The organism is Nocardiopsis halophila DSM 44494, from assembly GCF_000341245.1.
In the GTDB taxonomy this organism is placed as follows: domain Bacteria; phylum Actinomycetota; class Actinomycetes; order Streptosporangiales; family Streptosporangiaceae; genus Nocardiopsis_A; species Nocardiopsis_A halophila.
Genome location: NZ_ANAD01000138.1, coordinates 1 through 55,135 on the forward strand (window position 1 = coordinate 1; position 55,135 = coordinate 55,135).

Consider the following 55,135-nt stretch of genomic DNA (forward strand, 5'->3'; position numbering starts at 1 on the left):
GCTCGCGCGGCGACAGCGCCTCGGCGCGCGCCGCCGCGGCGGCACGGGGGTCGGGGGCGCCGTCCTGCTCCCGCAGCCGCCCGGCGAGGCCGCGGGCCATCGCCGGGGAGAGGAAGGCGCCGCCGGCGGCCACCGCCTTGACCCCGGCGATCAGCTCCCGCGGGTCCCCGGCCTTGAGGAGGAAGCCGTGGGCGCCGTCGCTCAGCGCCCGCACCACGTACTCCTCGCGGCCGAAGGTCGTCAGCATGGCCAGCGCGGTCCCGGGGGAGACGCGGCGCACCTCGCGCACCGCCCCCAGGCCGCCGCCGCCCGGCATCTGGATGTCGACGAGGGCGACGTCGGGACGCTCCCGCGCGGCCAGCTCCACCAGCCCGTCGGCGTCCCCGGCCTCCCCGGCCACCTCGATGCCCGGGTCGGCCGACAGGATCGTCCGCACCCCCGTCCGGATGAGCGCCTCGTCGTCGGCGAGCACCACCCTGATCACGTGTCCCCGTCCTCCTTGCAGCGCGGTTCCGACGGCGCCGGGCGGCGCTCGTAGACGCACGCCGACACCACCTCCCCGCCAGAGAAGCACACCCGGTAGGCCGAGTCGGGGGACCAGGCGCGGCCGGTCTCCGAGCCGTAGAACCGGCACTCGCCCTCGGCCACCGCGGGCAGGACCCTCTCGGCCTCGGGGACCGAGACCTCGGCGGGCAGGGCCGTGGAGGGCAGCAGCCGCTCGGCATCCGCCTGCTCCTGGCCGATCTCCAGCCGGCCGAAGCGGTCCGGCGCGAGGACGGCTTCGGCGACCACGTGGTCGCCGAAGATGTACCAGCCCGCCACAAGCGGCACGAGCACGGAGACCACGACGGCCCCCGCACCGATCAGCTCGCGGCGGGCGCGGTCCGGACGCCCGCGCGCCCCCGTGGCCGCGGCGGCCGCGGTGGCCGGCAGGCGGGCCTCGACGGCGAACCCGTCCGCACCGGGACCGGCGCGCAGTGCGCCCCCGGCCTGCTCCACGCGCTCGCGGAGCGAGCGCAGCCCCCGCCCTCCGCTCGGAGAGGCCGGGCCGCCGGGGGCGGAGGGGCCGTTGCGGACCCGGACGGAGAGGACCCGCTTGCGCTCCAGGGCGGACACCTCGACGGCGACCCGGGCCCCCGGAGCGTGCTTGGCGGCGTTGGTCAGGGCTTCGCGCACCACGGCGTGCGCCAGCATGCACGCCGGGCCGTCGCCTTCGGGCTCGATTCCGTCCCAGTCGATGTCCATCCCCGCAGAGCGCGCCCTGTCGACCAGGCCCGCGAGTCCGTCGTCTGCGCTCCCCTCCGCGCGCGACCGCTCCAGCAGCCCGATGACCTCGTGCAGGCGGCCGATCGCCTCCGACGCGCGCGCTCTCAGCTCACCGGCCCCCTCGCGGTACTCCTCCGCGGTCAGCCCCGGGGCGACCTCCAGGGCCCCGGCTCTGACCGCGATGAGGCTCAGGGAGTGCCCGAGGGAGTCGTGCATCTCTTCGGCGATACGGGTCCGCTCGTGCAGCCGCTCCTGCTCGGCGACCGCGTCGCGCTCGCGTTCGAGCGAGGCCACGCGCTCCCAGCCGGACACCAAGAGCTCGGCGCGCTGCCGCAGGTACCTTCCGGTCAGCCAGGGGAAGGCGCCGAACGTCAGGGCGATGATCGCCTCGGCCATGCCCGACCAGGGTTCGTCGCCGAGCGCCGTCGACACGAGCGCGCGCATGAGCCCCCAACCGACCACCGCGACGAGCACGCCCTGGACGGCGTACCGGTGCCCGGACAGGCGCCCTGCGGCGAACGCGACCACCGCCAGCCCCAGGGCGACCGCCGGCAGCGAACCGACCGGACGCGTGGTCGCCACCGTGGCGACGGCCATGGTTGCCATCAGCACCAACAGTGCGGCGTCGCGCACCCCTGCCCTTCTCACTCTTTGAACTTTAGTCCTGGGACCTGCACCGCGGCCTCCCCCGAAAGTGGCGCCCCCTCCCCCCGATCGGGCGATGTGCCCACAGCGCACGGCTTCTAGCGTTAGTCCTCCACAGGGAGTCCTGCGGGGCGCCTGCGGGCGCGTCGGCCGACGGCGGAACCGGTCGGCGGGACCGGTCGACCGCCCGGCCGGGACGGCCCCCGGCACGCCCCACGGCCAGGCAGGACACGACGGAGAAAGAGAGCGCACCGCTTCATGCCGACCCAGATCCCCGAGATCAGTACCGACGGGTACCGGGCCGTCACCTCCTTCGCCCAGAGCACGCCGGAGTGGCTGCAGGCCGTCGCCGGAGCAGCCACCGACCTGCTGCTCCTGGGCTTCGCCGCGCTCTTCCTGGGGCTGTGGTGGAGGGCGCGCGGGCGAGGGGCGCACGCCATGGCCGCGGCCCTGCTCGCGCCGCCGGCGACGGTCGCCGGCTACCTGGTCAGCGAGGGCGCCAAGGCGGTGGTCCGGCAGGACCGGCCGTGCCGCGCGGTGGCGGACACGGTCGCGATCGCGGCCTGCCCGCCGCACGGGGACTGGTCGTTCCCGAGCAACCACGCGGCCGTGGCAGGGGCGGCGCTGGCGGCGGCGTTCCTCGCCTGGCGCTGGTCGGCGGCGGTGGCGGCGCCGCTGGCGCTCACCGAGGCCTTCTCCCGGGTGTTCGTGGGCGTGCACTACCCGCACGACGTCGTCATCGGCCTGCTGACCGGCGCGGCGGTCGGCGCCCTGGTCGCCGTCGCGGCGCGCGGACCGGTCCGGGCCCAGGTGGCGCGGCTGTCCGAGGTCGCCTGGCTGCGGCCGCTCCTGGTCCGCGCCGAGGACGGGGGACCGCCCGGAGACGGGCACCACGCCGCTCGCCCCCCGCGCCCCGAGGAGGCCCGCCGATGAGGCGCATCCGTACCGGCCCCGTGTCCCGCCTGGCGACCACCGCCCTGGCCATCGCCCTGGGGGCCATGTTCGCCACCGCCACGCTGGTCTTCACCGACGGTGTCCGGGCGCACTTCGCCGACTCCGCCATGGGCGGGGCGGAGCGGCTCGACGCGGTCGCCGTCCCCGCCGAGGACGGCGGCACGCTCTCCCGGGACGCGCTCGACCGGGTCCGGGAGCTGCCGCAGGTGGCGCAGGCCGACGGCGCGGTGCGGGGCTCGGCGGTGCTCCTGGGGCCCGACGGGCGGCCGCTCGGCGGCGCCCCGGCCCTGGCGGTCTCCGCGGGCGGGGCCACCGAGCGGCTGCGGGTCGAGCAGGGCCGCGCACCGGCCGCCGGCGACGAGGCCGCGCTCTCGGCGGCGACCGCCCGGACCACCGGGGTGGAGGTCGGCGACACCGTGGCGGCCGCCGGCGAGGACGGGCGGCGGCGGGAGTTCACCGTCACCGGGCTGATCGACTTCGGGCTCGACCGCACGGCCACCGCCAACGGCGCGATCGCCTTCGACCCGGCCACCGCCGCCCAGGTCACCGGGGCGCCGGGGTTCGCCGAGGTGCGGGTGCTCGGCGCCGACGGGGCGGCACCGCAGCGGGTCGCCGAGGCGGTGCGGGAGGCGCTCGGCGCCCACGCGCGCACGATGACCGGGGCCGCGTACGGGGAGCTGCTCGCCGAGGACGCCGGGGTGCAGGCGCGCAGCGTGACCACCGCCCTCGTGCTGTTCGCCGTGGTGGCGCTGTTCACCGCCGCTCTCGTCATCGGCAACACCTACGCGGTCCTGGTGGCGCAGCGGCGCCGGAGCACCGCACTGCTGCGCTGCCTGGGCGCCGATCGCGGGCAGGTCCTGCGCGGGGTGCTGGCCGAGGCGCTGGCGGTCGGCCTGGCGGCCTCGGCGCTGGGGGCGGCGCTGGGGGTGGGCGTGGCCGCGGCGGCGGTGGAGCTGGCCGGCCGCTCGGCCGGGGCCGCCTCGTTCTTCGGCACCACCGGCGCCGAGGGCCTGCCGCTGGTGGTGCGGCCGTCCTCGCTCGCGCTGGGCGCGGGTGCGGGGGTGCTGACGACGGTCGCAGCCGCGGTGCGCCCTGCGGTCGCGGCCATGCGCACCGCACCGCTGGCCGCGCTGCGGGAGAGCGGCGGGGACTCCGGGGGCGGGACGTCCACGCGTGGGCCCCGGGCACGGGCGGCGGTGGCCGCGGCCCTGTTCGCCGCGTCGGGCGCGGGCGTGTGGGCCGGGCTGGCCCTGGAGCCGGGGCCGGTGCCGATGGCGCTCGTGGCCGGGTCGGGCATGGCGGCCTTCCTCGGCGCCATGGCGGCCGCACCGTGGCTGGTGCGGCTCTTCGCGGCGGCGGTGCGGGCGCCCATGCGGCGGATGGGCACCGCGCCGGGTCTGGCGGCGGAAGGGGTGCTGCGCACACCGCACCGCACGGCGACCGCGATGACGGCGCTCGCCGTGGGGGCGGCGCTGATGTCGGGGTACGCGGTGGCGAGCGCGTCGATCGAGTCCACGCTCGGCCACCTGATGGCCCGGGAGATGCCGGCCGACTACGCCGTTCGCCCTGTGGGGGGCGGACAGGACGGGCCGGAGCGCGCGCTTCCGTCGGGCCTGGCGCAGTCCCTGGAGGACGATCCCGCGATCGGCAGGGTCATGCGGGAGAGGCGTGCGGCCGCGGAGACCGGGGGTGAGCCGACGCCGGTCGTCTCCTTCCCGGGAGCGCGCTTGGGCACCGACCTGTCGATGGACACCGTCTCGGGGGACTTCTCCGAGGTGGCGCCGGGCCGGGTCGCCGTCCACCGCGAGGAGGCCGAACGCCTGGGGGTCGGATCCGGCGACGAGATCGAGGTCTCTGGGAAGGAGGGCGTTCTGCGCGTGACGGTCGCGGCGGTGATGACCGACGACGGCATGGCCGGCCTGTTCGTGGCGCCCGAGGACTTCGCGTCGCTGTTCCCGGACGCGCCCGACCTCGGCGTGCTGGTCGTGGGCGCCGACGGCAGCCCGGCCGACCGCGTGCGGGAGGCCGTGGACGCGGCGGTCGCCGACCACCCGGGCCTGGAGGTGTTCAGCGCCGCCGAGCAGCGCGACCAGTACGGGCGGCTGTTCGACGCGATCTTCGTGGTGGTGCTGGGGCTGCTGGCGGTCGCGGTGGTGATCGCGGTCCTGGGCATCGCGAACACCCTGGCGCTGTCGGTCCTGGAGCGCGGGCGCGAGTTCTCGCTGATGCGCGCGCTGGGGCTGACCCGCGGCCAGCTGCGCGGCCTGGTGGCGGCGGAGGCGGCCCTGGTCGGCGTGGCCGGGACCGCGGTCGGCGCCGCCCTGGGGGTGCTGTTCGGCCTGGCGGCTGCGGGAGCCGCGCTCGACGACATGGTCCCCGCGGTCCCGGTGGCGCGGGTGGCCGTCCTGCTGCTCGCGGGCATCCCCGCCGGCCTGCTGGCGTCCCTCGCCCCCGCGGCCCGCGCGGCCAAGGCCCCGGTCGGAGGCCTGGCCGCGGGCGCTCCGGGGGCGGTGTGAGGCCTGCTTCTGGAGGTCCTGCATACGGCTTCAGAGCCGATCGCCGCCCGCGTGGTGCTCGTCGCAAGCACGGCCGTACAGTGGCCCGCGTGAGCTACGCCGCATCAGCCGAGGAAGAAGCCGACGTCCGGGCGTTCTGGAAGGACCTCGGTCTTCCCGGGCTGATCGACGTGCACACGCACTTCATGCCGCACCGGGTGATGCGCAAGGTGTGGGCGTACTTCGACGCCCTGGGGGACGGCGTCTGGCCGATCACCTACCGGCAGGAGGAGGCCGAGCGGGTCGCGCTCCTGAGACGGTTCGGGGTGGTGCGCTATACGTCGCTGCTCTATCCCCACAAGCCGGGAATGGCGCAGTGGCTGAACGGGTGGGCCGCCGAGTTCGCCGCGGCGCACGACGACTGCCTGCACAGCGCCACCTTCTATCCCGAACCGGGGGCGGCCGAGTACGTGGGCGAGGCCATCGCCTCAGGGGCCCAGGTGTTCAAGGCCCACCTCCAGGTGGGCGGCTACGACCCCCGCGACCCGCTGCTCGACGGGGTGTGGGGCGCGCTGGCCGATGCAAGGGTCCCGGTGATCGTGCACTGCGGGTCGGGCCCTCTCGAAGGACCCTTCACCGGCCCGGGGCCCTTCGCCGAGGTCCTGAGCGCCCACCCCGGGCTGACGGCCGTCGTCGCCCACGCGGGGTCGCCCGAGTACACCGAGTTCCTGGACCTGGCCGAGCGGTACGACGGCGTCCACCTCGATACGACGATGGTGTTCACCGACTTCACCGAGCGCTCGGCCCCCTTCCCTCCGGAGGAGGTGCCGCGCTTGAAGGCGCTTGAGGACCGGCTCCTGTTCGGCACCGACTTCCCGAACATTCCCTACCCCTTTGTCCACCAGCTCCGGTCGCTCGCCGGCCTCGGCCTGGGGGACGGGTGGCTGCGGGCGGTCCTGTACGGCAACGGGGCCCGCCTCTTCTCCCTCTGAGGCCTGGGCACCGCCCCGTTCAGGCGACGGCGGCAGGAGCCGACTCCACGGCCTCCGGGACCTCCTCGGACAGGCCGTCCGGCACCTCGTCCCGGACCGCGGTGGCCCGACGGTCGGACAGGCCGAGCACCAGGGCGAGCGCCAGGCCGACGGCGGACAGCGCCGCCCCCACGAGCGCGGGAGCGGTCAGGCCGAGGCCGAGGGTGATCGCGGCCCCGCCGAGCAGCGCCCCCAGTGCGTTGGCGATGTTGAACGCCGAGTGGATCCCGGCGGCGGCGAGCCCCGGGGCCTCCCGGGCCCTCTCCAGGATCATCGTCTGCAGGCTCGTTACCGCCACGAAGCCGGTCGCGCCGATGAGGAAGACGGCGACCGGGGCCAGGACGGGGTCGCCCGCCGCGACGGCGAACAGCGCGAGGGAGGCCGCCAGCGCCCCGGTGAACAGGTACAGCGTGGGCATGGGTGCGGTGTCGGCCAGCCGGCCGCCGACCACGGCGCCCGCCGTCGTGCCCGCGCCGAACAGCGCCAGCACCACGGACACGCCGGTCGCGCCGAAGCCGGTGAGGTCGGTCAGCACCGGGCTGATGTAGCTGTAGGCGGCGAAGCTGCCGCCGAAACCGAAGACCACCACGGCGAAGGCGAGCAGCACCTGCGGGCGGGCGAGCACCCGCAGCTCCCGGCGGACCGGGACGGCGGCCGGGCGGGGCTGGTCGGGCAGGGCGGCGCGCAGCACCAGCGCCGCGACCGCGCCGATGACGGCCACCCCGGCGAAGGCCCAGCGCCAGCCGAGCAGCTGGCCGAGCAGGGCGCCCAGGGGGACGCCGACCACGTTGGCCAGGGTCAGGCCCATCAGGACCCGGGCCACCGCCTGGCCGCGCCGGTGCCCGGGGACCATGTCGGCGGGGGCCACCGAGCCGATCCCGAGGAAGGCGCCGTGCGGCAGCCCGGCGAGGAAGCGGGAGCCCAGCAGCGCCTCGTACCCGGGCGCCACCGCGGACAGGGCGTTGGCCCCGGCGAAGAGCCCGAGGAGGGCGACGAGGAAGGTCGTGCGCGGCAGCCGCGAACCGGCGATCGCGAGCAGCGGGGCGCCGATGACGACGCCGACGGCGTAGCCGGAGATCAGGTGGCCGGCGTCGGGGACGGAGACCCCCAGGTCCGCGGCGACCTCGGGCAGGAGGCCCATGATGACGAACTCGGTCGTGCCGATACCGAAAGCGCCCAGAGTGAGCGCCCACAGGGCGATGGGCAAGGTGCCCTCCTTCGCTGGGACATGCGCGACCGCGGGCAGGGGGCGGCCGGGAACGGATGGGGAGGAGAGGTGCGCCGGGAGGAGGCGGATCGCCCGCGCGGCATCGGGCGCACGAATCACCCACAACGGCGGACGGGCGCCTCAGAAGTCCCGGTGCGCGCATGACCCCGCGCACAGAGGGGAGAGCGCCGGACCACACCGCGGCGGATCGGCCTGCAGGGCGCCGGTTCCACGCGGACGCCCACCGGCGGCGTGCGAGGCGCCACACCCCGGCCGGGGGCTGCTTCCGACCACAGGGCCGATCTACAGAGGATCCGGTGAACACCCGGAAGAGCCGACGCGGACCGGCGTGGAGGAGGCCGCCACCGGGGGCGCCCCGGCTACCGGGCCCGCCCGAAGGCGCGGCGGTAGGCGCCCGGGGTCGTGCCGAACCTGGCGCGGAAGCGGCGTCGCAGGTTGACGGCGGAGGCGAGGCCGGCCCGGACGGCGACGGCCTCCACCGGGAGGTCGGTCTCCTCCAATAGCGCGCGGGCCGCGTCGAGTCGCCGCGCGAGCAGCCACCGGCCCGGGCTCGTGCCGAGCTGCTCGGTGAACCGACGGGCGAGCGTCCGCCCGGACACCCCCGCGTATTCGGCCAGGCGGCCCACGGTCACTCGGCCGTCGATCCTGGCCTCGGCCCACTCCAGCAGGGGCGCCAGTGAAGCGTCGGCCCGATCCGGGGCGGGCCGGGGCGGCGCCGGCCGGGCGGCGTACTGGCGCTGGTTCCCCTCCCGGTGCGGCGGAAGCACCATGACCCGCGCGACCCGGTCGGCGTAGGCCGCGCCGTGGTCGGTGCGGACCAGGTGCAGGCACAGGTCGATGCCGGCGCCGGTGCCGGCGCTGGTCGCCACGTCGCCGTGGTCCACGAAGAGCACGTCCGGATCCACCTGCACTCGGGGGAAGGCGGAGGCGAGGTGGGCGGCGCGGCGCCAATGGGTGGTGGCGCGCCGGCCGTCGAGCAGTCCGGCCTGGGCGAGGACGAACGCGCCCGTGCAGATGGCGGCGATCCTCGCCCCGCGCCGGTGTGCGGCGCGCAGCGCGTCGGCGACGGCGGGGGCCACCGGCGCGCCGGGCGGGTTCCGGGCCGCCACGACCACGGTGTCCGCCTCCTGCAGGGCCTCCAACCCGGAATCGACGTGGATCGCGTACCCGGCGGTGGTCGGCAGGGGGCCGGGGCGTTCGGCGCAGACCGAGAAGTCGTAGCGGGCCGGGGAGTCCGGCGGCACAGTGCCGAAGACCTCGGAGGCACAGGCCAGCTCGAAGGGGGCCTGGGGCGGGCTGAGCAGCGCCACCACACGATGCGGTGCCTCCGCACGATCAAGGCTCATGGCGGAAATGTACCCATGGGTGTCTATCCGGACTCTCGGCGGCGGGGCCGCACCTCGGCCACAGTGTCCGCATGAACGGATCCACGAAGACGGGCGCGCAGGTGAATGCGGAGGCGCGCGTGCGGCGGTCGACCGTCCGCGTCGGCGACACGGTGGTCAGCTACCTCACCGCCGGGCAGGAGGGCCCGCCGGTGCTCCTGCTGCACGGGACGTATTGGAGCCGGGTCTGGCGGCCGGTGCTGCCGCACCTCGCCGAGGCGGGTCTGCGGCCGTTCGCGCTCGACTTCCCGGGCCTGGGTCGCTCGGACGGAGAGCTGTCTCTGGAGACGGCGTCGGTCCCGGCCCTAGCCGACCGCGTGGAGGAGTTCGCTTCGGCGCTGGAGATCTCCGGACCGTTCGCCGTGGCCGGCCACGACATCGGCGGCGCGGTCGCCCAGCACCTGCTGGCCCGCGGCGGGTCGGGGGTGTCCCGGCTGGCCCTGGTCAACTCGGTCACCTACGACTCGTGGCCGGTGCCGGCGGTGGCCAGGTTCCGCGACCCGGAGGTGGCAGCGGCGACCACTGCGGAGGAGTTCCTGTCCGCACGCCGGCGGGTGGTGACGGCGGCCCTGGCAGGCGCCGCGACCGAAGAGCTGATCGCCGACTACCTGGCCCCGTGGACCGAGGCACGCGTACGCCGCTCCTGGATGGCCCTGGCAGGCGCGGCCGACAGCGGGTACACCCTCGACCTGGTCCCCGCCCTACGCGCGTCCCCGGTTCCCAAGCTGCTGGTGTGGGGCGAGGACGACGGGTTCCAGAGGGTGGAGTACGCCGAACGGTTCGACTCGGAGATCCCGGAGACCACCCTGGTACGCATCCCGGAGGCGGCCCACATCCCCACAGAGAACGCCCCGGACGAGGTCGCGCGAGCGCTGATCGGTTTCTTCACCGCGTAGGACTCCGGCCTGACCGCGCGGCCGACACCGGTCCCCTGGCGTGCCACCCGGTCAGGGTTCCGCCCTGCCCTCCCCGGACACCTTTCCGCACCCCTCCTCCCATCCCCTACGCCGAAAGCACGGTCGTTCAGCGTTCGGATCCGACGGACAGCGGCAGCTCGGCCACGACACGCGTTCCTCCGCTCAGCCGGTTGGCCACGGTCAGGCGGCCTCCGACCGCTTCGACGCGTTCACGCATCCCCGATATCCCGGAGCCGGTTCCGCCATCGGTCATGACCCCCTTGCCATCGTCATCGACCCTGACGAGGAGCCCCTCCGCGGAAGGCCTGACCGAGAGCTCGCAACGCTCCGCCGAAGAATGCCGAATGATGTTGCTGAACGCTTCTTGGACGACCCGGGCGGCAACGACCGAAATCTCCCTGTCGCATTCCGGGAGTTCGATATGGGTGTCCACCTCCAACCCGCTGACCGTCGCCGCCGTGGCCAGTTCGCGCAGCGTTGGCGCCCGCCCGGCCTCATCATCGGCCTGTGGTGGGCCGTCGCGCCGACGCAAGGACCGCACCAAGGACTGCACCTGCTCCAACGCGGAGCGCGACCTGAGCTCGATGTCCTCAAGAGCCTGGAGCAGCTCTCCATGGTCCGAAGCCGATACGGTGCGTGCGACCCCTGCCTCGGCACTGATGGTGCTCAGCGCATGCCCCACGACGTCATGAACATCGCGCGCCATGGCGGCCTCTCTCTGGATCTGTTCGAACTCCGCTTGCCGACGCTCCGCAGCGCGCAGCGCGGCGCGCCGCTCGGCCTCCGTCCGGCCCAGGACCCAGGCACCGCCCAGCGCACCGACGCTGAAGACCACCTTCTGCATGGCGTCCTGCGTCGGCGAACTGACCCCGAGCCCGAGCGCCACCAGGACGAGCGCCCCTACGGCACCGGTGCCGAGGATGCTCGCCCGAACCGTCGATACGACCGCCAGAGGATAGAGGCACCAGGCCACACCCACCATGGGGTCGGTGGTGGCCGATGCCCACCAGCCGAGCGCCGTCAAGCAGACGGCCGCAGAAACGGCCGCATGAGGCGACTTCCACCGAAGCAGCATCGCAATGGCCAGCAATACGGCCGACGAGGCACCGAGAATCCGTCCCCCCGCCGCGTCAGCGCCTTGGATCGAGGGGACCCAGAAGACCAGGACCACGGCCACCGCACCGGAGACCTCGATGAGCCAGGACACACCGGGCCGTTCACGGGCGGACCTGGAGGGGGCCGAACTCATGGATTCCTCCGGATATCGCGTGGCCTCCATCATGGGGGTTCGTTCCCTACTCCGCCCACGCTGCCGGCCGAAGGATCCGGCACGACAGGTCCTCCAGCCGCTACCGCTCACGGGCACACGGGCCGTTGCACCCCAGGCCCGGCCATAACGCCCGTAGATGCATTCCGATACGCCCCCTCCTCGAATACCCACCATAACAGCACAAGCTCCGTCCCCCCGAATCACACGACTGCACAGGGAACACGAAGAGAAAAACACCACCCCCCGGCGACGTGCACTTCCGTGCATTTTCGGAGGGCACGCCAGTCTTGACTGAGCTTCCACGGCTTCCTAGTTTGATTCTCGGCGGACACACCCCCGCCAACGCGACCGAATACGCGGAACAGTAGCGCGACCGATAAGCGGTCCACGCCCTCCGCGGAAACGTGCCCACCGCCTGGGGGCACCGTCGGCAAGCCGTTTCACGGATGATCCGGACGTGCACCGATGAGCTCACCAGGAGGGTGGCACGAGGTATCGAAAAGGGGGAACAATGAAGAAGTACACCACTCCGGCCCTCACCCGGATCGGCTCCTTCAGGAAGCTCACGAAGTCGCTGGGCCGCCTTCCCTGCAATGACATCTTCGGCCAGAAGGCCCTGTGGACCACCTCCCCGAACTGCTAAAAGGTGAAAGAGGTGCGGGGCGCCCCGCACGGGGCGCCCCGCACCCCGGTTGCCGAATCCCCCGCCCGAGAGGAATGGATGTGCCCCTCGCCGTCCTCCCCGACGCCCCCGTCCGCGGCCGGGTCCTGGCGCACCTCCGGCAGACGTTGGGCCCCGTCCGCCACGAGCATCGGTCCGGTCGCCCCTGGATCCTGGGCGGCTCCGCTTCCGGAGCACTGCCACGGGCGCGTACCGGGGACATCGACATCGTCGTCTCCGGCCATGCGGGAGTCGATTCCAAGGGCCTCCTCGAAAAGGTCCGGAACATTACCTCGATGACCCGGACGGAAGAACTCGCGAAAGACATCGCCGAGTTCGACGTCCTCGTTTTCGCACATGACGGCGACCGGCTCCGGGCATACGCGCCTCCTTTTCAGACCCGTTCCCTGTTCTGGACCGTGTACGACGGCGTCACCGTGGTGAGTGATGAACAGTACCCTCTTGCCGAGCTCAACGGATTCGCTCTGGACCACGGTGTGCTGGCGTCCCGTCTGGTGAACGTCGAAGTATCCCATCCCTTCACGCGCCGCCCCATCTGGAAAGGCGTCGACGGGCTCGGCGTCGGTGAGCACCTGACCGTCTCCGCTGACGCGGCCCCCGAACGCAGGAGGTGGTGGTCGCCCCCGCGGGCGGACCGGCCGATCGGCGACCTCGCGAAAGAGCTCCGCGCGAACATCGAAGAGGCACTGGCCCTGCGCACGAACGGGAGACGCGTATTCAGTACCGACCTGTCAGGGGGGCTGGACTCCACGACGCTCGGCTTCTTCGCCGCGCACCTGACGGACGACCTCCACACGCTCTTCTTTCAGGCTGAGAACGGCTCCAACAGGGACGGGATATGGGCCGGGCGCGCCGCCCGGGAGATCGGATCCGAGCACACGGCCGTTCCCTACCGATCGGTCCTGGAACACATCGCCCACGAGGTCGCCCCGTCGCTGTCGACGTTCCCCGAAGGCCCGGGGACGCTGTCGACGGCCATCGCATCCGCTTCCGGCGTCGAGCGGCACATCAGCGGCACAGGGAGCACACTGCATCTGAACGGCAACGCCGGCGACGCACTGTTCGGCCAGGTGTCCAGCATGGTGTGGTCCTTCTTCAGGTCCGGACAGCGGGGCCGCTGCACATGGCTGCGGCGCTACCGGAGGATGAACCGGATCCCCGTGTCGGCGATGCTGCGCATGCTGTCCGACCGCAGAACCTACATCCATGAGCTGGATCGGATCGCACGGGGCGACTACCGCCGGCCGGCCCACGATGCAGCCGACCATGCGAGTTGGATTCAGGTCCCGCGGTTCCCCGACGTCTTCACAGCCGAGGCACAGGAGCAGGTCAGTGGCCTCGCCCGAGCGGAACTCGACGACGGGTCCGTCGAACTGTCCCCGGACCGGACCCTCCATCAGATCCTCTCCTACCTCGCCGTGCACGGCGCGGCCAACAGGAGGATGAACCACGTGGCGGAGGCCGTCCGATTCGATGCCCCGTACCTCGACAGGCGGGTCGTCGAAACGGCACTGGCCCTCGACCACGGGGACCGGGCCCGGCAGTCTCCGGCCAAGCCCCTGCTCGCGGCGGCGAGGCCGCCGACCATGAGCATCGACTACTTCCTGCGCAGGGACAAGGGCGACTATACGGCCGAGGTGTTCCAGCACCACAAGACGATCCGTGATCGCGCCCGTTCCACCTTCGCCGAGGGGTCGGTCCTGGGCGATCTGGGGCTCATCCGCGAGGAGAGGGCCGTCGGACTCGCCGACACCTACTCCGCGGACGGCCTGGCCCACTCCGACCTCGTCGAACTCGAATTCGCCGAACGGTGGCTCAGGAGTGTCCACAGCGCACGCGCCGACGCGTCCGCAGGGGGGATCCGACCATGCTCAGGCTGAAGCCCTGGGTGACGATGAGCACGAACGACGAAGGGGCGCTTCTCCTGGACTCCCGGCGAGGGGTCTACTGGCACCTCGATCCGGTAGGGGTGAGCGTGGCGGAAGCACTGGAACGGGAGCCTTCGCTCGACGATCTCGTCCAGGCCGTCACCGCCGAATTCGACGTCGATGCGAACGTGGCGAAGCGCGATGTCCGCCGCTTGCTCAAAGACCTCAAGAAGGCGCGCCTCATCGAGGGCAGGATCGCATGAGCAGCCCCGTACTCCCGGAACCGTCCGAGGGGTCCGCGCCCCGCGCCGCCCTGTACCGCGCACGGGCGTGCGTGGCCGTGGCCTTCGTGCTCTGCCGCTTCCCTCCGCGGACCATGGCGCGCCTCATGCGGGCGGTCGTCCGCAACGGGAGAAGGCCGGACGCCGCGACCATCGTGTACCACCGCCGTCTCGTGGCCGGCGTGAGCACGCTCTGCGCCGGGGAGGGATGCCTCCCGCGCTCGGTGGCCATCGCGCTGCTGGCTCGGACCCACGGCCATGGAGTGACCTGGTGCACCGGAGTCCGGGACCGCCCCTTCACCGCGCACGCCTGGGTCGAGATCGCCGGCCGGCCGATCGGCGAACCGGACCGCCTGGACGGCTTCCAGAAGATGATCGAATGCCGACCGCGGTACGCCGCAGCGGACACCGCAGACGGTGAACCGAAGTGACCGTTCACGAAGCGGCGGAGGCCGGCGGTGGTCGGCCGCCTTCCGGCAGGACGGGTCTCCGTCGACCTGCGGGCCGGGCCGAGGCGGGGTTCCGGGACGTCCTTCCCCTCCTCAAGCCCTACCGTTTCCCCTTGGCCATCGCGTTCGGGTTCGGGACACTCGGCACCGCCGCCAGTGCCGTGCAGCCCCTGATCGTGTCCCGGATCGTGGACACCTTCAGCGACGGAATCCCGGCCGGTGAAGCCGCCCTCCTGGTGGCCCTGCTCATCACGAGCGCCGTAGTGACCGGAGTCCGGGAGCTCGTGATCGAGAGGACCGGTGAGAGGTTCGCCTATGACTCCCGGAAGCGGCTGGTCGAGCACGTCTATTCGCTCCCGATGGCCGCACTCGACCACCGGGACCGTGCCGACCTGGTCACCCGGGTCACGACGGACGTGTCGGAGACGCGAAACTTCCTGACCTCGGGGCTGGTCGACCTCGCCATCAGTGTGGTCACCGTGCTGGTCTCGCTCGTCATGATGGCACTGATCGACCCCGTGCTCCTCGCTCTCGCGTTCGTCGCGGTCTCGGCCGTCTTCGTCATCGTCTTCTTCCTCGGAAAGATGACCCGACCGGTCGGCCTGCGGATGCAGAACGCGCTGGGCCGACTCGCGGAGAGCGTGTCGCGCTCCCTGGGGTCCATGAGGACCGTGCGTGCGACGCGGGCCGTGGGCCGGGAGACCGAGCAGGCGAGGAGGACAGCGTCGGAGGTCCGCCGGGCCGGCCTCAAGGCGGCATGGCTGCGGGCCATGCTCCAGACGGTCTCGGCCGTGTCGGTACAGGTCCTGCTCATCGTGGTCGTCGGCTTCGGCGCACTGAGGGTCGCCTCCGGAGCCCTCACGACCGGTGAGCTGAGCGCCTTCATCATGTACCTGATGCTCATGGTCTCCCCGATCGCAATGGTGGGCAACGTCGTCGCCTCTCTGGGCGAGGCGTTCGGAGCCTTGTCGCGGATACTGGAGATCCGCTCCGAGCCCTCTGAACGGGACATCGAGGAGGAGCCCACGGGCGGCCGGGAGGATCCGGAGACCGTCTTCCGCTTCGAAGACGTGTGGTTCCGCTACGAACGTTCGTCGCCGGGAGAGACGGGAGACGACGGTGGATGCCGGTTCGCGCTGTCCGGGCTCTCGTTCTCCGTTTCTCAGGGGGAAACGGTCGCGTTCGTCGGGCCGTCCGGCGCGGGGAAATCGACGGTGTTCGCACTCCTCGAACGGTTCTACGAGCCGACGTCCGGGCGCATCCTCTTCCAGGGGCGGGACGTGCGGCAGATCTCCCGCGACGAGTTGAGAGGGCAGATGGCGTATGTCGACCAGGATGCCGTGGTCCTGACGGGAACCGTGCGGGACAACCTCTCGCCGGCCGCCTGGGATGCGGACGACGATGAGTGCGTCCGGGCCCTGAAGCAGGTCGGCCTCGTCACCGACGACGCCGAGGGATACGCGTACCTGTCGCAGGATGTGGGCGAACTGGGCACCCGCCTCAGCGGCGGCGAGCGGCAGGGGCCCGGGGNCAGCGCCTGGCGATCGCCCGGACGCTGCTGGCCCGCACACCGGTCCTGCTCCTCGATGAGGCGACCTCCAACCTGGACAGCCGGAACGAGGCGCTGGTCCACGACGCGCTGGACCTGTCCGCGGTCGGGAGGACGACCCTGGTCATCGCCCACCGGTTCTCCACAGTGGTCTCCGCCGACAGGATCGTCATCCTCGACGGCGGCCGTATCGTGGCCGAGGGCACGCATCACCAGCTCATCCGGGACAACGGCCTGTACAACGAGCTCGCACGACACCAGTTCCTCTCCGGAGCGGCGAGTGGCGAGTGACCCTTCCGAAGAGCGGTCTCAAAAATGGGCGAAGCAGAGGGGGCCGAGGGGCCCGCACCGGCCATGAACGTGTTCATGGCGGACGACGATTCCGGGTTCCTGCGCGCCTACACGAAATTCTTCGAGAAGTCCCCCCACGTGGACCTGGTCGGGGTGGCCGATTCGGGTACCGGACTGGTCGAGCGCCTGGTGGACCTGGAGCCCGACCTCCTTCTCCTCGATGTGGAGATGCCGGGAATGAGCGGCGTCGACGTCGTCCGGCGCCTGCAGGGGTGCTCGCTCCCGACCAAGGTCGTCATGCTCACCTCGTTCGACCGCGATGAATACGTCCAGGAGGCTCTGCGTTACGGGGCGTCCGGTTTCCTTTTGAAGAACGCCTCACCCGCTCAGATACTGAGCGGGATCCGTGCGGTCCATGCCGGCCAGGCATCCCTGGCCATGGAGGTCAAGGCACGGCTGGTCGATCATTTCGCCGGCGGCGGCCGCACCGATCGGGCCGAGCAGACCGGCACCGGTGACGACACCCCCGCGTTCACTTTCCAGCAGAGAGAGATCTGCAGGCTCCTGGCCGCCGGATATCGAAGCCAGGACATAGCCGACGAGCTTCATCTGAGCAACGAGACCGTCCGGACGTACCTCCGCCGGATGTTCGACAAGTTCGGTGTCAAGAACCGGACGCAGCTCGTCGTGCTCGCCTATAGGGCAGGGGTCCTGCGCTGATCCGGACGGGCCCGGCCGCACCCGTGAGGCCACCCGCCCGCGCGGTCGCCCCGCCGCCCGCCTCCGGATGAGCGCACGGCGGTGACGGCGGGCCCGTCCGGTGTCCGCCAAGTGTCTCCATTCGGGGGTCAGTACGGCGGCCCTCTGCCTGACAGGCTGAACGTGATGTCGAAGGGCAGCACCGCCGTGAAGGGCCGCAGCCGATGATCGAAGTCGCGAACGTCTCGAAGAAGTACGGACCGAAGCTGGCCGTCGACGGCGTGAGCTTCCGTGCCTCCGCCGGACGGGTGACCGGGTTCCTCGGGCCGAACGGGGCGGGTAAGTCGACCACTCTCCGCATCCTGTTGGGGCTGGACCGACCCACATCCGGAACGGCGCTCATCGACGGTCGGCGATATGCGTCTCTGCGCAATCCGCTGAGGACCGTGGGCGCGATGCTCGACGGGGCCTCAGCGGTACCGGAACGGCGCGGAATCGACCATCTCCGCTGGATCGCCCAGTCCAACCGCATCCCCTCCCGGCGGATCTTCGAGGTGCTGGAGACCGTCGGGCTCGCCGAGTCGGCCAAGGTGCGGGTCGGGAAATACTCCCTGGGAATGAAGCAGCGTATCGGCCTCGCGGCGGCTCTCCTGGGAAATCCGCGAATTCTCGTCCTGGACGAGCCGGTCAACGGTCTCGACCCTGAGGGCATCCGGACCGTGCGCTCGTTCCTCCGGCGCTATGCGGACTCGGGGAACACCGTCCTGCTCTCGAGCCACCTCATGAGCGAGGTGGCCGAGACCGTCGACGATGTCGTGATCATCAATGACGGGCGGATCATCGCGGACGGGGAGCTGGACGCGATCACCGAAGGACACGCATCGCTGGAAGAGGCGTTCTTCACCCTGACCGGCAGCCGTCCTGGACGGAGTTGGTGACCGGTATGCCGAGCATCGTTCGGTCCGAACTGACCAAGATCCTGACCCTTCGCAGCGTCTGGATCGCCACGGGCGCCATCATCGCGCTCAACCTGTTCTTCCAGTACCAGAACTTCCCTTTCGTCATCGAGACGGTCGCCAACGTGCGGGGCGACGGCCTCAGCGAGGTCGACGGGCGCCTCGTCGACGCCGAGACCGAACTCCGCCAGACCCTCGGGGTGAGCGTCTTCAACCCGGGCCTCCTCTTCCCGATCCTCGGTGCGGTGATCGCCGGCGCGGAGTTCCGCGCCGGACAGATCGGTCTGAGCGTCGTCGCGGTCCCCGACCGCATCCGCCTGGTCATCGGCAAGGTGGTCGCGGCGACGGCCTTCGTGCTCGGGCTCGGCATCGTGTGCATCCTCATCGCCACCGCGTCCACCTACATCGCGGTCAGGAACTGGAACCCCGGGATGCTGTGGAGCGGTGCCATGCTGGCCGTAGACGCCCGTCTGCTCCTCTTCATCGGCACATCCGCCCTGATCGGGGTCGGTATCACCCTCATCAGCCGGCGCACACTGGCCGGGGTCGTGGCGACGGTGGTTCTGATCATGCTGACCATGGCCCAGCTCGTCGCGGCGGTGTCGCCCGCGGTGGACGCGTTCCTGCCCTTCAGCGCGGCGCGCAACCTCCTGCTCCAAGGCCGCGACGCGGGTGCGCCCCTGACGGGCACCGCCGTACACGGCGGGGCCGTGCTGCTCGGTTGGGCCGTCGTGGCCACCGTCAGCGCGGCTCTGGTCATCGATCGGAGGGATGCCCGGTGACCTCGACCGGCGAGCCGCCCGTGATCCGCCGCCGCGATGTCGTCGCCGCGGAGGTCACCAAGATCGTCACGAACCCGGTCTCCGTGCTCGTCGTCATCGCCACCGCGGCCGTCAACACGGTGCTGGCGGCGGTCGACGCATCGGGCGTGAGGTTCTACACCGCAGGCGCCTCAGAGCCGGCCACGCTGTCGTCCTTCAGCACTCTCGTGTTCGCTCCGGTGTACATCTTTCTGGTCCTTCCCGTGTACGCGGCGGCTGGCGAGCACCGTGAAGGGCAACTGCGCATCAGCCTCCTCGCGGTGCCCGACCGGCGCACACTCGTCCTGGGCAAGATGGTCGCGATGGTCCTCGTCGTCCTCGCCGCGGCCACCGTGGCGATCGCTCCGGCACGACTGATCATGGGGCCCGCGGAAGGGGCCGGGGTCGGAGCCCGCCTCCTCGACCCGGTGCTGTGGACCGCCGCATACGCCTTCATGTCGGTCATCGCCTTCGGGCTCGCCGGCCTTCTCCGCGGAGCGGTCACCCCCCTCGGGATCCTGATCACGGTCCCCGTCGTCATCGCCACCGGTGTCCTGCAGTGGCCCGAAGGGCTCCGCCTCCTTCCGGACCAGGCCGCCTTGAGCCTGGTCGGTACACCGGCCTTCGAGGTACACGAGATCGCACCCGGGATCGCGGCACTCGTTCTGTGCGTCTGGTCGATCGCGTCTCTCGTCTCGTACGCATTGGCCGTGAAGTACAGGGACGCCTGAACGCCCCGGGATATCCGCCCAATCGCTCTACAGCCCTGAAGACACCCCTCACTCTGGAGACACCGCTCAGCCGAGAAGGGCCTTCCATCCGATGAAGAACAAGAAGAACATCATCTGGTCGATCCTGGGGGTCATCGCCCTGCTGCTGCTCATCGCGTTCCTCACGCTCGGTGGGTGAGAGGCCGTCCATGGAAGGGTCCCCGCCGGTCCGCCCGCTCCTCCACGTGCGTTGACCGGCCCGCCCCATCGAGCACAGGCGAGGTGTCATCACCGGTGAACTACTTGCTATTCGACAGCGAGTGCGCGAAATGCGGCAACCTGGCCCGGACCGTCGAACAGGTCGCCGGGGGCTGGCTGGAGAGCCGAAGCCTGCATGATCCGAGTGTTCAGGAGCTACTCTCCGAGGCCAAGCCCGGGTGGACCTGGAGGCCGATGCTGGTGACCTTCCGCAACGGCAGGGCGCGGGTGTACTCCGGAACCCTCATGGTAGTGCGCATGGGGGTCGCCCTCGGCCCCGTCAAATCGTTTCGCATCCTCACCGGCGCCGCCTGAGCGGTCGCGGTGCGGCGTCCGGAACCGCAGGGCCCCTGTCAGTACTTGAAGTGGGCGAAGAGGCGGCCGAAGTTCATACCGCCTTTTCCCACGCGATGGCCCCTGTCCTCGACCTCTGTCTGATCGAGGTATCTCAGGACGCGCTTCTTCGGTTGGCCCGAACCCGTGCCCGGAATGATCTCTACCGTCTTGGCCCTCGTGCGCAGGGCCTCTTCGATACCGTTCAGGCGCTTCCACCGACGGCGCTTCTGCTCTCCTCATACCGCGACGACGTGCACGTCCTCGGCGCCGATCGCTTCGATATAGGCGCCGATGTCCCGCGGGTCGCTGGTGAACACGACCGCGCTTCGGTGCTTCACCGCAGTCCAGGCGACGAGTGCGTCCACCGTGTCCGATCGCTTCTTCGCAGGTAGGTCCGCCTCGCCCAGCACGGCCCCGATCCGTCGCCAGTCGGTGGTGTCAGGAGCGGTCGCGCAAGCGATGCACTCGACCTGGCCTGCCGCCGTGGGACGGAGCGCGGCCGGTGAGGAGCGGGCCTGGGGCACCGTGCATTCCTTGAGGACCGCGCTCATGGTGTGCACCGTCGCCGGATCGGGACGCCATACCTGAGCCAGGACGGGACTTGGAACGATGGCGCGATGCCGGGTGCCGACGAGCCCCTGGCGCATCTGGGCGGCCTTCGCCTTGCGATCCGCCAGGCCGATGAGCATCCCCGTGTCGTACACGGGGACGCGGATGCTCACGCCACCCCGCCACGGCCACGGGGAGTGGCCTCGTCGGCACCGTAGACCAGGCCCATCGCCTCATCGACGGCGCGGCGATCGTCCACCGGCAGGGAATCGTCCTCGACCTCGGCAGACGCGTGGGCCCCCGCGCGCCCCTCGGCATCGGCGATCAGCGCGTCGATGCCCGCGAACTCGGCCTCGGCCGCCTCGGTCTCGGCCATCTGCCGCGTCGCGGCGTTCACCAGATAGGCCGAGAGGTCCATCCCCGCACGCTCCGCGTGCGACCTGATCCGATCGGCCTGGCCCGATTCGAGGCTGATGCTGATCCGAACTTTGGACATGCCACCAGCGTAATTCGCGTATTACGCCATGTTCAGGGAGAGACCGCACCCACCCGAGGGGGCGCTCCCGAAAGATCCCAGAGGCGCCCCACACTCCCACAGCGGTCGTCCCGCCCCACCCGGCGCCGACCGGGGCGGCCGTACACCCCGGTGCCGTCCGATGATCGACGGCGCCGCCATCTCCACCCCGAAGAAGCATGCACTATGCATGCTAGACTCGTTTCATGGCTGAGACGACGGTGGTCCAGGTCCGGGACGTCCCGGCCGAAGCGGTGGAGACCCTTAAGGCGAGAGCCGCTCGCAAAGGCCTGTCACTGGCGGCCTATCTTCGCGAATTGATCCTCGAAGAGGCGTCCCTGCCGGAACCCGAGGAAGTCATGGCGCGCCTGGCCCAGGACGAACCGGTCGACTACACGGAGGAGGACCTCCGGGAGTTCAGGTCGGACGGCCGCCGGTGAGCTATGTCGTCGACTGTTCGATCGTGATCAGGCTGCTGGCCGCCCGCAGGGACGACGACCTGCTGCGCCGCCGCCTCACCCGCCGAGTGCACGCCCCCGCGCTGATCGACGCAGAAGTGGCCAGCGTGGTCCGCGGGCTGTCCATCACGAGCAAGACCAACGTGAGGATCACGGAGCAGCGGGCCCGGACGATGCTGGACCGGTACCAGGGGCTGCACATCACCCGCCATCCGATGCAGCAGCTCCAATTCCGCGTGCACGAGCTGCGGGACAACCTCACCGCCTACGACGCCATGTACGTCGCACTCGCAGAAGCCTTGGAGCTTCCGCTTCTTACAGACGACGCAAAACTCGAGAAGGCGGCAGGTCACCGAGCCCGGATTCTCTACTACCCGCAGCAGGACTGACGCAGGAACGAGCGTGAGTACTCGTTCCCGCCTGCCTCGGGGAGCCGTCGCATCGGCGCTCAAGGGAGCCGATGTCCTTCCCCGCCCCGGTCGCCCCCTGACCCGGGCCCGGCCCGAGACAGGCCGGTGGAGCCGAAGTCAGTGCTTGAAGTGGACGAACAGGCGGCCGAAGTTCTTTCCGTCCTTCTCCACGCGGTGGTATTTGTCCTTGACCTCTTTCTGGTCGAGGTATCTCAGGACGCGCTTCTTCAGTTGGCCCGAACCCTTGCCCGGGATGATCTCTATCGACTTGGCCTTCTTGCGCAGGGCCTCGTCGATGATGTCGGCCAAAGCCCGGTCGATGTCGCGGTTCTTGTTGTAGATGTCGTGGAGGTCCAGCTTGAGCTTCATGCTGCCTCGATTCCTCAGGGGCGGCGGAAGGGTCACTTCTCGGCGGTGAAGATCGCGGTGCCGGGGACGTACCGGCCGCGGTAGGGGCCCCAGCCTCCCCAGACGGCGGTGTTCTCTTCGGGCCACTCGGGTTCGGTGAGGCCGGTCAGGCGCAGGCCGGCTCCGGCGACCGCCCCGATCCAGTCGCCCATGGTGTGGTGGTGCTCCACGTACACCGCCCGCCCGGAGCGGTCCTCCTCGACGTAGGGCCGCCGGTCGAAGTAGGACTGGACGACCGACATCCCCGCCGGTGTGGGGTCGTCCGGGAACATCCACCGCGCGGGGTGCGTCACCGAGAACACCAGCCGGCCGCCGGGCCTGAGAACCCGCGCGCTCTCGGCGACCGCCGCCCGGGCGTCAGGGACGAAGGGGAAGCCTCCGAATGCCGAGCACACGATCTCGAAGGACGCGTCGGCGAAGGGGAGGTGCTGGGCGTCGGCCTGGGACACCGGGACCGGGGGCGCCCCCTCGTTCACGTCGATGCGGTGGGAGTGCTGGAGCTGCCGGAACGCCACGTCCACGCCGACCACGCGCGCCCCCTGGGCGCGGAGCCAGCGGGCGCATTGGGCCGCGCCGCATCCCACCTCCAGGACGCGCGCCCCCTTCAGGCGCTCGGCCGGCCCGAGGAGCCGTGCCTCCTCCTCGGTAAGCCCCTCCGGTCCCCACACGAACGAGCTGTCCCCCAGGAAGTCCCCGTGCTCGTCCTGGTACTCGTCGGCGGCCCCGTCCCACCAGATGCGGTTCGCGCGTGCACTCTCCTCAGGACCCGTCGAGCGTCGCGCCACGCGGGTCATCTCGTCGCTCATGGCGCCATACTCACAGATGGCCGCGAAGGAAGGGGCCCGTCCTTCCCGTTGCGGACTCGGCGACTTCGCGCGGTGTCCCCTGAGCGACGATCGTCCCGCCGGCGTCGCCGCCGCCCGGGCCGAGGTCGATGACGTGGTCCGCCCCCGCGGCGACGTCCATGTCGTGCTCCGCGACGACCACCGTCGCCCCGCCGTCCACCAGCTCGTGCAGGCGTTCCGCCAGCAGGTCCCGGTCCTGAGGATGGAGCCCGGTGGTGGGCTCGTCCAGAAGATAGAGGGTGTGGCCGCGCCGCGCGCGCTGGAGTTCGGACGCCAGCTTGATCCGCTGCGCCTCCCCGCCCGACAGTTCGGTGGCCGGCTGCCCGAGCCTGAGGTAGCCGACCCCGACCTCGGCCAGGGCGCGGAGCGGACGGGCCGCCGCCGGGACGTCGGAGAAGAACCCCGCCGCCTCCTCCACCGTCATCTCCAGCACCTGGGCGATGTTCCTCCCCGCATAGGCGACCTGGAGGGTGTCCGGGTTGTAGCGCGCGCCCTTGCACTCCGGGCACGGCGCATAGCTGCTGGGCAGGAAGAGCAGTTCGACGGAGACGACCCCCTCCCCCTGGCACGTGGCGCACCGGCCGCCGTCCACGTTGAACGAGAAGCGCCCCGCCCCGTACCCCAGCTCCCGTGCCCGGTCCGTCGACGCGAAGAGCTTGCGCACCGCGTCGAACATGCCCGTGTAGGTCGCGGGGTTGGAGCGCGGCGTCCGCCCGATGGGGCGCTGGTCGACCTCCACGACCCGGTCGACGCCCTCGCCGCCGCCCGCCAGCTCGCGCAGAAGCGACGTCTTTCCGGCTCCGGACACCCCGGTGAGGGCGGTGAACGCGCCCAGCGGAACGTCGGCGTCCAGGTCCCGCAGGTTGTTGCGGCGCACCCCGCGCAGCTTCAGCCAGCCGGACGGGGCTCGGCCGCGGGTCCGACCGCCCTTCCGGGAGAACAGGTAGGGGCGCGTCGCCGACTCCTCGGCCTCGGCCAGCCCGTCCACCGGTCCGCTGTAGAGCACACGGCCGCCGCGGCTCCCCGCGCCGGGACCGACGTCCACCACCCAGTCGGCCCGGCGCACCACGTCCATGTCGTGCTCGACGAGGAAGACGCTGTTGCCCGACTCCTTCAGACCGGTCAGCACCTCCATCAGCGCCTCGGTGTCGGCGGGGTGCAGCCCGGCGGACGGCTCATCGAGGACGTAGACGACGCCGAAGAGCCCGGACCGCAGCTGGGTCCCCAGGCGCAGGCGCTGCAGCTCCCCCGCGGACAGCGTCGGTGCGGGCCGTCCGACGCTCAGGTAGCCGAGCCCCAGGCGTTCCAGCACCCGGATCCGCGCGACCACGTCGGCGGCCAGGACGCCGGACGCTCCTTCTCCCTCGCGCGCGTAGGGGTCGAGGAGGTCGGCCAGCTCGGACAGCGGAAGGGACGCCAGCTGGGGCATGGTGCGGCCGGCGAAGGTCACCGCGAGCGCCTCCGCACGGAGCCTGTGCCCTCCGCACTCCGGGCACGGCGACTTCGTGAGGAACCGTGCGGCCTTGTCCCGGCGGGCCTCGCTCTTCGAGGCGGCGTAGGCCTTCATCACCAAGCGCTTCGCGCTGGAGAACGTGCCCTGGTAGGGGCGCTGGATGCGGTGCGCCTCCCGGACGGGGTGCACGGTGACCACCGGCTGCTCGTCGGTGAACAGGATCCAGTCGCGCGCGTCCTGGGGGAGGTCGCGCCAGGGGGCGTCGACGTCGTACCCCAGCGACTCCAGGATCTCCCGCAGGTTCTTGCCCATCCACCCTCCGGGCCAGCACGCCACCGCGCCCTCCCGGATGCTCAGCGAGGGGTCGGGCACCATGGACCGCTCCGTGGCGTCCAGGACCTCCCCCATGCCCTCGCACCCCGGGCACGCCCCGGCCGCGGTGTTGGGCGAGAAGGCGTCGGAGTCCAGGCGCGCCGCGCCCGGCGGGTACGCGCCCGCCCGGGACATCAGCATCCGCAGCGAGTTGGACAGCAGCGCGATGGTGCCCACCGACGAGCGCGCCGAGGGGGCGGCGCGGCGCTGGCTCAGGGCCACCGCCGGCGGAAGGCCGGTGATCGCGTCCGCGTCGGGTGCGCCGACCTGCTGCAGGAGGCGCCGGGCGTACGGCGCGACCGACTCCAGGTAGCGCTGCTGCGCCTCGGCGTAGAGGGTGCCGAAGGCCAGCGAGGACTTGCCCGACCCGGACACCCCGGTGAACGCGGCCAGGGCGTCGCGCGGCACGGCGACGTCGACGGAGCGCAGGTTGTGCACCCGCGCACCACGGACTCGGACAAACGGGTCATTCGTCACCGCATCATCGTACGTACGCACCCGCCCGCGCCGCCGCGGCCGCCGCCCGCGCGGCGCGCTCCGCCGCCTCCCGGCCGATCGGCCCGCAGTCGGCCAGCACGCGGTGGTACAGCGGTGCCGACACCGCGCGCGCCACCTCCTCGGGGTCGGTGCCGTGCGGCACCTCACCCCGCTCGGCGGCCCGGACCACGCACGGCCCCCAGTCGGCCACCCGCACCCGTTGGAGGCGGCGCAGCGCCTCGGCCGCGCGCGCATCGCAGGTCGCCGCGGCGACGACGGCCTTGAACAGCGGCCCCTGCCGCGGGTGGACCAGGTGGTCGCGCACCCGCAGGGCGTTGGCCCGCAGGTCGCCCTCGAAGCTGCCGGTCTCGCCCTGGGGCAGGGCGGGGACGGCCAGGTCGGACAGCAGGTCGGCGACCAGCCCCGCCGCGGTCCCCCACCGGCGGTACACGGTGGTGCGGCCCACCTTCGCACGCTCGGCGACCTCGGCCAGGTCGAGCCCGGAGAAGCCCTTCTCCACCAGGATGTCGACGGCGGCACGCAGAGCGGCCGCGCGCGTCCGGGCGGTCCGCCCTCCCGGCCTCACCGTCCCTGGAGCGCGCGATTCGCCCATGGCCCCTCCGTTCCAGCAGCAGGTACGCGCACACTCTAATTCGGCGCCAGCGCGCATGTGGGCTGGTCCGGGGCAAGTGCTCTGCTGCATTCCCCCTGGCGGGGCGGACGAAGCGGACGTCCCGGACCTCTGGGCGTCCGATCGGCGGGGGGGCGNCAGAACCGAGCGGCGGCCCCGAGCGTCTACGAATGGTGACGCATTCCCCACGGAACGGAGCCCGACATGCCGCGCCCCATTCCCCGCCTCCTCCCGCTCGTGTCCACCCTGTCCGCAGGGGTGCTCATGGTCGGCGGCTGCGGCCTCTTCGGCGGAGAGGGCGGAGCCGAGGGCGGACCGCAGGGCACCGGTTCGGAAGGCGCCGGTGAGGACGACGGGTTCGTCCGCGAGGGCTATGCGGGCAGCTGGGACAAGTACCTCCGCGCGCGCGTGGAGGTGAAGGAGGTCTCCCGCCTCGACGACCGCACCCGCCTCACCGTCGAGTACACCAACGTCGAAGACCGGGAGATCACCGACGGCTCCGCCACCAACCCCATGGACCCCCGATGGTTCCGCATCCTCGACCCGGTGGGACAGGTGCGCTACGCGCCCTACGAGGAGATCGGTGCCGACGTCGGCGACTTCGACCGCGAACAGTTGTGGAACCCCGGGGTCACCTACGAGATGGCGGTGTACCTCCCTCCCTTGGAGGGCGATCCTGATCGGGTCACCGTCGAGGCCCCCGGCGGCATCGGCGAGTTCGCAGGGGTCCCCGTCACCGCGGGCGAGCCGGAGGAGTACCCGAGCGCTCTGCCCGAGGACACCGGCGACGGCTGGCCCGCCGAAGGCGACCACGTCACCGTCCCCGTCTCCGAGGGCGCCCCGTCCCCCGACGACGGGGCCGCGGACAAGATCCTCTCCCCGGTCGAGACCGTGGTCACCGACAGGGAGCGCGACTCCGAAGAGGAGACGGTCGCCCTCCGCGCCGACGTGCTCTTCGCGTTCGACGAGGCCGAGCTCACCGAGAACGCGCGCTCGATCCTCAAGGACGTGATCGAGGAGACCCGCGAGCGCGCCGACCCCGAGAAGCCGCCGATCACCGTCACCGGCCATACCGACGGCATCGGCGACGACGACTACAACGACAAGCTCTCCGAAGAGCGCGCCGAGGCCGTCCGGGCGGTGCTGGAAGAGGAGCTGGGTGCGGACTACGCGTACGAGACCGAGGGCATGGGGTCGAGCGATCCCGTGGAGCGTGAGGGCGGGGACGACGACGCCTGGGCGCGCGCGCAGAACCGGCGCGTGGAGATCTCCTACGCCTTCAAGGAGGAGGCCGCCTCCGAGTCGCGGGAAGAGGCCGGCACCGAGGAGGAGATGCTGGAGGTCGACCCGGCCGACGCGGGCGGGCCCGCCGGCTTCCGGGACGCCTCGGACGAGGAGCCGGCCGCCGAGGTGACCGCGGAGGAGGAGTACCGGTTCAACGGCGACCGCCGGCACGACTGGACGATGCGCGTCTACCCCTTCTACAGGGACGGCGCCTTCCTCGTGGGCCGCATCGAGACGACGCACAGGGGCGACGAACTCCCCTCGACGCGCAACCCGTTCGGCGGGTCCCAGCGCTTCTCCTTCACCGCGATGGACCCGCAGACCGGGACGGTCTACCCGACCGTCCAGCGCGACACATCGCTCTCGACCAACCACGGGGTCAGCTCCGTGGAGTGGCCGCCCGCGGTCGCGTCGGGCTCGACGCAGTATGCGTACTTCTACCTGACGGCCCCGCCTGAGGACGTCACCGAGCTCACCCTGAACGCAGGGATCTTCGGCCAGGTGACGGGGGTTCCGATCGACGCGTGACCGACGGCGCGGCCTCCGCGGGGTTCACCCCGGGGCGTCGTGGCCGACCGACTCCTGCGGCTCATGAGGGGCCGCGCCGGTGTCCACGGCACCTCCGCCGTCTCCGGCCCCGTCCGTACCGGTCGCGCCCACCGCGCGCTCCGCGTCGCCGACCTCCCGGCGCATCAGGACGATCCAGCCGACGATCGCGATGACCGTGAACACCCACCACTGCACCGCGTACGACAGGTTCATCCCGGTGTTGGTCTCCGGCGCCGCCACATGCTCCGGGGACGGGCCGGACGGCGGGTCCTGCTCGGTGAGGTCGCCGTAGCCGCCGTAGACCGGATAGGGCAGGTCCTCGGCGAGCTCATCGACGTCGATGAGCATGATCTGCCCTTCGGGCAGGCCGCCCCGGTCCCGGACGCCGGTGTTCTCCGGCGTCTCGCTGTAGTGCAGCCGCGCGGTGACGGTGACCTCCCCCTCAGGGGCGGGCGGGACCTCCGGCTCGGCGGTCGACGTGGGCGGCTGCGGGATCCACCCCCGGTTGACCAGCAGCGCCGCCCCGTCCTCGGTCACCAGGGGGGTGAGCACGTGCAGGCCGACCCCCTGGGAGCCGTCCCGGTTGCGCACCAGCAGCTCGTTCCCGGGGTCGTAGGTGCCGGTCGCGGTGACCCGCCGCCACCGGTCGTCCTGGTCGATCTCGGCGCCGACGGCGTCCAGCTCCTCCACCGGGACCGGATCGGCGGCGAGGTTCTCCTCCTGCAGCCGCGCCGCCGCCGACTTCTCCTCCCACCGGTCCAGCTGCCAGAACCCCAGCCAGATGAAGGAGGGGACGACGACCAGTACCAGCGCGTGGAACGCCAGCATGCGCTTGGACAACAGGACTCGGAGCACGTCTTCGAGGCTATGAGATACCCCGGGCCGCCGTGCAGCGGCCCGGGGTATGCGCCCGCGCTCGGTCCGTCCCCGGCGGGGCCCGTCCTCTTCCTCTACGTCCTCTCCTCGCCCTGCGCCTCTACTCCGCGGCGTGCGCGGCGGCAGCCCGGCGCTTCTTGCGGGCCAGCGCCATCGCGCCCGCGCCGGCGCCGACGGCCGCGACCGCCGCGGCCACCATTCCGCCCAGCGCGGTACCGGTCACGGGCAGCAGGTCGTCCTCCTCGGCCGCGGCCTTCTTCTCGTCGCCGCCGTCCTGGCCGCCGCCGGTCGAGGAGTCGTCCCCGCCGCCGTCGCCCTTGTCGTCGTCCTTGCCGCCGTCGCCGCCGTCGTCCTTCTGCTCGTCCTTGTCGTCGTCCTTCCCGCCGTCACCGCCGTCGCCGCCGTCGGAGCCGTCGTCCCCGTCGGAACCGTCGCCGCCGTCGGAACCGTCGCCGCCGTCGGAACCGTCGCCGCCGTCCTCGTGGCCGACCTTCTCCATGCACTCGGCCTTGGCCACGCCCAGGACGGACACGGCGTTGCCGCAGATCTCCACGGCCGCGTCGACGGGGATGTTGATCTGGTTGCCCGAGGCCACGCCGCCGGACCCGTCGGTCTCCGGCGCGTCCTCGTTGTCGGGCGAGGAGGTGATGTAGTTGATCACGGTGGTGCACTCGGACTCGGAGGTGCCCAGCACCGCCACCGAGTTCCCGCAGACGCTGATCGCGGCGTCGACGGGGATGTTGATCTGGTTTCCGGAGGCCACGCCGCCCGAGCCGTCGGTCTCCGGGCTCGCGGAGCCGTCGGACTCCTCGGCGAGTTCCTTCACGACCTTGGTGCAGTCCGCCTTGGAGACGCCGCCGACCGCGGCCGAGTTGCCGCACACGTCCAGAGCGGCGTCCACCGGGATGTTGATCTGGTTGCCCGAGGCCACGCCGCCCGAGCCGTCGGTCTTCGGGCTCGCGGAGCCCTCGTCGCTCGCGGCGTAGAGGGTCTTGGAGACCTCGGTGCACTGCGCCTTGGAGATGCCCAGCACCGACAGCGCGTTGCCGCAGATGTCCGCCTCGACGTCGGCGGGGACGTTGATCTGGTTGCCCGAGGCCACGCCGCCGGAGCCGTCGGTCACGGGGTCGGCCCACGCGGCGGCGAACGGAGCGCCGGCGAAGCCGGCGGTCAGCAGGGCGAGGGTGGTCGTGGTGGTCAGCCGCTTGCGCATATCGAGGGATGGCCTTTCACGATTAACTACACAGAGTGAACAATCCATGCCGCAGTGCACTCGGGAGCGGGTGCGGTGAACCGCCGACACGACGGGGCTCCGCGGTGCGTTCGGGGTGCGCCCCGGGGTGCGGGGCGAATGCGGAGCCGTGAACGGCGGGCTGGTCCGCCCGTTCCGTTGCCAGGCAACGCTAGAGGAGGCGCCCTGCGCTCGCCGGGGCTTTTCAGAAAATCACGAGGTTGCCGCGTGTGCACACCGTATGTCCGTTACTACTCTGAGCAACAATACGCAGGACACGGAGGCGGTTTTCGGCTCACGCGAAAGCGGGCACGCGCCCTGTTTTTTACCTCGCCGTTTCCTGCGCGCCTCCCGCACCGAGACGGACGATTCCGACAGGAAGCCCCTCTTCTCCATTTTCCCGCGAAACACGAAAATGCCCCGGAACACGGACGAAGTCCGCGCTCCGGGGCGTGCCCTGCCGGTCCAGGTGCAGGGTCGGACCGGCCGGGAGCAGTGGGCCGGCGGGGCCGGCCGGGGTCAGGACTGCACGCCCAGGCCCTTGGCGACTCCGGCGCCCAGGTCGGGGTGGACGTTGGTCCAGTACTCGACCACGCGCTTCTTCATGTCGTCGGTGACCTCGGGGGCCGAGGCGTGGCCGACGATGTTGCCCACCATGTTGGTGCGCTCGGACTCGGTGAGGACCTTCTCCCACAGGGCCCGGGCCTGAGAGAAGTCGTCGTCCTCCTTGTGGAGCTCATAGGCCGAGCGGACCATCTCGCCGCCGACCTCGAAGGCCTCGGCCGCGTACAGCTCCGGGGCCTCGGTCGGGCCGCCGGCGGTGTTCGGGGCGTACACCGGGTCCGCCTGGTTCTGGTAGGTCATCGGGCCGTCGAGGTTGTAGCTGCGGACCGGCGAGACCGGGGCGTTGACCGGCAGCTGGTTGTAGTTCGGGCCGATGCGGTAGCGGTGGGTGTCCGGGTAGGAGAACAGGCGGCCCTGCAGCATCTTGTCGGGGCTCATGGCGATGCCCGGGACGAGGTTGCTGGGCTCGAACGCGGCCTGCTCGATCTCGGCGAAGTAGTTCTTCGGGTTCCGGTTCAGGGTGAACTTCCCGACCGTGATCTCGGGGTAGTCCTCGTGCGGCCACACCTTGGTCAGGTCGAAGGGGTTGAACCGGTAGTCCTTCGCGTCCTCGAAGGGCATGACCTGGACCTTGACGGTCCACGAGGGGTTGTCCCCGCGCTCGATGGCCTGCCACAGGTCGCGGCGGTGGAAGTCGGGGTCCTCGGCCTCGAGGCGCTTGGCCTCCTCGGCGGTGAGGTTCTCCACGCCCTGGTCGGACCTGAAGTGGTACTTCACCCAGAACCGCTCGCCGACCTCGTTGTACCACATGAAGGTGTGGCTGCCGTAGCCGTGCATGTGCCGCCAGGTGCGCGGCGTCCCGCGGTCGGTCATCAGGAACGAGACCTGGTGCGCCGACTCGGGGTTGAGGGTCCAGAAGTCCCACTGCATGTTGTTGTCGCGCAGCTGGTTGTCGGCGCGGCGCTTCTGCGAGTGGATGAAGTCCGAGAACTTCGAGGGGTCGCGGATGAAGAAGATCGGCGTGTTGTTGCCGACGATGTCGTAGTTGCCGTGCTCGGTGTAGAACTTGATCGCGAAACCGCGCGGGTCGCGGGCGGTGTCGGCGCTGCCCAGCTCACCGGCGACGGTGGAGAAGCGCAGGAGCAGCGGGGTCTTCTTGCCCTTCTGGAACAGGTCCGCCTTGGTGTACTTGCTGACGTCCTCGGTGACCTCCAGCTCACCGAAGGCGCCGCCGCCCTTGGCGTGCACGACCCGCTCGGGCACCCGCTCGCGGTTGAAGTGGGCCATCTTCTGGATCAGGAAGTGGTCCTGGAGCAGCAGCGGGCCGTTGGGGCCCACCGACTGGGAGAGGCCGTCACTCGGGACCGGGTGGCCGGCATCGTCCGTGCTGTAGGGAGCGGTCACTGCTCACACCTTTCGAAGTTCAACGTTGGCCTCGTTGGGGCGCGGGCGCCCCGTGGCTGGCCTCGGCGGAGGCCGGTGCGGATCACGCGGGAGGGCTCGCCCCTGCGTGCGCCCGCTCCGGGCTCGCGTCCTCCGCTCGGCACTTCGGACAGACGCCCCAGAACACCACCTCGGCCTCGTCGACCGCGTACCCCTGGGCGTCCGAGGGAGCCAGGCACGGGGCCTCGCCGACGGTGCAGTCGACGTCGGTGACCGCCCCGCAGGAGCGGCACACCAGGTGGTGGTGGTTGTCCCCGACGCGGACCTCGTAGCGGGCCGGGGAGCCGGCCGGCTCGATGCGCCGGAGCAGGCCGGCCCGGGTGAGCGCGTGCAGCGAGTCGTAGACCGCCTGGGTCGACACGTGGCCGACCCGTCCGCGCACGCCCGCAGCGACCCGCTCGGCGTGGAGGTGGTTCCCCTCGCGTACCACCTGAAGGATCGCCAGCCGCGCCGCGGTCACCCGCAGCCCGGCCGATCGGAGGCCCTTCGCGTCGTCCATGGCGGCCACTCTAGGACACAATCTGGAATAGATCAAGAAACTGACCCCCTCCAGAGAGAGCCGGGCGCGGGCCACCCGACCAGCTACTGCCCAGGTAAGACGGTCACGGCCAACAGACCCTTGGATGAAGACTTGAACACGGTGTAACACAGACGGCAACGGTCTTATCACTGCACGCATACGGTTCTCCCACACCACCGGTGGCCGCATCCGGACGTACACCCCGCCCCGACCGGAGCCGTCCCACCGGGCAGAGAACGACGGGCGCGGGACCCCGCCGCCCCGACCGACCCCCGAGGTGTGGACCGCTCATGAAGCGAACGACGGCAGCCGCTCTCCTCCTGTCCGCCTCGCTCGCCGCGTCGTGCAGCCCCGCGACCGGCGACCTGGAACGCGCCGAGGACGGCGACGGCACCCCCTCTTCCGAACCCGAGCCCGAGCCGTCCAAGGAGCCCTACTCCATCGCATTCGGCGGCGACGTCCATTTCGAGGGGATGCTCCGCGGCCGCCTGGACTCCGATCCCGACACGGCGATGGGCCCGATCGCCGACACGCTCTCCGATGCGGACCTGGCGATGGTGAACCTGGAGACGGCCGTCACCGAGGGCGGGACCCCCGCGCCCGCCAAGCAGTTCCGGTTCCGGGCCCCGGCGACCGCCTTCGACGCCCTGGACGCCGCGGGAGTGGACGCGGCCACCGTCGCCAACAACCACGGCATGGACTACGGCGCCGACGGGCTGGAGGACACCCTCTCCAACGCCGAGGACGCCGACTTCCCCGTGGTGGGGGCGGGCCGCGACGAGGAGGAGGCCTACGCCCCGCACACCATTGAGCTCGGCGGCGACACCGTCGCCCTGCTCGGCGCGACGGACGTGCTCGACGGGCACCTGATGGAGTCCTGGACCGCCGACGGCGACAAGCCGGGCCTGGCCTCCGCCAAGGCCGAGATGCGCGACCGCCTGCTGAGCGCCGTCTCCGACGCCGCTGAGGACGCGGACACCGTCGTGGTGTTCCTGCACTGGGGGCTGGAAGGCGACCACTGCCCCCTCCCGCACGCCTCGGAACTGGCACGGGCCCTCATGGACGCGGGTGCCGACGCGATCGTGGGCGGGCATGCGCATGTGCTGTCCCCCGGCGGATACATGCCCGGCGGCTATGTCCACTACGGCCTGGGCAACTTCGTCTTCTACAACCACAGCGGACCGACGGCCCAGAGCGGGGTGCTCACCCTGAGGTTCCAGGACGGCAGGGTGATCGGCGACGAGTGGACACCCGCGCAACTGGAGGGCGGGGTGCCCGTTCCCTATGAGGGCGAGGCCGCCGACTCCGCCCTCTCCGAGTGGGAGGACCTCAGGGGAGCGTGCCCTGTGGACCTGTCGGCCGTGCCTCCAGGGTGACGTGCTCCCGGAGTGATGGGCGACCGCGGGAGCGGTCAGGCCGTGTAGCGCGCGAGGACCTCGTCGATCTCCGCCTTGAGGCCGGTCTTTCGAGTGCCGTTCATAAAGGACGCGTCCACCCCGTTGCGTGCTAGGAGCGCGAGGGTCGGCAGGTCCAGTCCGAGTCGGTGGGCGGTCCGGTACTCCCCCGTGAGGTCGGTTCCGAACATCGGCGGGTCGTCGCTGTTGAGCGTGGCCAGCAGCCCTGCGTCGAGCATTCGGGGCAGGGGGTGGCCGGCGATGCTCTCGACAGCGCGCGTGCGCAGGTTCGAGGTGGGGGACACGTCGACCGGGACGCGCTCGTCGCGTAGGCGCGCCACCAGCTCCGGGTCCTCCATCGCCTGGATGCCGTGTCCGAGGCGCTCGGCCGCCAGGTCGTCGAGCGCCTCGCGGACGCGCTCGACGCCGCCGACCTCGCCGGCGTGGGGCAGGCTGCGCAGCCCGGCCTTGCGCGCGCCGGCGAACAGGTCGGCGAAGGGGGTCCGCGGGACCTCGATCCCGCCGACGCCGAACCCGACGACACTGTCCGGGCCGTGGGCGAGCACGGCGTCGAGGGTCTCCTCCCCGCTCTCCACCCCGTAGTCGCCGGGGAAGTCGGGGATCCACCGCAGCTCGATGCCGTGCTCGCGGGCGGCCCGCACGCGTGCGCGCTCGATGCCGGAGAAGACCGTGCGCGCGTCGACGCCCCGCATCAGGTGCGCGTAGAGGCTGACGTGGACCTCGGCATAGCGCACGTTCTGCGCGGCGAGCGTGCCGGCGACGTCGCCGGCCAGCAGCGCGAAGTCGTCCTCGCTGCGCAGGGTCGCCACGGAGGCCAGGTAGACGTCGATGAAGTGCGGGAAGTCGGTGAAGGCGTACCAGTCGCGGACCGCCTCCAGCGTGCCGGGGATGCCCTCGACCCCGTTGCGGCGGGCGAGGTCGAACAGGGTCGCGGGCCGCATGGAGCCTTCGAGGTGCACGTGGAGTTCGACCTTGGGCAGGTCGCGGATGAAGGCCTCGGCAGGACCGGGGAGGGGCGCGAAGGGGCGGTGGGCGTCGGGGGTGTGCGTCTCCATGCGGGAACGGTACGCCCGGGTCCGTGGGCTTCCAACGGCGACGGGGCGTTCTTGACGGGGGTTCGTCAGAAGGGCCGGCGGACGCGGCCGCGTGAACTGATGTTTCACGTCGAACACGGCGCGCACCGGGGCGGGGGGCAAGCGTCCGCGCTACGGCCCGGCGTCGCGGCGTCGCCGAACGGCCGGGACGGGCGCCCGGTTCGTCGGACTTGGTGGCATCCGTCCGGACTCGATAAGGTCGACCCGAATTAGGAAGGAACCTTGCCCGTTTCTCGGGGCAGGGCCTTCCCGAGTGGGGCCGCGCGGCGTCGGTGCCCGCGATCGCTCCCGGCCCCGCGGCCGCACCGGGGCGGCCGGGCCGCTTCCCCCGCGTGAGGGCCGAGCCGCCGCCGACCGACGCCGAACGGGCCGAAGGGCGCACCGTCGGCGGGGTGCGCGGCGGGACCGCCGCCCCGGCCTACACCGGCCCGCACCGTCCGCATCGCACGCGGGGACCGCACGGTCCGCGCGCTCGACCGAGCGTCTGGGGAAGACATGACCTTCAAGCAGTTCGCGTCCTGGGGCGCGGGAACGCTGGCCGTCTCGACGGCCCTGCTCCTGGCCGGGAGCGGGGCGGCGACGGCGGCGCCCGCGACGGCGCAGCCCGCACCGGAGTGCCCCGCCGACGGCGGGATGCCCGGGATCGGCAACGAGCCGACGTTCACCGACAACAACGTCGCTCTCTTCGCCGGCGGGGACTACACCGCCACCGGCGGCTCGGCGGAGGCCGAGGGCCTCCTCGTGGTCAAAGGCGACGCCGAGTTCGACAAGGCGTCCGGCGGCGTCTACAACGTCGGACGCGTCGGCGTCGGCTCGGGCATCCACCCCACGCCCGGCCAGGCCATGCTCACGGTCGGCGGCGACATGGCCGTCGGCGAGGGGACGACCGTCGACGTCGGGCACGCCGTCTCCTCCGGCTCCGGCAGCGGCGGGGCCGTCCGGGTCGGCGGGACGCTCGACGAGCGCGGCACCCTGGAGACGAACGGCGGCGACCTGCGGACCGGGATCGGCGCGCAGGAGGCGCTGGGGCCCTTCCGCGGGTTCGCGGCGACGCTGTCCTCACAGTCCGGCGAGCTGGGTGCCCTGGAGCCGACCGGGACGGCCGAGCGCAACGGCGCCCGGGTCACCTTCACCAGCACGGGCGGGGGAGGCCTCCAGGTCTTCGAGATCGCCGCCGCCGACCTCGACGGCGCCTCGGAGTTCGTCTTCGACGCCTCCCTCCCCGAGGACGCGGCGGTCCTGGTCAACGTCGAGGGCGGCGACGCCGTCTCCATCGACCCGCTGTACACCTCCTACAAGGGCGAGCGCGTCGACGGGTACGGGTCCGCGCTGTTCGGCGAGGCCGCCTCGCGCATCCTGTACAACTTCACCGACGCGCCTTCGGTGAGCCTCGGCAGCGGCGGCTCCTTCATGGGCTCGGTCCTGGCGCCGGAGGCCTCGGCGGACATCACCGCCAGCACCAACGGCCGCCTGTACTTCGGCGGCGACGTCACCACGCACGGCTCCGGCAACGAGAGCCACAACTACCCGTGGACCGGTGCGCCGGAGTTCGACTGCGAGCCCGGGACCCCGACCCCGGAGGAGCCGGACGGCTCCGAGGAGCCGAACGAGCCCGAACCGACGGAGCCCGGCGAGACCGCAGAGCCGGAGACCCCCGACGAGACCGGGGAGCCGAACGAGCCGGGCGAGCCGAGCACGCCCGCCGAGCCGGGGAACCCGGACGAGCAGAACAAGCCGGATGGTTCCGAGGGGTCGGACTCCGACGGCGGCCTGCCCGTCACCGGGTCCGACCTGGGCCTCCTGGTGGCCGGCGCGGTCGCGCTGATCGGCGCCGGCGGCGCGGCCCTGGTCGCCGCCCGTAAGCGGCGGAAGGCCTGACCCTCACACTCCACAGAGGCCGGTGGGAACGGGCCGCCCCGGGACACGTCCCGGGGCGGCCCTCTGCGTCTCCAGGGCCGGACCGGCCCGGCCCTATTCGCCGACCCGGTAGGTGACGTGCACCGCGCGCGGCGTCTGCACGACCTCTTCGGCCTCAAGGGGGATCGGGCCGGTACCGAGGTGCTCGAAGAGCGGGGTCCCGCCTCCGAGAAGCACCGGGGCGATGTGGACGCGGAGCCGGTCGGCGAGTCCCGCACCGACCGCCTGGGCGCACACGCTCGCTCCGCCCATGACCACGACGTCCTTCCTGTCGGCGGCGGCCCGTGCCTGCGCGACGGCGTCGGCGATGCCTGAGGTGACGAAGGTGAAGTCCCCTGAAAGGCGCCGGGTCGCGGGCGCCTTACGGGTGACGACGAAGTACGGCGGCTGGGAGGACTGGTCGCGCTCGCCCCCGTATCCCAGGTCGCCGTGCCATCCGTTGGGCCCGTCGACGAAGTCGAACAGGCGCCGCCCCATGACGACCGCACCAGTGGCGGCGGTCTCGTCCAACAGAGCCGCGTCGGCCTCGGTGCGCTCGGACATCGCCCACTCGTGCAGGACCTCGCCGCCGCGCCCCAGACCATGCTCCATGTCGGGCCCGGGGGCGGTGACGTACCCGTCCAAGGACATGGAGATGTCCACGACGACTCTGTTCGTCCCAGCGCTCATCGGCCGTGCCTCCTCAGGTCGGTTCCGCCCGCTCCGGGCGGTCACCGGTGAGACCGGCGGAATCGGCCGCGTTCATCGGCCCCGCCGGCTACCGCCCTCTGAGGTTTTACGTCCAGAAGCGATGACTTTCCCACCGGCCCGTCGTCATCATGGGCAAAGCCTCACACACGAGAAGGGCGATCCCCATGCGCATCCTGGTCATCGAGTTCATCAGCCTCGACGGTGTCGTCCAAGCCCCCGGCGGCCCCAAGGAGGACACCGACGGCGGCTTCGCCCACGGCGGGTGGACGTTCGACTTCTTCGACCCCGAGATCGTCGGCGGTTCCTTCGACAGGGCACTGGAGAACGCCGACGCCCTCCTCTACGGGCGCCGCACCTGGCAGACCATGGCCTCCGCCTGGCCGGAGCGCGCCGGGGACCCGTTCGCGGACAAGATGAACGCGATCAAGAAGTTCGTCGTGACCGACACCTTGGACGACTCCGACCTGACGTGGAACAACACCACCCGCGTCCCCGGTTCCGAGGCCTCGGCGCACATCCGCAAGCTGCGCGAATCCGACGGCGGCGACCTGGTCGTCATGGGCAGCGCCTCCCTGGTACGCACGCTCCTGAGCGAGGACCTGGTCGACGAGCTGCGGCTGGTGCAGATGCCGGTGGTGCTCGGCGGCGGCAAGAGCATCTTCCCCGCGGGCGGGGGGCTGCGGAAGTTCGAGCTGGTATCGACGACACAGAGCGACAAGGGCGCACTGGCGACCACCTACCTCCGCGCCGAGGAGGGCTAGGTCCTGTCTGAAGTTCGGATCACGAACGCGGTGCGATGCTGCGGATCAAGAGCATCGCACCGCACAGTCCCGGAACACCACACCTAGGGCCGAGGTGGGTCCCCTCGCCCCCGAATTCTTGACCGTTCGATCCACATAACTTACGGTCAGCCCCATGGCCAGAACCCGGGAGTTCGACACCGGCGCGGCGGTCGGCCGCGCCATGGAGCTGTTCTGGACGCGCGGCTACGAAGCGACGTCGGTGCGCGATCTGACACGGCACCTGGGAATCGGACAGGGGTCCCTGTACGCGGCGTTCGGCGGCAAGGACGGCCTGTACCGCGCCGCTCTGGAGCACTACCGCACCACCCTCGCGGCCGCCGCCCTGCGCGACCTGGAAGAGCAGGCCGACGCCCGCTCAGCGGTCCGCGCGCTGCTGGCCGAGCGCCTGCGCATCGCCGTAGGGCGCGACGGCCGGGGGTGCCTGGCCGTCAACGCGACCTGCGAACGCCTGCCGCAGGACGCGTCACTGCGGCGCGTCGTGCGCGACATGCAGGACGCCACCCGCGACACGCTCGCCGAGGTGCTGCACGCGGCCGCCGAACGGGGCGAGATCTCCCCGCGGCACGACCCGCACACCCTCGCCGCCTACCTCGTCACCTTCCTCAACGGGCTGCTGGTCTCGGCGAAGATCACCCCGGACGTCCATGCGCACGAACCCCTCGTGGAGGTCGCCCTGGCCGCCATCGACTGACTTTTTCATGCCCTGAATCTGTAACGAACGATCAAGAATCGTCCCGGGTGCCACCTCACCGGGACCGGAAAGGCCCGAGCGCATGATGCACGACCACGACGGCGCCCCCTCCGCACCGGACGCGCCACCGCCAACGGCACGAACCTGCACTACCGGACCGCCGGCTCCGGCCCCGCGGTGGTGCTGCTGCACGGCGTGCCCAGCCACGATGGCGTCCATGGGGCGTTCCGTTACGAGGACTACATGGGTGTGCACCGCGACGACGGCCTCGTGTTCGTCTCCCTTACCATGCGGTCAGGGCGTACACCCGAGATGAAGAAGGCCCTCTACAGGCGGATCGCCGAACTCGCCCAGGAGTACGCGGGGACCGAACCGCGCAACGTCTTCATCGGTCTGACCGAGAACGAGGCGGTCGACTGGTCCTTCGGCAATGGCGAGGCGCAGTACGCGACGGCCTGAGCGCGCCTTGCGCCCCTTCCGCAACCGTTCCGAGGAGGCGGTATGGAACTCCCGTCTCTCGCGGCCCGGGTATGGCGGAAGCGCGAGTACGCGGTCGCCCTGAGCGGCGTCTTCCTCCTCGCCATCGGGCTGAGCCAACTGGGCGGCCCGGAGCCCGGTTGGGCCTGGTACCCGCTCGTCGGGGGCGGCGTCCTCCTCGTCGGGGTGCCGGCCAAGCTCGCCTGGAACGCCCGCCGGACGGCGCGCCAGGGGCGGAACGGCCCCTCGTGACGGTCGCCCCCGACGGGGAGGCCACGGGGATCACAGCCGCCACCGTGCTCCGCGCGGGCGCGGCGAGGTGCTGCGGCGGATCGGCTTCTGACCGGTCCGCCCCCGNGTTCTACGGGCGGTACCGCTCAGGCGGCCTTGCGGAGGGGGGCGCCTGCGCGGTGGAGGTGGGCCATCGCCTCCACGTGGGAGCGGAGGAAGCCGGTCTCGTGGTAGGAGATGCCGTTCTCCTCGCAGTACTCCCGCACGATCGGCTGGGCACGGCGCAGGTTCGGGCTCGGCATGCTCGGGAAGAGGTGGTGCTCGATCTGGTAGTTCAGACCGCCCAGCGCGATGTCGGTGAACCAGCCGCCCCGGACGTTGCGCGAGGTCAGCACCTGCTTGCGGAGGAAGTCGAGCTTCTGGCCCCTCTTGAGGGTGGGCATGCCCTTGTGGTTGGGGGCGAAGATGCAGCCGAGGTAGACCCCGAACAGGCCCTGCTGGACCAGGATGAACACGACCGCCTTGACCGGGTCGAGCACCGTGAACACGGCCGCCAGGTAGAGCACGAAGTGCGCGCCGAGCAGCACCGCCTCGGTCCCCCGGCGCTTGGTCGTCGGGCGGAACAGCGCGCGCACACTGCCCACGTGCAGGTTGAAGCCCTCCAGCAGGAGGAGCGGGTAGAAGAGGAAGGCCTGTGAGCGGCCGATGAGGCGGGGGATCCGGGAGGCGGCGCGCGCCTGGTCCTGCGACCAGACGAAGACCTCGGGCTGGACGTCGGGGTCCAGGTCCTCGTGGTTGGGGTTGGCGTGGTGGCGGGTGTGCTTGTCCTGCCACCAGCCGTAGCCCAGGCCGATGCCGAGGTTGCCGACGATGCGGCCGACGGCCTCGCTCGGACGCCTCTTGGCGAAGATCTGCCGGTGCGCGAGCTCATGCGCGACCAGGCCGACCTGCCCGAACACCGCCGCGAGGACGACCGCGGTCCCCAGTTGCCACCAGGTGTCGCCGAGCAGCGCGAACGCGGCCCATGCCGCGGCATAGGCGACACCGATCAGGCTCAGCCGAACGGCGAAGTACCCCGGCGTGCGCTCCATCAGTCCGGCCTGCTCGATCCGTCGAGAGAGCCGGGCGAAGTCGCTGCCCCTCCGTTGCCCTCCTTCCCTCGGCTCCGATTCCGTCCTGGTCACGGACATGGCCTGTTCCCCCGTCTTCGGATGTTCTCCTCATGACATGACAAACCTAGGCGGAAGAGGGGGTCAGGCGATATGGCGCGCACACGCCGATTCGCAGGGGTGCAGGGTCCACCACGACGTCAGGACGTTCGTACCTGAGTAGGGGTACGTCGGCCCCCCACTCGGCTACCGGCGCCGCCCTCGCCCCACGGCTGCGGCGGGAGCGTCGGCCCGTGGGGGCGCCGGCGGGTGCGTCACTTGCGCCAGAAGAGGTGGTGGACCACCCCGCTCGGGCTGGGGACGACCTCCAGGTGGAAGCGGTCGCGCAGCTCGTCGGGGGAGTCCCACAGGCGCAGACCGGATCCGAGCTTCACCGGCGCGACCGCGATGTGCATGGTGTCGACGAGGTCGGCGTCCAGGAACTCCCGGACGGTGGTGACGCCGCCGCCCAGCCGGACGTCCTTGCCCTGCGCCGCCTCCTTCGCCTGTTCCAGGACGGTCGCCGGGTCTCCGCCGACGAAGTGGAACGTGGTGTCGGAGAGGGTGAAGGAGGGGCGCGGGTGGTGGGTCATGACGAACACCGGGGTACGGAACGGGGGCTCGTCCCCCCACCAGCCCTGCCACTCGTGGTCCTCCCAGGGGCCGCGCTGGGGGCCGAACTTGTTGCGCCCCATGATCTCGGCGCCGATGTTCCGGGAGAAGTCCCGGGTGAAGTAGTCGTCGAGGCCCCGGGTGCCGCCGGGGTCGGTCCGGTTGGGCCAACTCGCCGTGGCCCCGGCCCAGGCGAAGAGCGCCTGCGGGTCGATGTCGCTTCCGAAGGGCTTGTCCAGGCTCTGGTCCTCACCGGCGGCGACGCCGTCACTGGTGACGGTGAAGTTCTGGACCTTCAGGAGCTGTGGCATGGGTTCCTCCCCGTGGTTCCGGTGACAGTGGTGGGACTGCTCTTGGGACTGCCCCGGAGAAGGCAACTCATCGCCGCTCAGAGCCTCCGGACCCGCTCAAGAACGGTCGTCGGCCCGCGACGATTCAACGAACCGCCGCCTGCCACCCGTCTTCCACGGCCACGGCCTCGACGGAGAGGGCCTCCGTCTCCGGCATTCCTGCTCGCTTCCACTCGTCCAGGAGGCCGCGCAGACGTTTCAACGCAGGTGAATCGGGGGCGTCGGCCATGAACCGGGCATCTGGGAGCACCCCCAGCACAGCGATGTGGCCGCCGTCGACGACCCCGTATCCGACCCGGTTCCCCACTCCGGCGGAGACGAGGCCCTCCGGATTGCGGGCGATGAGCCACATGCGCACATGGTCGGTGGTCGGCCAGTCCAGGCCCTCCTCAGCCTCATACAGGGAGGAGTGGACGAGGGTGTCGAGCAGCTCGGCGGCCTGTTCGGGTCGGTCGTGCAGCCATGGCGCCGAAAGGTAGGCGTCGGCCCCGGTGTCACGCGCTGCGGCATCGTCGGCTTCGAAGCGCTCGTTGTACGGCTCGGCCATGCGAACGTACGCGCCCCGGTGCAGGCGCAGGTCGGTGGGGCGCCCCTCCGCCGCGGTGAAGGAGACCATCGCCGTCGAGTAGGTCATGGCCGCCATCGCGAGGGGGTGAAGGACGCGGCCGCCTTCCACCGTCTGCCGGACCCACGTCCGGGGGATGCGGTCGGGGGTGGTCCACGCGACGATGCGGTCGAACGGCGCGTGCTCGGGTGCACCGACGATCCCGTCGCCGCTGATGGAGACGATGCCGGTGTAACCGGCCTCCCGGTGCAGCGCGTCGGCACGCTCGACGAGCCGGCCGCGGATGTCCATGCTGACCACGGCCCCGTGGGGCCCGACGAGCTCGGCCAGGAGCGCAGCGGACATCCCCGACCCGGTCCCGATCTCCAGGACGCGCATCCCCGGCCGCACATCGAGCACGCGGAGATGCCGAGCGATGACGCCGACAGGGGTCGTGTGGTCGACCGCGCGCCCGTCCCGACCGCGGTAATGGGCCTCGTCGACTGCCTCTGCTGCGGCCTCGACGGCATCGTAGGTGTGGGCCATCCTGGCTCCTCCATAAGTGTCAGATGCGAATCGCTGCGTACAGGGGCCGATCGGCGGCCTCCTCCCCTACGGGCCCGTCCTGTGCCTCCACCCAGGCGTGGGCTTCGCAGGGGGCGAAGCGACAGCCGAGGCACCAAGTGAAGCGGCGGCGCACCAGGACGCCTGTCAAGTGCGCTGCCAGGGAGTTCTCCAGGCAGGCGGATCGTCCGAGGTAAAGGCGTGCCACACGGTCTCGCGCGGCGAGGATCGCCTCGGCCTCTCCGGCACCCGCGGGCCGCGGAGTGAGCGCCGTTCCCGCCTTGGCCAGCGCCAGGCAGACCCGCAGAGGACAGAGGCGCAAGGCGGCGAGTGCGATCACGAAGCCAACGGTGGCGGCGGCGAGGCGGCCAGGAGAGGCCGGGGGGCCGGCAGTGTCGACTCTGCGCACTCTCACCGGTCCTCCCCGCTGTCAAGCACCAGCAGCCTGCGAGCGAGGAGGCCTTCTACCAGGGCCCAGGTGTCGGACTCCACCAGGGCCGGATCGACCCGGTACCGGTCGGCGACGGTCACAGAGGCCTCCGTTGTGTCGACGCCGGCGGTCAGGTGGCTCCACAGGAGCGCGGCCGTCGATGAGAGGAAGGTCCAGTGTCCACGGCCTCGGACGTCGAGGAGCATCGCTCCGTGCTCGCTGACGACCGCGTGCACGTGACGGCTCGGCCTCACTCGCATCCCGCTCCTCCGATTCCGTTCTCGACTCCACGGATCCACATCTCGAAGGCGATCACGGCCTCCAAAGCGGCGAACCTGCCGGGCGCACCCGCCGCCAGGCGGTCGAGTTCCGCCCGCGCGGCGGCCCCGTCGACGATCCCGTTCTCCTGGAGCCGGGAATCGGCGAGCATGGCGCGCAGATAAGGGGCGTTGGCGCGCAGACCGGCCAAGGCGGTTCCGTCATAGGCCCCCTTCGTAGTCCGGCGGAGAACGGCCTCAGGGACCGCTCCGGTCATTGCCGAATTCAGCAGTGGTTTCTGTACCTCCGGGTCGGCGCGTTGGTGAGGAGGAATCGACAGCGCAGCACGCACAACGCGGCCGTCAAGGAAGGGAGCGTGAGCGGAAAGCCCGGCCGCGCGTTGCAGCATGGCCAGTTCTGCCTGGTAGGCGCCGTATTCGCGGGCTTCGGCCCATGCCCTGCGCTGTGCGAGTTCAGACTGCGGGACGCGGGTGGTCTCAGCGGCCTCGCGCAGACGACCGGCCACCTCCCGACGTGCCGAGGGGGTCAGGAGCACCGCGGCGCCCGATCCCCCCGTCCACGTGAATCGGTCGACCGCGCCGCGCCTTCGTCGCGCCCCTGCGTCGGCCGTCTCCACCTGGTCCGCCAGTCGAAGGAGCCCTTGAGCGTAAGAGGTGTGAGCCAGGCGCACCGCGGTTCGCACCACATCGTGAACAGGCAGTCGACGCAAGCGGGCAAAGGCGGATGCATGCGCGGCGAAGTCGCGCCGACGGCGCAGCCTCCATAGCTCGGCGAGTGAGAAGGCAGGGGGCGAGAACAAGGTGTCGGCGCCGGAACCGGTGAGGTGAGCCGTTGCGGCGAGCTCGCACGAACGGCGCGCGGCCCCCCGATGGACAGCCCACCGGGGCGCATCCGCGAAGGGCTGATCCGTCGCCGGGGCCGTCTCCATGCAGTCGAAGAACCTCCCCATGCCGACGCTCTCATGGACCAGTCCTTCCAGCTCATCGGCGGCGCGGCGGGCATAGTCGGGGTCGTCACTGGGACTGGCCGGATCATCGCGTGTCAGAGCGACGACCTTGCCCGTGAAACGGGTGGCGAGAGCGGTGATGGTGGTGGAGTCCAGGCCACCGGAGAGATCGCAGGTCACGACTCCGCCCGCCCGGACGCGCACCTCGACCGCTTCGAAGAGGGCCTCTCTCAGCTCGTCTGCGGCCCTGTCGAATTCGACGACGGCCGCTTCGTTCTCGTAGACGGCCATCGAGACCCCACCGTGTCCGGTGATCAAGGCCGTTCCGGGTCGAAGGCGGTTCACCCCCGCGAAAGCCGAACGGTCGGCGATCGCCTCGGGAACCAGTGGGCACACCAGCAACGCCGCCAAGGCCGCGTCGTCGATTCCGGCTCCCGTCCTCCGCGCCAGGCAGCGGGCCGAAGTGGACCACACCGGTCCATGACCGGTACGGCTCCAGTAGACGGGGCGGACACCGGCGGCATCACCGATGACGACGGTCCGTCCTGGGCGATGGGCGACGACCCAGTAGGAGCCGGGCCAGCGGGTCAATGCCCTCCAGTTCTCAAGGGCGACCGTTGCCGGGGCGTTGGCGAGCTCCTCGTCTTTCGCATAGCAGTCGCCGACCACCGCGACTCGGAAGGCGCCTTTCCTCGCCGTGCGCACGGATCCGGACCCGTGCACGCGCACCGGAATCGACGGCTCCCACACCGCGACGCCCCCGGCTTCGACACCACCGGGGACGCCCCCCGTCAGATGCATGCCGTGCACCTCGCAGAAGCAGGAGAGCCGGGGCCGCCGCCGGCAGTGGTCCCAGGGCGGCGGCCCGACGCGGGTCACTCGAAGTAGCGGTTCTGGTCCTTGGAGTCCTCGGCGAACTTGCCGAGGGTCACTTCGGGCACCGGTCCCATGTCCACCACCATGGGCGGTTCATAGGTGTCCGGCACTACGACGGCCTCGGGCTCCATGCCGACCTCCTCGATGCTGGAACTTCGGGCGGCCGATCGGTCGGGGCCGACCGATCGCGCCCCTTGAGCGCGGAGAGGCGCACCTCTACGCCCCATAAAAGACTTAGTTGAGACTAAAATGAGACTCACTATCGAGTCAAGAGGGTCGTCTCAGGGAGCGCGGTGCGGCCTACGGACGAACCGTGGGCATCTCCGCGAGGAAGGCACGGCTATCGGCTTCACTCAGGGCATGCTCGCGCAGCACGGCGTGGATCGAGCGGTACTGGTCGACCTCGTCGGGCTCGGTGATGACGAGCTCGCGAGTGAAGGTCTCCACGATCACCGTCGGGTCGTCCGCGACCTCGTAGAGCAGGAAGCCGTTGTCCTGGGCTTGCCCGAACGCGCTCGTGAAGGGAAGGACGCGGAGCTCGACGTTGGCCAGCGTGCTGACGGCCTGGAGGCGGTCGACCTGGGCCGCGAGGAGTGCGTTGTCGAAGGGGTACCAGCGCAGGGCGGCCTCGGTGACGACGAAGCGGAAGCGCTTGTCCCTCCGGTAGAGGACCTCTTGGCGCTGCATGCGCGCGGCGACGGCGGCGGGCACGTCCTTGGTCGCGGAGGCGTCGGCCAGTGTCAGGACCTGCCTGGCGTACTCGGCGGTCTGGAGCAGGCCCGGCACAAGAGAGGGCTGGAAGGAAAGAACCTCGCTGCTGCGCTCTTCCAGTGCGCCGACCTCCCGCTGCCGCTGCTTGAGGCCCTGGGCATGGACGGCACGCCAGCGACGGGACTCCACCAGCGCCGCCTGCGTCAGCTCCTCAGCCTGCTCCCGGTCTTCAGAAGAGGCCCGGCAGGCGTCGAGCCACTGGTCGACGTCGTCGGCCGACGGACGGGTCCGGCCGTTCTCGATCTTGGAGACCTTCGACTGCGACCACCCCAGTTCCCGGGCCAGTTCATGGCCGGACAGCCCATGGTCGAGGCGGGCCGTACGCATGAGCGAAGCGAGGCGGCGCCGCGCTCCCTGCGCTCTGGCGCTCTCCATGGACCTCCTCAGGCCTAGTCTCATTTGAGTCGCAATACATTCCCGATCTCCGTCATAGTCTGTGTGCGATCGGGGTAGAGCCAAGACTAGCGCGCCCTATGTCCCCTTCCCCAAGGAGCACGGCCGTGACGATCATGTCCCCGTCGGAGTTCCGCGACGTCTTCGACGACTTCGAGCAGCAGATGTTCCGGCTGGAGTCCCTGGACTTCTACGTCGCAGAGAACGAGCGGGAACCCCTCGAACGGTTCCGGGCCGGCCTCCCCCAGGACCCCGCCTGGCGCCGCCCCTGGGCCGGAACCATCGCGGCGATCAACGCCCGGGGCGCGTCCATCGGACGGGTTCACGTGGTCACCGAGCCGCTGACCGAGTACGTGATCTTCGAGATGACGTGCGCCTACCCCGCGAGCGTCCGGGCCGGGGAGGACGTGCGCATCCTGCCGCGCGCCATCGCCGAACGGATGGGCGTGCCCTGTGAGGACTTCTGGCTCCTCGACGACGTCCGAACCGCGCGGATGGCCTATGACGAGGAGGGCAACTGGCTCCATGTGGACCTGACCGACGACCCGGAAATCGTGCGGGGGCACGTTCGCTTGCGTGAACTCGTCCGCGCCGAGGCGACACCGCTACTCGACTACCTGTCCAGCGCCGGCCTGAAGCCTGCGCCGGGTTCACTCCTCACCCCACAGGAGCAGCAGTGACCGAGAACCCGTTCGCCCACTCGGAGTTCTTCAAGGCCGGAGGGAGCGGCGACAAGGGCTGCGTCGAAGCCGCGATCACCCACCGCCTCCCTGACCGAGTAGGCCTGCGCGACTCCAAGAACCCGCACGGCACCGTGCTCGTCCTTCCGCCGCGAGAGTGGGCGGCCTTCGTCCACCACACGGGCCGGGACCTCTGACGGCGCCCGCGTGACACTGGTGCGGCCGCTCTCGCAGGCGGCCGCACGGGTAGTGAGAGACAGGGCGCGACAGAGGTCAGAACTGGTTCGTCTTGGCGGCGTCGATGAACGCCCGCCACTCGGGGGAGCCGAAGAGCAGGGCACCGAGGTCCCGGTGCTTCGTGTCGCGCACGGCGCTGGCGCCGGGGGTATCGGCGACCTCAACGCAGTCCTGCGACTCCGCCTGACTGTAGCTGGACTTACGGAAGATGAGTTCCATAGGAGAGCGCTCCTCTAAATCTTCGACGCGAGGTCTTTCAGGTACTCATGAGACTGAGCGACGGACAGCGCGGATGCCTGAACGTGGTCATAGAGCAACCGATAGCGCTGAAGATCTTCCAGGCTCTCCAGGTACAGATCATCCGTCGATGACTCCACATAGACAACAGCGGGGTCCTCTGGGAACTCTAGGAGGACGAAGTGCCCGCCCAGCCCGGCGTGTGCCCCGGCCGAGAACGGCAGCACCTGGATGTGGACGTTGCCCTGCTCCGCCGCTACCGCGATCAGCCGTTCCAGTTGCTCCTTCATCACGTCCGGCCCTCCGATGGGACGCACGAGAGCGGCTTCGTCGACAACAGCCCATAGACGGGCCGGATGCTCCCCCGTCAGGACCTGCTGGCGTTCCATCCTGATGGCGACGCGACGAGGAATGACCTCCTCGTTCGTCCCGAAGCCGCGCATCAGAGCCTCTGCATACGCCGGAGTCTGGAGCAGCCCCGGAACCACCCCGAGCTGGAACGTCCGTATCACCGAGGCCTCAGCCTCCAGACCGATGTAGGTCCCGGAGCCGAGGAGGTCGTCGTGGGCTGCCCACCAGCCCTTCTGCCGGGACTGGCGGGCCAGTTCGACCATAGCCTCCCTGCGCTCTCGCTCCTCGACCCGGTACACGTCGAGCAGGTCCTTGATGTCACGGGGATTGGGGCGCTTCCACTCGTTGCGCTCCATCCTGGTGATCTTGCTCGTGTCCCATTCGAGCTGCTTGGCCGCCTGACTTGCGGTGAGCCCTGCGGCCTCGCGGAGGCGGCGGAGTTCGAGACTGAGCCGTCGGCGGCGGACTGTCGGGCTGTACCTCGGCATGGCGCCCATCCTTCCAGGCCTCCGCCCCGGACTCAGAGCGCAATTCGGATTTCCGGCCACATATTACACGCATTGCTTTTTACGTATTGCGATTTCAGTATGGCACATGCATGCTGAAGCTCACTGGTCGTACCGACGCCGCCACCGGCGGCGCACGAACCCCCTGGGGGCTTCCATGTCCGCCTCGTCCCGCACACCACGCCCGCCCGCCTCTCGCGCCTTCCGCTCGGTGCGGTGGGAGCCGCGCATCTATCCCGGCACGCTCTGCCAGGCCTCGCGTGTGCGCGCCCACGTGCGCACCGACCTCAAGGGCTTCCCCCAGGAGGCCGTGGACACCGTCGAGCTGTGCTGCTCCGAACTCTTCGCCAACGCCGTGGCCTACACCGCCTCCGGAGCCGAGGGCGGCGAGGTCACCCGCCGCCTGAGCCTGCACCGCCCCGACACCCTCCGGCTGCAGGTCACCGACTCCGGATGGACCCCCACCCGGCCCGCCGTACCCACCGACCGCACCGCCCGCGACCGGGCCGAAGCCGAAGGACAGCGCGGCCTACTGCTCATCGAGGCCCTCGCCCTGCAGTGGGGCTACTTCCCCGTCCTGCCCCACGCCTCCTTCAACCTGGGCCTGTGCGTGTGGGCCGACCTGCCCGTCGACCCCGGCGGGGTTCCCCGCGGTTTGGAGGCCTTCATCTTCACCGCCTGAGCCCATGGACCGCTGCGGCCGCCCCGGGAGGGAGAACCCGGCGAGTCGACGAGCACGGCGCCGCGAGACGAGGGGGGCGGCACCGCACTCCCCGGCCCGCCCACCACGAAAAGAAGGAGGGGCGGCCGCAGCACCCCTCACCCACAACGACCGGACCGAATGCAAGGAACCACCGGTGCCATGAACACCCCCCAGGCCCCCGCGACCGCCGCGACAGGGCCCACGACCCAGCCCAACCCGCACATCCGATCCGTCCTGGCCGCTCCCAAAGGCCGCCGCTTCAACCGTGCCCGCCCCTACGCCCAGATGCGACCGCCCTCTGAACACAGGCCGTCCGCGCTCTTGCGCCTGCCCGCCCACGATCACGACGACCCGCGGCCCCTCCCGCCCTGGCTCGCCCGCCTCCAGAACGAACTCGGTCCCCAGGACCAGGTAGAGCCTCGTGCCGATCGCGTCTCCGTGAGGAGGGCTACTCCACCAGGGCTGCGAGACGCCCGACCTTCTCAAGCCCCTTCCGGTGCGCCCGCGAAGAAGAGGAAGCCCTCTTGGAGACAGCGCCTTCGGCGCTCCCGTCCTCATCTCCCGCAGTACACCTCCATCGAGAGCGCCCGCCAGGCCTGCACGGTCCTGGGGATGCTCGTCACCGCCTATCTCCTAGGCCTCCTGGGGTGAAGGCGCCGGGGAACTCGACGGGCGCATGTCAGCACCGCTCGGTAAGGTGCGGTCGACAAATCGGTTCGGGGGCACCTGGGCCGGGGCGCTCTCAGATGGAGGCGTGGTTGCCGAAGAAGCTGGTCCGGGACCGCATCCCCGAGATCATCGCCGGTGACGGACTCACCCCCGTGATCACGGTCGCCGATCAGGGCGAGTACGAGCACGAGCTGCGAGCGAAGCTCGGCGAGGAGGTCTCCGAGTACTTGGAGGCCGACGAGTCGGCGGACGCCGTCGAAGAACTCGCCGATGTTCTGGAGGTGGTCCATGCCCTCGCACGGTTGCACGGCGTCGACGCCTCGGAGCTGGAACGGGTACGGCGGCAGAAGGCCGCTGACTGCGGAACGTTCGGGCAACGCCTGATCTGGCATGGGAATCGCTGACTCCCGAACCATCTGGCGGGAGCCATCGCCGCCGAGTGCGCTGCGGCATCCGTGGGGCCGCTCCAAAAGAAGCGCGGCCCTCCGTGCATCGATAGTGGTGGAATCGCCACTATCGGTGTCCTGGAGTGGTGAATTCACCACTATCGATCGCCGAGCCCCGGGCAATGACCCCAGTGCGCCGGGGGCGGGGAAGCCCCCCCCGCCCCCGGCGCATGCGGCCGGCTACTCCGGGGCTCCGTCGAGCAGGCGGGGGATGTTCAGGGGGTTCTCGTCCTTCAGGGGCTCAGGGAGCAGGGCGTTCGGGACGCCCTGGTAGGCGACCGGGCGCAGGAAGCGGCGGATCGCCGTCGTCCCCACCGACGTGTGCAGGGACGTCGACGCCGGGTACGGCCCGCCGTGGTGCATCGCGTAGGTCACCGACACCCCCGTCGGCCACCCGTTCCACAGCACCCTCCCGGCGTGCTCGGCCAGCGACGCCAGCAGCCTCGGCGCGATCGCGTCCGACTCCTCCCCCTGCACGGTGGCGGTGAGCTGCCCCTGGAGCCGATCGGCGACCTCCAGCAGCCGCTCCTCGTCCTCGTAGGCCACCACCAGGGACGCCGGGCCGAAGCACTCCTCCAGCAGCCCCTCCGGGTCGGCCAGCAGGGCGTCGACGGTGGTCCGCAGCAGCGACGGCGTCCACCCCTCCGGCCCGTCCCCGCCCTCGACCAGGACCTCGACGTCGTCCCGGTCCCGCAGCCGCTCCAGGCCGGAGGCGAAGCCGGACGCCACCCGGTCGTTCAGCAGCTCCGCCGCCGCGCGCCCCCGGACGTCCGCCACCAGCGGGTCCAGCGGAGCGCCCGCCGGGACCAGCAGCACGCCCGGCTTGGTGCAGAACTGCCCCGCCCCCAGCGTGAACGACCCCCCGTAGCCCTCCAGGATCTCCCCGCCGCGCTCCCGCATCGCCGCCCGGGTGACGAACACCGGGTTCACGCTGCCCAGCTCGCCGTAGAACGGGATCGGGTCGGGCCGCGACGCCGCCAGATCGAACAGCGCCCGCCCGCCCGGGATCGACCCGGTGAAGCCCACCGCCCGCGTCCGCGGGTGCAGCACCGCCCTGCGCCCCGTCTCCTGCCCGTACACCACCGCGAAGGCGCCCTCCGGGGCCCCCGATTCGGCGAGGGCCCCGGCCACGACCTCCCCGGTGCGGCGGGCCAGTCGCGGGTGCCCCGGGTGCGCCTTGACGACGACGGGGCACCCGGCCGCCAGCGCCGACGCGGTGTCGCCGCCGGCCGTGCTGAAAGCGAAGGGGAAGTTGCTCGCGCCGAACACCACCACCGGCCCCACCGGGACCAGCATCCGCCGCACGTCCGGCCGCGGCCCCATGCCCCACTGCCCGTCGGGCCGGTCGACCGTGGCCTCCAGGTAGCGCCCCTCTTCCACGTGGTCGGCGAACAGGCGCAGCTGGAAGGTGGTGCGCCCCAGCTCGTTCCGGCAGCGCGCCTCGGGCAGCCGGCTCTCCTCCATCGCGATGGGCACCAGCTCCTCGGCCGCCTCGTCGAGCGCGTCGGCGGCCGACCGCAGCACCGCGGCGCGGTCGGCCGGGCGCATCGCGGCGAAGTCCGGGGCCGCCGCGGCCGCCGCCTCCATCACCCGGTCGAGCGCGGCCTCGGTGGTGTCCTCGGGGATCCCCGTCATGACTGGTTCCTTCGGGTCGGGTTGCTCTGCTCGTACTGCTCGTGTCCCGCGTTGATCTCGGGGAAGTCGGGGTAATACCGGCCGGTACAAGCCCGGCTTCCCCGAGATCAACGCGGGGAGTCCCGGTTCTGGCCTGCGATCCACGCCCGGTACCAGGCGTAGGAGTCCTTGGGGGTGCGCTCCCCGGTGTCGAAGTCGACGTGCACCAGGCCGAAGCGCTGGGTGTAGCCCTCCGCCCACTCGAAGTTGTCCATGAGCGACCAGGCGAAGTAGCCCCGCACGTCGATCCCGGAGGCGACGGCGTCCGCCAGCGCGCGCAGGTGCCCGTCCATGTAGGAGCAGCGCTCCGCGTCGGCGACGCGCCCCTCGTCGTCGGGGGCGTCGTCGCGGGAGCACCCGTTCTCGGTGATGAAGACCGGAGGGAGCCGGTCGCCGTAGCTCCGGCGCAGTCCGGTGAGGAGGTCGTACAGCCCGCGGGGCACCACCGGCCAGCCGAACGCGGTGGTCGGCGTCCCCGGGTGGCGGTCGGTGTAGGGCGGCAGGGCGAACGGCAGTCCGCCGTCGTCCGGGCCGGGCGCCGCGACCACGGTCGGGTTGTAGTAGTTGACGCCCAGGGCGTCCACCGACCCTTCAATCTCGTCGAGGTCCCCGGGCAGGACCGCCTCCTCCAGAGGGCCCGCGCCTGCCGCCGCATAGGCCCCGAGGTCCGGATAGGCCCCCAACAGGATCGGGTCGAGGAACATGCGGTTGTGCAGGGCGTCGTAGGCGTCGGCCGCCGCCCTGTCCCCCTCGTGCTCGTCCCTCAGCGGCTCCACGGGCGTGAGATTGTCGGTAAGCAGCACCCTGCGGCCGGCCTCCCGCAGCACCGCCGAAGCGCGCGCGTGCGCCAGCAGCTGGTGGTGTCCTGCGGGGAGCGCGCCGGTCATGAGCGCCTTTCCCGGAGCGTGCACACCGAACGCGTACCCCAGTGCCATGTGGATGAACGGCTCGTTGAGGGTGATCCACCGGAGGACGCGGTCGCCGAAGCGGTCCACCGCCACTTGGGCGTAGTCGGCGAACAGGTCCGCGGTCCGACGGGCGAGCCACCCTCCGCGCTCTTCGAGGGGCAGGGGGAGGTCCCAGTGGTACAGCGTGGGGACCGGCTCGATGCCCGCTTCGAGCAGGCCGTCGATGAGCCGGTCGTAGAAGTCCAACCCGGCCGTGCTCACTCGGCCGCGCCCCTCGGGAACGATCCGGGGCCAGGCCATGGAGAAACGGTAAGCGCTTACCCCGAGCCGCCGCAACAACTCCGTGTCCTCGGCCGAGCGGTGGTAGTGGTCGCAGGCGACGGCGCCGGTGGAGCCGTCGGCGATCCGGCCGGGCTCCTCGGCGAAGGCGTCCCAGACCGACCGGCCGCGCTCGTCGGCGCCCCCTTCGACCTGGTGGGAGGAGGTCGCCGCGCCCCACAGGAATCCGGGCGGGAACTCGGGGACCCTCTCGGGGACGCCTGCGCTCACCGGACCACCCCTTCTACCAGCCCCGGGAGGGGGTGACACCCGCCCGGCGGGGCCGGATTCGGCCAATTCACCGTCCCCGCATTCGCAGGGCACGAACCCGGAATATTACGGGAACCATTTGATTCCGGAAAGGCATCATAGAGAGGTGATGACTACTTCCCGCAGTTCCATCGCCGTCGAGCCCGCGCTCGCCAGCGCTCCGCTGCGCCGACGGCCCGCACAGCAGCGGAGCATGGCCCGCGTCCAGCGCATGCTGGACGCCTGCGCCGAACTCCTGGACGAGGGCGGGTACGGCGGACTCTCCACCACGCGCATCGCCGAACGGGCCGGCGTCGCGATCGGCTCGGTCTACCAGTTCTTCCCGGACAAGAGGGCGATCACCCAGGCCCTGGTGCTGCGCTACCTCGACATGTTCAGCTCCCGCGTGGCCGACCGCCTCAAGAACGGGGGGTTCGATCACTGGAGCGAGGCCGTCGATGTCATCATCGACGAGTACCTGGACATGCACCGCACCGTCCCGGGCTTCCGCAGCCTGCACTTCGGCGACATCGTCGACGTCCGCCTGCTCGACACCTCCTCCGACAACAACGGCGTGATCGCCGCGCGCCTGCGCGAGCTGCTCACCACCGTGGCCGGGGCCGAGGAGGGCGAGCACCTGGACCGCGCCGTCACCGTCGCCGTGGAGGCCGCCGACGCGGTGCTCAAGCTGGCCTTCCGCGCCGACCCCGACGGCGACCCGGCGCTCATCGCCGAAGCGAAGCTCATGCTCCGCTGCTACCTGGGCCGGCACTTCGCCTGACATCGAGGAGCCCTCGTTGACGCACACCGAAACCGACGTCGGACCGGCGGCGGGCCCGGCACCGGGTCCGGTGACCGGGACCGCGGCCGGCGTCCCCTTCCTCGCGGTCCCGCCCGCGATCGGCGGCCCCCGCGCGCCGATGGTGCTGGCGCTGCACGCGTTCGAGCCGCCGCGCGGCGAGACGGCCCTGGCCGGGACGCTGCCGATGGCCTCGCTGCCGGCCTGGCGGATGTACCTGGGGCTGCCGCTGTTCGGCGCCCGCCTGCCCGAGGGCGGCGTGGCCGCCGTCAACGACCTGGGACGCGCCGACTACCTGCTGCGGCTGTACGCCCCGGTGGTGGAGCAGGCCTGCGCCGAACTGCACGCGGCCGCCGCCGAGCTGGCCGGGCGGTTCCCGGTGGTCGACGGCCCGGTGGGGCTGATGGGGGTGGGCGCCGGCGGCACGGCGGCCCTGCTGGCGCTGGCCGAGACCGACCTGCCGGTGGCCGCGG

General features: G+C 71.3%; 58 protein-coding genes and 1 pseudogene (1 of these 59 cut by a window edge). 29 read left to right on the plus strand and 30 right to left on the minus strand.

Annotated elements, in window-relative coordinates; all coding sequences use genetic code 11:
* Both D450_RS0116325 and D450_RS0116330 read right to left on the minus strand, forming a co-directional pair.
* A partial coding sequence (locus D450_RS0116325; RefSeq protein ID WP_017539731.1) for a response regulator occupies positions 1–484 on the minus strand: 484 nt, incomplete at its 3' end.
* The gene (locus D450_RS0116330; protein ID WP_241483185.1) at positions 481–1,914 is read right to left on the minus strand and encodes a sensor histidine kinase; all 1,434 of its coding nucleotides are present in this window, start codon (positions 1,912–1,914) and stop codon (positions 481–483) included. The genes D450_RS0116325 and D450_RS0116330, both read right to left, overlap by 4 nt.
* A gap of 255 nt (positions 1,915–2,169) precedes the next feature.
* On the opposite strand from D450_RS0116330, the gene D450_RS0116335 reads away from it, so the two are divergent.
* From D450_RS0116335 to D450_RS0116345, 3 genes are all read left to right on the plus strand, one after another.
* Entirely contained in the window at positions 2,170–2,844 is a 675-nt protein-coding gene (locus D450_RS0116335) for a phosphatase PAP2 family protein (protein WP_017539733.1), read from the plus strand.
* Positions 2,841–5,381 carry an FtsX-like permease family protein gene (locus D450_RS0116340; RefSeq protein WP_017539734.1) on the plus strand — a complete coding sequence of 847 codons (2,541 nt, stop codon included), beginning with the start codon at positions 2,841–2,843 and terminating at the stop codon, positions 5,379–5,381. Before D450_RS0116335 ends, D450_RS0116340 begins: the two co-directional genes overlap by 4 nt.
* An 80-nt stretch (positions 5,382–5,461) precedes the next feature.
* Positions 5,462–6,352: an amidohydrolase family protein gene (locus D450_RS0116345; RefSeq protein ID WP_017539735.1), complete on the plus strand. Its 891-nt coding sequence runs from the start codon at positions 5,462–5,464 to the stop codon at positions 6,350–6,352.
* 19 nt (positions 6,353–6,371) lie between these two features.
* On the opposite strand, the gene D450_RS0116350 is transcribed toward D450_RS0116345, so the two are convergent.
* Together D450_RS0116350 and D450_RS0116355 are read right to left on the minus strand one after the other, a co-directional pair.
* A complete protein-coding gene (locus tag D450_RS0116350) occupies positions 6,372–7,598 on the minus strand; it encodes an MFS transporter (RefSeq protein WP_017539736.1) in 1,227 nt (408 codons plus the stop codon).
* Between the two features lie 380 nt (positions 7,599–7,978).
* Entirely contained in the window at positions 7,979–8,932 is a 954-nt protein-coding gene (locus D450_RS0116355) for a GlxA family transcriptional regulator (RefSeq protein ID WP_017539737.1), read from the minus strand.
* A gap of 104 nt (positions 8,933–9,036) precedes the next feature.
* Here D450_RS0116355 and D450_RS0116360 point away from each other — a divergent pair, with 104 nt between their 5' ends.
* Positions 9,037–9,900: an alpha/beta fold hydrolase gene (locus D450_RS0116360; protein ID WP_241483186.1), complete on the plus strand. Its 864-nt coding sequence runs from the start codon at positions 9,037–9,039 to the stop codon at positions 9,898–9,900.
* Positions 9,901–10,027: 127 nt separating this feature from the next.
* Here the strand turns inward: D450_RS0116360 and D450_RS0116365 are convergent, their stop codons facing one another.
* Entirely contained in the window at positions 10,028–11,128 is a 1,101-nt protein-coding gene (locus D450_RS0116365) for a sensor histidine kinase (RefSeq protein WP_241483187.1), read from the minus strand.
* Positions 11,129–11,702: 574 nt separating this feature from the next.
* Between D450_RS0116365 and D450_RS33405 the strand changes: the two genes are divergently transcribed.
* The 10 genes from D450_RS33405 to D450_RS0116420 all read left to right on the plus strand — a co-directional run bounded on the left by D450_RS33405 (position 11,703) and on the right by D450_RS0116420 (position 20,049).
* The gene (locus D450_RS33405) at positions 11,703–11,834 is read left to right on the plus strand and encodes a keywimysin-related RiPP (protein ID WP_017539740.1); all 132 of its coding nucleotides are present in this window, start codon (positions 11,703–11,705) and stop codon (positions 11,832–11,834) included.
* A gap of 80 nt (positions 11,835–11,914) precedes the next feature.
* A complete protein-coding gene (locus tag D450_RS0116375; protein ID WP_017539741.1) occupies positions 11,915–13,753 on the plus strand; it encodes an asparagine synthase-related protein in 1,839 nt (612 codons plus the stop codon).
* The gene (locus D450_RS0116380) at positions 13,741–14,004 is read left to right on the plus strand and encodes a PqqD family peptide modification chaperone (protein ID WP_017539742.1); all 264 of its coding nucleotides are present in this window, start codon (positions 13,741–13,743) and stop codon (positions 14,002–14,004) included. The genes D450_RS0116375 and D450_RS0116380 overlap by 13 nt, the downstream gene beginning before the upstream one ends.
* Positions 14,001–14,453, plus strand: a complete 453-nt coding sequence (locus D450_RS32560; RefSeq protein WP_017539743.1) for a lasso peptide biosynthesis B2 protein — start codon at positions 14,001–14,003, stop codon at positions 14,451–14,453. Before D450_RS0116380 ends, D450_RS32560 begins: the two co-directional genes overlap by 4 nt.
* Positions 14,450–16,378: an ABC transporter ATP-binding protein gene (locus tag D450_RS30425; protein ID WP_051063605.1), complete on the plus strand. Its 1,929-nt coding sequence runs from the start codon at positions 14,450–14,452 to the stop codon at positions 16,376–16,378. Before D450_RS32560 ends, D450_RS30425 begins: the two co-directional genes overlap by 4 nt.
* A complete protein-coding gene (locus D450_RS0116395) occupies positions 16,375–17,031 on the plus strand; it encodes a response regulator (protein ID WP_241483188.1) in 657 nt (218 codons plus the stop codon). Before D450_RS30425 ends, D450_RS0116395 begins: the two co-directional genes overlap by 4 nt.
* A gap of 203 nt (positions 17,032–17,234) precedes the next feature.
* Positions 17,235–17,948 (plus strand): ABC transporter ATP-binding protein, encoded by a 714-nt coding sequence (locus D450_RS0116400; RefSeq protein WP_017539745.1) that lies wholly within the window; start codon positions 17,235–17,237, stop codon positions 17,946–17,948.
* Between the two features lie 5 nt (positions 17,949–17,953).
* Complete coding sequence (locus D450_RS0116405) at positions 17,954–18,748, plus strand: ABC transporter permease (protein WP_017539746.1); 795 nt, start codon at positions 17,954–17,956, stop codon at positions 18,746–18,748.
* On the plus strand, positions 18,745–19,497 hold the full coding sequence (locus D450_RS0116410) for a hypothetical protein (RefSeq protein WP_017539747.1): 753 nt from the start codon (positions 18,745–18,747) through the stop codon (positions 19,495–19,497). The genes D450_RS0116405 and D450_RS0116410 overlap by 4 nt, the downstream gene beginning before the upstream one ends.
* A 273-nt stretch (positions 19,498–19,770) precedes the next feature.
* Positions 19,771–20,049, plus strand: coding sequence for a hypothetical protein (locus tag D450_RS0116420; RefSeq protein WP_017539748.1), 279 nt, complete (start codon positions 19,771–19,773; stop codon positions 20,047–20,049).
* Positions 20,050–20,087: 38 nt separating this feature from the next.
* On the opposite strand, the gene D450_RS35465 is transcribed toward D450_RS0116420, so the two are convergent.
* The 3 genes from D450_RS35465 to D450_RS0116430 are packed head-to-tail and all read right to left on the minus strand — an operon-like array spanning position 20,088 to position 21,115.
* On the minus strand, positions 20,088–20,276 hold the full coding sequence (locus D450_RS35465) for a Smr/MutS family protein (protein WP_083932676.1): 189 nt from the start codon (positions 20,274–20,276) through the stop codon (positions 20,088–20,090).
* A 30-nt stretch (positions 20,277–20,306) separates the two neighbouring features.
* Positions 20,307–20,792, minus strand: a complete 486-nt coding sequence (locus D450_RS0116425; RefSeq protein ID WP_017539749.1) for a hypothetical protein — start codon at positions 20,790–20,792, stop codon at positions 20,307–20,309.
* Entirely contained in the window at positions 20,789–21,115 is a 327-nt protein-coding gene (locus D450_RS0116430; RefSeq protein ID WP_026128595.1) for a hypothetical protein, read from the minus strand. Before D450_RS0116430 ends, D450_RS0116425 begins: the two co-directional genes overlap by 4 nt.
* Before the next feature lie 224 nt (positions 21,116–21,339).
* Between D450_RS0116430 and D450_RS0116435 the strand changes: the two genes are divergently transcribed.
* On the plus strand, positions 21,340–21,573 hold the full coding sequence (locus D450_RS0116435) for a FitA-like ribbon-helix-helix domain-containing protein (RefSeq protein ID WP_017539751.1): 234 nt from the start codon (positions 21,340–21,342) through the stop codon (positions 21,571–21,573).
* A complete protein-coding gene (locus D450_RS0116440; protein WP_017539752.1) occupies positions 21,570–21,980 on the plus strand; it encodes a type II toxin-antitoxin system VapC family toxin in 411 nt (136 codons plus the stop codon). Before D450_RS0116435 ends, D450_RS0116440 begins: the two co-directional genes overlap by 4 nt.
* A 138-nt stretch (positions 21,981–22,118) precedes the next feature.
* Here the strand turns inward: D450_RS0116440 and D450_RS0116445 are convergent, their stop codons facing one another.
* From D450_RS0116445 to D450_RS0116460, 4 genes are read right to left on the minus strand one after another with little or no spacing between them, the layout of a single operon-like run.
* Entirely contained in the window at positions 22,119–22,370 is a 252-nt protein-coding gene (locus tag D450_RS0116445) for a Smr/MutS family protein (RefSeq protein ID WP_017539753.1), read from the minus strand.
* Between the two features lie 32 nt (positions 22,371–22,402).
* Positions 22,403–23,215, minus strand: a complete 813-nt coding sequence (locus tag D450_RS0116450) for a class I SAM-dependent methyltransferase (RefSeq protein WP_017539754.1) — start codon at positions 23,213–23,215, stop codon at positions 22,403–22,405.
* Between the two features lie 10 nt (positions 23,216–23,225).
* Positions 23,226–25,556, minus strand: a complete 2,331-nt coding sequence (locus D450_RS0116455) for an ATP-binding cassette domain-containing protein (protein WP_026128596.1) — start codon at positions 25,554–25,556, stop codon at positions 23,226–23,228.
* 4 nt (positions 25,557–25,560) lie between these two features.
* Positions 25,561–26,169: a TetR/AcrR family transcriptional regulator gene (locus D450_RS0116460; RefSeq protein ID WP_026124147.1), complete on the minus strand. Its 609-nt coding sequence runs from the start codon at positions 26,167–26,169 to the stop codon at positions 25,561–25,563.
* A 222-nt stretch (positions 26,170–26,391) separates the two neighbouring features.
* Here D450_RS0116460 and D450_RS0116465 point away from each other — a divergent pair, with 222 nt between their 5' ends.
* A complete protein-coding gene (locus D450_RS0116465; protein WP_017539757.1) occupies positions 26,392–27,999 on the plus strand; it encodes an OmpA family protein in 1,608 nt (535 codons plus the stop codon).
* A 24-nt stretch (positions 28,000–28,023) separates the two neighbouring features.
* On the opposite strand, the gene D450_RS0116470 is transcribed toward D450_RS0116465, so the two are convergent.
* The 4 genes from D450_RS0116470 to D450_RS0116485 all read right to left on the minus strand — a co-directional run bounded on the left by D450_RS0116470 (position 28,024) and on the right by D450_RS0116485 (position 32,633).
* A complete protein-coding gene (locus D450_RS0116470; protein WP_338037983.1) occupies positions 28,024–28,875 on the minus strand; it encodes an SURF1 family cytochrome oxidase biogenesis protein in 852 nt (283 codons plus the stop codon).
* 121 nt (positions 28,876–28,996) lie between these two features.
* Positions 28,997–30,109 (minus strand): chaplin family protein, encoded by a 1,113-nt coding sequence (locus D450_RS0116475; protein ID WP_017539759.1) that lies wholly within the window; start codon positions 30,107–30,109, stop codon positions 28,997–28,999.
* A gap of 537 nt (positions 30,110–30,646) precedes the next feature.
* Complete coding sequence (locus D450_RS0116480) at positions 30,647–32,095, minus strand: catalase (protein ID WP_017539760.1); 1,449 nt, start codon at positions 32,093–32,095, stop codon at positions 30,647–30,649.
* 82 nt (positions 32,096–32,177) lie between these two features.
* Positions 32,178–32,633 carry a Fur family transcriptional regulator gene (locus tag D450_RS0116485; protein WP_051063607.1) on the minus strand — a complete coding sequence of 152 codons (456 nt, stop codon included), beginning with the start codon at positions 32,631–32,633 and terminating at the stop codon, positions 32,178–32,180.
* Between the two features lie 311 nt (positions 32,634–32,944).
* Between D450_RS0116485 and D450_RS0116490 the strand changes: the two genes are divergently transcribed.
* Positions 32,945–34,030 carry a CapA family protein gene (locus tag D450_RS0116490; protein ID WP_017539762.1) on the plus strand — a complete coding sequence of 362 codons (1,086 nt, stop codon included), beginning with the start codon at positions 32,945–32,947 and terminating at the stop codon, positions 34,028–34,030.
* 35 nt (positions 34,031–34,065) lie between these two features.
* Here D450_RS0116490 and add read toward each other — a convergent pair whose 3' ends face one another.
* The gene (gene add / locus D450_RS0116495) at positions 34,066–35,124 is read right to left on the minus strand and encodes an adenosine deaminase (RefSeq protein ID WP_017539763.1); all 1,059 of its coding nucleotides are present in this window, start codon (positions 35,122–35,124) and stop codon (positions 34,066–34,068) included.
* Positions 35,125–35,658: 534 nt separating this feature from the next.
* Between add and D450_RS0116500 the strand changes: the two genes are divergently transcribed.
* The gene (locus tag D450_RS0116500; RefSeq protein ID WP_017539764.1) at positions 35,659–37,041 is read left to right on the plus strand and encodes a choice-of-anchor A family protein; all 1,383 of its coding nucleotides are present in this window, start codon (positions 35,659–35,661) and stop codon (positions 37,039–37,041) included.
* 93 nt (positions 37,042–37,134) lie between these two features.
* On the opposite strand, the gene D450_RS0116505 is transcribed toward D450_RS0116500, so the two are convergent.
* Positions 37,135–37,749: a dihydrofolate reductase family protein gene (locus D450_RS0116505; RefSeq protein ID WP_026128597.1), complete on the minus strand. Its 615-nt coding sequence runs from the start codon at positions 37,747–37,749 to the stop codon at positions 37,135–37,137.
* 185 nt (positions 37,750–37,934) lie between these two features.
* Here D450_RS0116505 and D450_RS0116515 point away from each other — a divergent pair, with 185 nt between their 5' ends.
* The 4 genes from D450_RS0116515 (at position 37,935) to D450_RS0116530 (ending at position 39,993) form a co-directional block, all read left to right on the plus strand.
* Positions 37,935–38,531 (plus strand): dihydrofolate reductase family protein, encoded by a 597-nt coding sequence (locus D450_RS0116515; protein ID WP_017539766.1) that lies wholly within the window; start codon positions 37,935–37,937, stop codon positions 38,529–38,531.
* Positions 38,532–38,685: 154 nt separating this feature from the next.
* Positions 38,686–39,264: a TetR/AcrR family transcriptional regulator gene (locus D450_RS0116520; RefSeq protein ID WP_017539767.1), complete on the plus strand. Its 579-nt coding sequence runs from the start codon at positions 38,686–38,688 to the stop codon at positions 39,262–39,264.
* 195 nt (positions 39,265–39,459) lie between these two features.
* On the plus strand, positions 39,460–39,723 hold the full coding sequence (locus D450_RS30430) for a tautomerase family protein (protein WP_241483190.1): 264 nt from the start codon (positions 39,460–39,462) through the stop codon (positions 39,721–39,723).
* 42 nt (positions 39,724–39,765) lie between these two features.
* Positions 39,766–39,993: a hypothetical protein gene (locus D450_RS0116530; protein WP_017539769.1), complete on the plus strand. Its 228-nt coding sequence runs from the start codon at positions 39,766–39,768 to the stop codon at positions 39,991–39,993.
* A 125-nt stretch (positions 39,994–40,118) separates the two neighbouring features.
* On the opposite strand, the gene D450_RS0116535 is transcribed toward D450_RS0116530, so the two are convergent.
* The 8 genes from D450_RS0116535 to D450_RS0116570 all read right to left on the minus strand — a co-directional run bounded on the left by D450_RS0116535 (position 40,119) and on the right by D450_RS0116570 (position 46,867).
* Positions 40,119–41,063: a fatty acid desaturase family protein gene (locus tag D450_RS0116535; RefSeq protein ID WP_017539770.1), complete on the minus strand. Its 945-nt coding sequence runs from the start codon at positions 41,061–41,063 to the stop codon at positions 40,119–40,121.
* Between the two features lie 332 nt (positions 41,064–41,395).
* A complete protein-coding gene (locus tag D450_RS0116540; RefSeq protein WP_017539771.1) occupies positions 41,396–42,043 on the minus strand; it encodes a dihydrofolate reductase family protein in 648 nt (215 codons plus the stop codon).
* A gap of 124 nt (positions 42,044–42,167) precedes the next feature.
* The gene (locus D450_RS0116545) at positions 42,168–43,172 is read right to left on the minus strand and encodes a protein-L-isoaspartate O-methyltransferase family protein (protein WP_017539772.1); all 1,005 of its coding nucleotides are present in this window, start codon (positions 43,170–43,172) and stop codon (positions 42,168–42,170) included.
* 19 nt (positions 43,173–43,191) lie between these two features.
* Positions 43,192–43,605, minus strand: a complete 414-nt coding sequence (locus D450_RS0116550) for a lasso peptide biosynthesis B2 protein (protein ID WP_017539773.1) — start codon at positions 43,603–43,605, stop codon at positions 43,192–43,194.
* A complete protein-coding gene (locus D450_RS0116555) occupies positions 43,602–43,874 on the minus strand; it encodes a PqqD family protein (RefSeq protein ID WP_017539774.1) in 273 nt (90 codons plus the stop codon). The genes D450_RS0116550 and D450_RS0116555 overlap by 4 nt, the downstream gene beginning before the upstream one ends.
* Positions 43,871–45,646 (minus strand): albusnodin/ikarugamycin family macrolactam cyclase, encoded by a 1,776-nt coding sequence (locus D450_RS0116560; protein ID WP_152520855.1) that lies wholly within the window; start codon positions 45,644–45,646, stop codon positions 43,871–43,873. The genes D450_RS0116555 and D450_RS0116560 overlap by 4 nt, the downstream gene beginning before the upstream one ends.
* A gap of 74 nt (positions 45,647–45,720) precedes the next feature.
* Positions 45,721–45,852, minus strand: a complete 132-nt coding sequence (locus D450_RS33410; RefSeq protein WP_017539776.1) for a lasso RiPP family leader peptide-containing protein — start codon at positions 45,850–45,852, stop codon at positions 45,721–45,723.
* A gap of 169 nt (positions 45,853–46,021) precedes the next feature.
* The gene (locus D450_RS0116570) at positions 46,022–46,867 is read right to left on the minus strand and encodes a helix-turn-helix domain-containing protein (protein WP_017539777.1); all 846 of its coding nucleotides are present in this window, start codon (positions 46,865–46,867) and stop codon (positions 46,022–46,024) included.
* A 134-nt stretch (positions 46,868–47,001) separates the two neighbouring features.
* Between D450_RS0116570 and D450_RS0116575 the strand changes: the two genes are divergently transcribed.
* Together D450_RS0116575 and D450_RS0116580 are read left to right on the plus strand one after the other, a co-directional pair.
* A complete protein-coding gene (locus D450_RS0116575) occupies positions 47,002–47,565 on the plus strand; it encodes a DUF6879 family protein (protein ID WP_241483192.1) in 564 nt (187 codons plus the stop codon).
* Positions 47,562–47,762, plus strand: a complete 201-nt coding sequence (locus D450_RS0116580) for a DUF397 domain-containing protein (RefSeq protein ID WP_017539779.1) — start codon at positions 47,562–47,564, stop codon at positions 47,760–47,762. The genes D450_RS0116575 and D450_RS0116580 overlap by 4 nt, the downstream gene beginning before the upstream one ends.
* 76 nt (positions 47,763–47,838) lie before the next feature.
* Here the strand turns inward: D450_RS0116580 and D450_RS0116585 are convergent, their stop codons facing one another.
* Positions 47,839–48,021, minus strand: coding sequence for a DUF397 domain-containing protein (locus D450_RS0116585; RefSeq protein ID WP_017539780.1), 183 nt, complete (start codon positions 48,019–48,021; stop codon positions 47,839–47,841).
* Positions 48,022–48,035: 14 nt separating this feature from the next.
* Positions 48,036–48,887 (minus strand): helix-turn-helix domain-containing protein, encoded by an 852-nt coding sequence (locus tag D450_RS0116590; protein ID WP_017539781.1) that lies wholly within the window; start codon positions 48,885–48,887, stop codon positions 48,036–48,038.
* A gap of 166 nt (positions 48,888–49,053) precedes the next feature.
* On the opposite strand from D450_RS0116590, the gene D450_RS0116595 reads away from it, so the two are divergent.
* A complete protein-coding gene (locus tag D450_RS0116595) occupies positions 49,054–49,578 on the plus strand; it encodes an ATP-binding protein (protein WP_017539782.1) in 525 nt (174 codons plus the stop codon).
* Positions 49,579–50,357: 779 nt separating this feature from the next.
* Positions 50,358–50,672, plus strand: coding sequence for a nucleoside triphosphate pyrophosphohydrolase (locus D450_RS0116600; RefSeq protein ID WP_239647270.1), 315 nt, complete (start codon positions 50,358–50,360; stop codon positions 50,670–50,672).
* A gap of 222 nt (positions 50,673–50,894) precedes the next feature.
* Here the strand turns inward: D450_RS0116600 and D450_RS0116605 are convergent, their stop codons facing one another.
* Together D450_RS0116605 and D450_RS0116610 are read right to left on the minus strand one after the other, a co-directional pair.
* Entirely contained in the window at positions 50,895–52,493 is a 1,599-nt protein-coding gene (locus D450_RS0116605) for an aldehyde dehydrogenase (NADP(+)) (RefSeq protein WP_275041896.1), read from the minus strand.
* The gene (locus D450_RS0116610; protein WP_017539785.1) at positions 52,457–53,845 is read right to left on the minus strand and encodes a GH1 family beta-glucosidase; all 1,389 of its coding nucleotides are present in this window, start codon (positions 53,843–53,845) and stop codon (positions 52,457–52,459) included. Before D450_RS0116610 ends, D450_RS0116605 begins: the two co-directional genes overlap by 37 nt.
* Before the next feature lie 232 nt (positions 53,846–54,077).
* Between D450_RS0116610 and D450_RS0116615 the strand changes: the two genes are divergently transcribed.
* On the plus strand, positions 54,078–54,644 hold the full coding sequence (locus D450_RS0116615) for a TetR/AcrR family transcriptional regulator (protein ID WP_017539786.1): 567 nt from the start codon (positions 54,078–54,080) through the stop codon (positions 54,642–54,644).
* Positions 54,645–54,660: 16 nt separating this feature from the next.
* Positions 54,661–55,135, plus strand: a pseudogene (locus D450_RS30435) (alpha/beta hydrolase family protein) (it continues 384 nt past the right edge of the window).

What these genes read in the sequence shown, in the direction of transcription:
- add (WP_017539763.1), bottom strand. Translation starts at nt 35,124, where the DNA reads ATGGAGACGCACACCCCCGACGCCCACCGCCCCTTCGCGCCCCTCCCC.
- D450_RS0116445 (WP_017539753.1), bottom strand. Translation starts at nt 22,370, where the DNA reads ATGAAGCTCAAGCTGGACCTCCACGACATCTACAACAAGAACCGCGAC.
- D450_RS0116380 (WP_017539742.1), top strand. Translation starts at nt 13,741, where the DNA reads ATGCTCAGGCTGAAGCCCTGGGTGACGATGAGCACGAACGACGAAGGG.
- D450_RS0116505 (WP_026128597.1), bottom strand. Translation starts at nt 37,749, where the DNA reads ATGAGCGCTGGGACGAACAGAGTCGTCGTGGACATCTCCATGTCCTTG.
- D450_RS0116475 (WP_017539759.1), bottom strand. Translation starts at nt 30,109, where the DNA reads ATGCGCAAGCGGCTGACCACCACGACCACCCTCGCCCTGCTGACCGCC.
- D450_RS0116450 (WP_017539754.1), bottom strand. Translation starts at nt 23,215, where the DNA reads ATGAGCGACGAGATGACCCGCGTGGCGCGACGCTCGACGGGTCCTGAG.
- D450_RS0116585 (WP_017539780.1), bottom strand. Translation starts at nt 48,021, where the DNA reads ATGGAACTCATCTTCCGTAAGTCCAGCTACAGTCAGGCGGAGTCGCAG.
- D450_RS32560 (WP_017539743.1), top strand. Translation starts at nt 14,001, where the DNA reads ATGAGCAGCCCCGTACTCCCGGAACCGTCCGAGGGGTCCGCGCCCCGC.
- D450_RS0116465 (WP_017539757.1), top strand. Translation starts at nt 26,392, where the DNA reads ATGCCGCGCCCCATTCCCCGCCTCCTCCCGCTCGTGTCCACCCTGTCC.
- D450_RS0116540 (WP_017539771.1), bottom strand. Translation starts at nt 42,043, where the DNA reads ATGCCACAGCTCCTGAAGGTCCAGAACTTCACCGTCACCAGTGACGGC.
- D450_RS0116530 (WP_017539769.1), top strand. Translation starts at nt 39,766, where the DNA reads ATGGAACTCCCGTCTCTCGCGGCCCGGGTATGGCGGAAGCGCGAGTAC.
- D450_RS0116560 (WP_152520855.1), bottom strand. Translation starts at nt 45,646, where the DNA reads ATGCATCTGACGGGGGGCGTCCCCGGTGGTGTCGAAGCCGGGGGCGTC.
- D450_RS0116500 (WP_017539764.1), top strand. Translation starts at nt 35,659, where the DNA reads ATGACCTTCAAGCAGTTCGCGTCCTGGGGCGCGGGAACGCTGGCCGTC.
- D450_RS0116485 (WP_051063607.1), bottom strand. Translation starts at nt 32,633, where the DNA reads ATGGACGACGCGAAGGGCCTCCGATCGGCCGGGCTGCGGGTGACCGCG.
- D450_RS0116340 (WP_017539734.1), top strand. Translation starts at nt 2,841, where the DNA reads ATGAGGCGCATCCGTACCGGCCCCGTGTCCCGCCTGGCGACCACCGCC.
- D450_RS33410 (WP_017539776.1), bottom strand. Translation starts at nt 45,852, where the DNA reads ATGGAGCCCGAGGCCGTCGTAGTGCCGGACACCTATGAACCGCCCATG.
- D450_RS0116360 (WP_241483186.1), top strand. Translation starts at nt 9,037, where the DNA reads ATGAACGGATCCACGAAGACGGGCGCGCAGGTGAATGCGGAGGCGCGC.
- D450_RS0116570 (WP_017539777.1), bottom strand. Translation starts at nt 46,867, where the DNA reads ATGGAGAGCGCCAGAGCGCAGGGAGCGCGGCGCCGCCTCGCTTCGCTC.
- D450_RS0116520 (WP_017539767.1), top strand. Translation starts at nt 38,686, where the DNA reads ATGGCCAGAACCCGGGAGTTCGACACCGGCGCGGCGGTCGGCCGCGCC.
- D450_RS0116515 (WP_017539766.1), top strand. Translation starts at nt 37,935, where the DNA reads ATGCGCATCCTGGTCATCGAGTTCATCAGCCTCGACGGTGTCGTCCAA.
- D450_RS0116335 (WP_017539733.1), top strand. Translation starts at nt 2,170, where the DNA reads ATGCCGACCCAGATCCCCGAGATCAGTACCGACGGGTACCGGGCCGTC.
- D450_RS0116405 (WP_017539746.1), top strand. Translation starts at nt 17,954, where the DNA reads ATGCCGAGCATCGTTCGGTCCGAACTGACCAAGATCCTGACCCTTCGC.
- D450_RS0116490 (WP_017539762.1), top strand. Translation starts at nt 32,945, where the DNA reads ATGAAGCGAACGACGGCAGCCGCTCTCCTCCTGTCCGCCTCGCTCGCC.
- D450_RS0116595 (WP_017539782.1), top strand. Translation starts at nt 49,054, where the DNA reads ATGTCCGCCTCGTCCCGCACACCACGCCCGCCCGCCTCTCGCGCCTTC.
- D450_RS0116430 (WP_026128595.1), bottom strand. Translation starts at nt 21,115, where the DNA reads ATGTCCAAAGTTCGGATCAGCATCAGCCTCGAATCGGGCCAGGCCGAT.
- D450_RS0116615 (WP_017539786.1), top strand. Translation starts at nt 54,078, where the DNA reads ATGGCCCGCGTCCAGCGCATGCTGGACGCCTGCGCCGAACTCCTGGAC.
- D450_RS0116435 (WP_017539751.1), top strand. Translation starts at nt 21,340, where the DNA reads ATGGCTGAGACGACGGTGGTCCAGGTCCGGGACGTCCCGGCCGAAGCG.
- D450_RS33405 (WP_017539740.1), top strand. Translation starts at nt 11,703, where the DNA reads ATGAAGAAGTACACCACTCCGGCCCTCACCCGGATCGGCTCCTTCAGG.
- D450_RS0116545 (WP_017539772.1), bottom strand. Translation starts at nt 43,172, where the DNA reads ATGGCCCACACCTACGATGCCGTCGAGGCCGCAGCAGAGGCAGTCGAC.
- D450_RS0116535 (WP_017539770.1), bottom strand. Translation starts at nt 41,063, where the DNA reads ATGGAGCGCACGCCGGGGTACTTCGCCGTTCGGCTGAGCCTGATCGGT.
- D450_RS0116575 (WP_241483192.1), top strand. Translation starts at nt 47,002, where the DNA reads ATGTCCCCGTCGGAGTTCCGCGACGTCTTCGACGACTTCGAGCAGCAG.
- D450_RS0116590 (WP_017539781.1), bottom strand. Translation starts at nt 48,887, where the DNA reads ATGGGCGCCATGCCGAGGTACAGCCCGACAGTCCGCCGCCGACGGCTC.
- D450_RS0116460 (WP_026124147.1), bottom strand. Translation starts at nt 26,169, where the DNA reads ATGGGCGAATCGCGCGCTCCAGGGACGGTGAGGCCGGGAGGGCGGACC.
- D450_RS0116400 (WP_017539745.1), top strand. Translation starts at nt 17,235, where the DNA reads ATGATCGAAGTCGCGAACGTCTCGAAGAAGTACGGACCGAAGCTGGCC.
- D450_RS0116395 (WP_241483188.1), top strand. Translation starts at nt 16,375, where the DNA reads ATGAACGTGTTCATGGCGGACGACGATTCCGGGTTCCTGCGCGCCTAC.